Genomic DNA, 56,892 nt, shown 5'->3' with positions numbered 1-56,892 from the left:
CAGCCGGTCCGGTCAGGCGTTGCGGTCAGGCGTCCCCGACCGTGACCGCCTCGGCCTCGAGGTCGCGGTCCTCGGCGGTGGCCTTCGTCCCGTGGCCGTGCGCGCCGTCGGTGGCCCGCACCTCCTTGCGTGCGGTGAGCAGGACGAGGACGGCCAGCACCACGGCGCCGGAGCCGACCCAGAACGGCACGTGCACGGAGCGCTCGCCCAGCTTGCCCGCGAGGTACGGCGCGACGGCGCCGCCGCCGAAGCGCACGAAGCTGTAGGCGGCCGAGGCGACGCCACGCTCGACGGGCGAGACCTTCATGACGGTCTCGGTGATGAGGGTGTTGTTGATGCCGAGGAAGGCGCCGGCGAGGATGACGCCGACGACCAGGACCGGCTTGTGCTCGGTGCCGACGGCCATCACCGCGAGGATGACCGCGAAGCCGAGCAGGGCCCCGACGATGCCCGGCAGCGTGCCGAAGCGGCGCTGCAGACGGGGCGCGACCACCACCGAGGTGAAGGCGAGCAGCAGGCCCCAGCCGAAGAAGATCAGGCCGACCTGGTGGGCTCCCATCGCGAGCGGGAACGGCGTGAACGCCAGCAGGGTGAAGAAGCCGAAGTTGTAGAGCAGTGCCGTCAGGCCGACGGTCAGCAGGCCACGGTGCGACAGGGCGCGCAGCGGGGCACTGATGCTGCTGCGGCGGCCGGTGGGCGGTGTGGCCGGCAGGGTCGCGATGATCGCGACGAAGGCGACGAGCATGAGCGCCGAGACGCCCCAGAAGGGCCAGCGCCAGGAGTGGCCGCCGAGCCAGCCGCCGAGCAGCGGTCCGGCGGCGATGCCGACCCCGAGCGCGGCCTCGTACAGGATGATCGCCTGGCCGACCGAGCCGCGGGCCGCGCTGACGATGGTCGCCAAGGCGGTCGCGATGAACAGTGCGTTGCCGAGGCCCCAGACGGCGCGGAAGGCGACGATGCCGCCGACGGAGTCCTGGGCGCCGGCCAGCCCGGCACCGACGATGATCACCAGCAGGCCGAGCAGCAGGGTGCGCTTCGCGCCGGCGCGGCTGGAGACCCAGCCGGTGACGAGCATCGCCACGCCCATGACGGCCATGTAGCTCGTGAACAGCAGCGAGACCTGCGAGGCGCTGGCGCCGAGGTCGTCGGCGATGGGCTTGAGGATCGGGTCGACGAGGCCGATGCCCATGAAGGCGATGACACAGGCGAAGGCGACGGACCAGACGGTCTTGGGTTGGCGCCACATGGGGGCTCAGACGTCCTTTCGGGTGGTGGGGCGGGGACTGGGGTCAGGGATGGGGTGGGCGGCCGGGGCGACCCGCTGGAGCAGTCCCTCCATGACCGACGCGGCATCGCGCAGGCGCGCGACCTCGGCGTCGTCCAGCGCGGCGAGGGTGGGGGAGAGGACCCGGGCGCGGGCTCCACGGATCTCCTCGAGCGTTCCGCGTCCGGCGGGGGTGAGCGACAGGAGGCTGGCCCGGGCGTCGCTCGGGTCGGGCACGCGCTGCGCCCAGCCGGCGGCCTCCAGGCGCTGTAGGGCCGTCGTCATGGTCGGCTGGCTGCAGTGGTCGGCCTCGGCCAGCACGCTGACGCGGGCGGGCCCCATCTCGTCGAGGAGGGCCAGCAGCCGCGCCTGCGCGAAAGGCACGTCGAAGGACGCGAGCTGCGAGGCCCAGCGCGACAGCCGGGCGGCGGCCCTGAGCAGGTCGTTGGCCACCGTCTCCTTGGACTCCATGCGTCCATACTACATAGGTTCGCTATATAAACCAATCCGGGCCACCACTGGGTACGAACCGGCAACCATGAAGTCCCTCCAGATCGGTGACCTCGCGCCCGAGTTCGACCTGCCCGACCAGACCGGCCGGAGCAGGAGTCTCACGAGCCTGCTCGACGAGGGGAGCGTGGTGCTGTTCTTCTACCCCTCGGCCCTGAGCTCAGGGTGCACCAAGGAGGCGTGCCACTTCCGCGACCTGCGGGCGGAGCTCGCCGCACTGGGAGCCCAGCCGGTGGGGATCAGCATGGACACCGTTGACGCCCAGGCCCGGTTCGATGGCAAGGAGTCCCTCGGCATGCCGCTGCTCTCCGACGCGGACGGCGCCGTGGCCACCGCGTACGGCGTGCGACGCAGGTACCTCACGCCGGTCAAGCGCGCGACGTTCGTCATCGCCCCCGACCGCCGGATCGTCGAGGTGGTCCAGAGCGAGTGGAGCATGGACCGCCACGCCGACGCCGCGCTGACGGCGCTGTCCGCGCGCGTCGCTCGCTGACCGCCCGGACCGTGCCGTGGCCGGGAGGGGTGGTCGTCGGACGGTCCGGGTGAGGAGCCGGCAGGGCCCTCAGGTGCGCAGCGACCGGACCGTGTCGACCGTGTCGGCCTCGGACGCAGTCTTGTCGTCGCGGTAGCGGATCACCCGGGCGAAGCGCAGGGCCATGCCGCCGGGGTAGCGGGAGGACGTCTGGATGCCGTCGAACGCGATCTCGACCACCTGCTCGGGCCGCACGTGCACGACGTGGCCGGACCGGCTGGTCTCGAGCTCGAGGAACCGCTCCGTCTGCCAGGCCAGGACCTCGTCGGTCATCCCCTTGAACGTCTTGCCGAGCATCGTGAAGCCACCGGACTCCGGGTCGCGGGCGCCCAGGTGGATGTTGGACAGCCAGCCCTGGCGGCGGCCGCTGCCCCACTCGACGGCAAGCACCACGAGGTCGAGGGTGTGCCGCGGCTTGACCTTGACCCAGCCCGCGCCACGTCGCCCGGCGGCGTAGGGAGCCGTGGGGGACTTCACGACGACGCCCTCGTGGCCGTCGGCGACGAGCCGGTGGAAGAACTCCCCGGCCTCGGCGGCCGACGTCGCCGTGGTGCGCGGAACGAGCCACGGTTCGGGGACCAGGTCGGCGAGGCGCTCGAACCTCTCGGTGGCGGGCAGGTCGAGGAGGTCCTCGCCCTCGAGGTGGAGCAGGTCGAAGAAGTAGGGCGTCACCGGCACGGTGGCTCGCAGCTCGTCGACTCCGGTGCTGCTCATCGTCCGTGACGCCGTCTCCTGGAACGGGCGTGGGCGCCCGGACCCGTCGAGGGCGATGGCTTCGCCGTCGACCACGAGGCGCTGGGCCGGGAGGCTGAGCACGGCCTCGACCACCTCGGGAAGGCGGTCGGTGATGTCGTCGAGCGATCGCGTGAACAGGCGGACGTCGCTGCCGTCGCGGTGAGCCTGCAGGCGGATGCCGTCGAGCTTGCCGTCGACGACCACGCCCTGCCCCTCCACCGCTGCCTGCTCCCAGGCTGCGTCGACGTCGGGGGCCGATGCAGCGAGCATCGGCCGCAGCGGACGGCCGACCTCCAGGCCGATCGCGGCCAGGGCTCCGCTGCCGCCGGCCAGCGCGGCGGCCGCGACCGGTCCGGTGTGGCCGGCGAGCATCACCGCCCGACGCACCTCCGGCTCGGGGACCTCGGCGGCGGCGGCGACCGCCGCGAGCATGACCCCGTCGAGGGCTCCCTGCCTGACCTGGCCGGTGACGAGGTCGCGAAGGTAGTCCTGCTCGTCGCGGGTCAGCCGGGAGAACAGCTCGGTGACCGCGGCCGCCCGGACTGCTGCCGACCCGCTCCCGGTCACGGCCCCGATCGTGGTGAGCGCCCGGTCGACCTCCGCCACCGTCACGGACGGCTCGCCGGCCGCCTCGGGCAGGGTGGCCAGGCCGCGCCAGCTGACCCCGATGCGGCGCTGGGGCAGGACCCCGGACAGGTAGGCGGCCACGGTCGCGGCGTCGTCGGGTCCGGCGGATCGCAGGGCCTGCGCGACCGCAGCGGTCTTCGCCAGCCGCGACCGGGTGGCGGAGGCGGCGCGGGAGGCGGCGACGACGTCGGCGAGGAGCACGTTCCGAACCTAGCCGCCACCCCCGACAGCCGCCTCAGGAGCCGGCGAGCACGTCCTCCAGGTCGACCGACTCGAGGCCGTGGGCCTCGGCCACCGGCGCGTAGGTGACGTTGCCGTCATGGGTGTTGAGCCCGAGCGCGAGCGGACCGTTGGCCCGCAGGGCCGAGCGCCACCCCTGGTTGGCGAGCTGCACGGCATACGGGAGGGTGACGTTGGTGAGCGCGTAGGTGCTGGTGTGCGGCACCGCGCCGGGCATGTTGGCGACGCAGTAGAAGACCGATCCGTGCACCTCGTACGTCGGGTCGGCGTGCGTCGTGGGCCGGGAGTCCTCGAAGCAGCCGCCCTGGTCGATGGAGATGTCGACGAGCACCGAGCCGGGCTTCATCCGGGAGACCTGCTCGTTGGTGACCAGCTTGGGTGCCTTGGCGCCCGGCACGAGGACCGCGCCGATGACCAGGTCGGCGTCGGAGATGGCGCGCTCCACCTCGTACGCGTTGGAGGCCACCGTCTGGCAGTGGCCCTGGTAGATCGCGTCGGCGTGCCGCAGCTTGGCGATGTCGCGGTCCAGCAGCAGCACCTCGGCCTGCATGCCGAGCGCGATCGCGGCGGCGTTCATGCCGGAGACGCCGGCTCCGATGACGACGACCTTGGCTGCGTAGACGCCGCTGACGCCGCCCATGAGGATGCCGCGGCCGCCCTGGGCGCGCATGAGGGTGTGGGCGCCGACCTGGGGGGCCAGCCGCCCGGCGACCTCGGACATCGGGGCGAGCAGGGGGAGCGACCGGTCCGGCAGCTCGACGGTCTCGTAGGCGATGCCGGTGACCTTGCGCCTGACCAGCTCCTCGGTGAGGGCGCGGTCCGCGGCGAGGTGCAGGTAGGTGAAGAGCGTCTGGCCCTCACGCATCCGGTGGTACTCGGACTCGATCGGCTCCTTGACCTTGAGGATCAGGTCGCCGGTGCCCCAGACGTCGTCGGCGGTGTCGAGGATCTTCGCCCCGGCGGCGACGTAGTCGGCGTCGAGGATCGAGGAGCCCACGCCGGCGTCCTTCTCGATGTAGACGTCGTGGCCGGTGACGACGAGCTCGTGCACGCCCGAGGGAGTGATGGCGACGCGGTACTCGTTGTTCTTGACCTCGCGGGGGATCCCGACCTTCATCTGATGCTCCTTCGTAACCGTGGTCTCCGAACAATGACGGACTCACGGCCCGGTGCCAACCTCTGGATGGTGGAGGCCTGGCAGCCGGTGACCCGGAAGGGGCGGGTCAGGGGGCGATGGCGGCCGAGTGGTTCAGCGCCCCAATGAGCGCCACCCTCCACGGGGTCACGTCGCGGCTCGTGCGGCAGGACGCGCCGCCGCAGGAGCAGGCCCAGACCCAGCCGCCCTGAGGGGAACGGAGGACGCGGGGGTGGTGGGCGGAGGCGGACCGGTGGGCCGTGCGGCTGTTCACGTCTTCGACGGTAGGCCTGTCGTCGCAAGCGGATTCGGCGCCGCGCCGCAGGTCGTCCCCGTGGCCCACCGGATACCAGCCGAACGGACGAGGGCGGGACCGGGTCTTCTCCCGGGTCCCGCCCTCGTGGGCGTTGCCTCAGTCGCGCGCACAGCCGCGCGTCCAGCCGCCCGTCAGCCGACGCCGAAGACGTTGGGAACGGCGCGCTGCGCCTCGGAGAGGCTGCGGTCGAGGCGCACGACGGTGCCGGAGGACAGCCGCGCCAGCATGGTCGTCGAGCCGCCGCCGTCGAGGTTGGTGGCGTCGTACGAACCGAGCTGCTGCATGTAGTCGGCCATCTGGTGGATGGTCGCCCCGCCGTACCGGACACCGTTGATCGTGGCGCGGCCGGAGACGGTGACGAAGAGCAGGTCGCCGGTCTTCGTCCAGCCGATGGCCGTGCGCGGGCGCAGCTCCTCGTCGCGGGTGGCGCAGGTGCCACCGTTCTTGACTCCGGCGTTGAGGAACCTCGCGCCGCGGCCGACGGCCTCGTGGATGAGGAACTTCGCGTCGCTGTGGGCCGCGTAGCTCACCGACACCGGGGTGCCGACGGGGAGCCTGGTCAACCAGGTGCCCGCGGTGCCGTTGGCCGTGAGGATGGTCTGGCCGGCGGCGGGGGCCTTGCCGCGGTAGGCGCCGTAGCGGATTCCCGCGACCTTGCCCGAGACCAGGACGATGTCGACGACGCCGTACGGCCTGGTCTGCGAGCCCCAGGCGGTCGTGTAGACGTTGATGCCGCCGGTGACGTACTCCCAGTTGAGGCCCGAGATGCCTTGGTAGCCGCGCCCGCTGGCGGTCGCGGTGCCGCTCAGCCACAGGCGGCTGGGGGAGGACTCGCCCGCCCGCCCGACGGCGATGACGGGGTCGTGGACGTTGCGCGCCTTGGTCACCCGGCCGCCGGTCATCTGCGGGAGGTCGGGCAGGGCGGCGCGGCCGAGGTTGAAGACGCCACCGTTGACCATGACGGCTGCGGTCGAGGCGTACTTGAGGTAGGTCGAGGGGTAGTGCGAGCTGGTCAGCGTGGAGGACCCGCGCACGCGGGGGTTGAGGGGGGACGACGCCGGGACCTTGACGACGGCGATGCGGGTGGCTGCCTGCGGGTTGCTGGGGGTCGCCCCGGTGTCCCAGACCTTGACGGACAGGCCGCCGGTGAGGCTGGTGGTCGTGGGGGTCCTCGACAGGAGGGTCGGCGTCGCCTTGCAGGTGACGGCGGTGGCGCCCTGGGGCGCGCTGACGAGCAGCGTGCACCCGAGCGCAGCGGCGAGCACGGGAGCGAGGGTGGGGGAGAGACGGCGGGTGAGGGTCGATGCGTTCACGGCGGTCCTGGGGGAGGTGGGGGCCCGGGAGACGGACCACCGGCGCACCGGCTCCGGGATGCCGGCGAACGAACCGTGGGGGGTGGCGGTCCGTCGGCACCGTACGGTGGCGGGAGGCCCATCACGCACGCGACAGGCCGCATCGGACCCGTTCGGCCGAGGACCCTCCGACCGGACGGACCGCCGCTCGTCAAGAGGGCGTCACGCCCCGGTCAAGGGCAGGTCAAGCCGCAGTCAAGGGCCGGATCGGCCGCCGGACGGCGTCGGCTCAGGCGCTCGCGGCGGACAGCGGGGGGAAGCGGTCCGCGAGCACTGCTGCGACGGCTGGGGGAGTGAACCAGGCGGGCAGCGCCTCGCCGCGGGCCAGGCGCTGGCGCACCTCGGTGCCAGACACGGTGCGCACCCGGGTGCCCGGCGGCACCTGGTCGACCGGCTCGTAGCTGTCGGTGTCCTCGACGTAGCCGAGCTGCGGGAAGGACGCCATCCGCACCTCGAGCTCGTCCTGGTGCCGGCGCACGAGCTCCTGAGAGGCGTACGGCTCGTAGAAGGGGCGTCCCTTGCTGTCCTGTCCCGGCCCGGCGTGGTCACGGCCGATGATCATGAAGGACGCCCCGAAGTTCTGGCGGATGATGGCGTGCCACAGCGCCTCGCGAGGGCCGCCCATGCGCATGGCAAGGGGCAGTAGGGCCAGGGTGGCCCGGCCGGCGGGGTAGCTCGGCATGAGGCCGCGGTAGCAGGCCACCCGTGTGGGGACGTCGATGTCGCCCGGCTTGGTGGGCCCGACCACGGGCTGGACGAGCAGGTGCGCCCCGGTCTCGCGCGCTGCGCGGACGGTGAGCTCGTGGTGGGCCCGGTGCATGGGGTTGCGGGTGTTGAACGCCACCACCCGGCTGACCCCGAGGTCGGTGAAGTGCCGGCGCAGCGCGGCCGGGGTGAACCGGAGGTCCTGGTGGTCGCGACCCGGAGGGGTCACGGCCCGGGGCAGCACCTCGAGCGGGCCGGTGACGTACCAGGGCTCGGTGCGGTGGACCAGCGCGTCGACACTCGGGTGGGCCGTGTCGTCGGTGCCGAACACGGCGCGGGCCTCCATCAGCGGGTCGACCCGCCAGGCCTCCCGGGGCTCCAGGACCCCGAGCAGGTTCCCGTCGTCGCCCCGCAGGGCGAGGTGCCCGCAGGCCTCGGCCGCGCGCAAGGTGTCCTCGTCGATGTCGAGCATGATCGGCATCGGCCACAGCGTGCCGTCGGCGAGGCGGAGCCGCTCGCACACCGAGGCGAGGTCACTGGCACCCAGGTAGCTCGTCAGGGGCGAGAACGCCCCGGAGGCCAGCAGCTCGAGGTCGCAGCGCTGGCGCTCGGTGAGGTGCCGGGCCGGCCACGAGCCTGCCAGCCGCTCGAGCTCCTCCGCCCGCTCCGGGGCGACCACCAGGTCGACCAACCGGCCGCCGTGCGGCCTCGACAGCGTCTGGGCCTCCGCCTGCATCTGCCGCCCCTCTCACCGAGCCACGGTGTCGGTGCCACCGTGCCTCGATTGTGGTGAGCGCTCGTGGGGATCGGGTCATCCCTGCGACGTAGGCGGTGCTCCGGCAGCCGTCGGGTGCGAGCGACCGGGCGCCTGGTCGCGTCGGGGCTCCTCAGGACCGCGCGCTGAGGACGACCTTGAGGGCCTGGGTGTCGGCGGCGTTCGCGAAGACCTCGTAGGCCTGCATGAAGTCGTCGAGCCCGAAGCGGTGCGTCACGAGCTGACCGAGGTCGAGCTGCCGGCTGGCGAGCAGGCGCAGCAGCGTGGGCGTCGAGTAGGTGTCGACCAGGCCCGTGGTGATCGTGACGTCCTTGATCCACAGGTCCTCGAGGTGCAGGGTCGCGGGTTTGCCGTGCACGCCGACGTTGGCGACGGTCCCGCCGGGGCGCACGAGCGCCGCGCACTGCTCGAAGGTGCCGGGAATCCCCACGGCCTCGATCGCCACGTCGGCGCCGAGCCCGTCCGTCAGGCCGCGGACGACTTCGAGGGCGTCGTCGCGCGAGGCGTCGACGACGACGTCCGCGCCGACCCGCTTGGCCGCGTCGAGCCGGGAGCCGGCGAGGTCGATCGCCACCACGTGCGCCGGACTGAACAGCTTGGCGCCCATGATCGAGGAGAGGCCGATCGGGCCCGCGCCGACCACGGCGACGACGTCACCGGGGCGCACGTGGCCGTTGAGGACGCCCACTTCGTAGCCCGTGGGGCCGATGTCGGCGAGCATGAGGACCTCCTCGTCGGTGACGCCGGCGGGGATGGCGAAGGTGGAGGTGTCGGCGAACGGGACCCGGACGTACTCGGCCTGCGTCCCGTCGATGAGGTGCCCGAGGATCCAGCCACCCCCGCCGAGGCACTGGCCGTAGCGGGCCTCTCGGCAGTAGCGGCACGAGCCGCAGGCGGTGATGCACGAGACGAGCACGCGATCCCCGGGGGAGAGGTTCTTGACGCCCGAGCCGACCGACTCGACGGTGCCCACCGCCTCGTGCCCGAGGATGCGGCCGTCGGTCACCGCGGGGACGTCGCCCTTGAGGATGTGCAGGTCGGTGCCGCAGATGGTGACCGAGTCGACGCGCACGACGGCATCCGTGTCGTCCTGGATGGATGGCTTCGGGACCTCCTCCCACGACTTGCGGCCCGGTCCGTGGTAGACGACGGCATGCATGGGTGGCTCCTCTCGCGACCTGCACCCTGCAGGCCCAGCAACCACTCCACCGCGAGGCGTCGCCGGGCAGGAGAGTCCTAGGTCCCGCATGGCGCAGGGAACTCAGCGGTCGGCGGTCGGGGCATTCGCTCGATCAGGGGTGTCCGGAGGGGGAGCCGTCGCCGGCTCGTCCCTCACCGGCTCCTCCCAAGACCGCCTGCCGCCGTCAACGACGAAGAAGGACCCCCGGAAAAGCATGGGGGTCCTTCTTCGTCGTGGTGTCCGGAGGGGGACTTGAACCCCCACGCCCGATAAAGGGCACTAGCACCTCAAGCTAGCGCGTCTGCCATTCCGCCACCCGGACAGGGTGTGAGACAAGCCTCCCGGAGGAGCGCCTGCTGCGACCCGGAACGATACACGTCGGGGGGTGCAACTCCCAAACCGCCCCGGTGCCAAGGAAATGGAGGCCCACGCCAAGCGTCGTACGGCCCTCACCCGCGGGTCGCTGCCGCTCGTTCGGCGCACCCGCGCGCCTAGGGTGGAGGGCATGAGCGACGCCGCCAACCCCGCCCCGGACGCCAGCCCGACCACCGAGGTCACCGGACCTGCCGACGAGGTCGTGCGCATCTGCCGCGACCTCATCCGCATCGACAGCACCAACTACGGCGACGGGAGTGGACCGGGGGAGCGGGAGGCCGCGGAGTACGTCGTGGCCCAGCTCCGCGAGGTGGGGCTCGAGCCGACGGTGGTCGAGAGCGACCCGGGGCGCACCAGCGTCGTGGTCCGACTCGAGGGCGAGGACCGGGAGCGGCCCGCCCTGTGCATTCACGGCCACCTCGACGTGGTGCCCGCCAACGCCGCCGACTGGCAGGTCGACCCGTTCAGCGCCGAGCTGCGCGACGGCTGCGTGTGGGGCCGTGGCGCGGTCGACATGAAGGACATGGACGCGATGATCCTGGCCGTCGTCCGCGACCTCGCCCGCCGCGGCGCCAAGCCCCCGCGCGACCTCGTCGTCGCCTTCTTCGCCGACGAGGAGGCCGGGGGCGTCAAGGGTTCGCACCACGTGGTCAAGACCCACCCCGAGCTGTTCGAGGGCGTCACCGAGGCGGTCAGCGAGGTGGGCGGCTACAGCGTCACCGTGCCGACGACCGGCGGCGTCGAGACCCGCGCCTACCTCGTCCAGACCGCGGAGAAGGGCATCCTCTGGCTGCGGCTCGTGGCCACCGGACGCGCCGGCCACGGGTCCGTCCCGAACCCCGACAACGCGATCGTCCACCTCGCCGAGGCGATCAGCCGGATCAACGCCCACAAGTGGCCCCGCGAGTACATCGCCTCGGTGCGCGAGCTGCTCGACGGGCTCAGCGACCTCACCGGGACCAGCTGGTCCGACGAGGACCTCGACGACCTGCTCGACCACCTCGGCGGCGCCCAGGGGTTCGTGCGCGGGACCCTGCAGGACACCGCCAACTTCACGATGGCCGACGCCGGGTACAAGCACAACGTCATCCCCCAGAGTGCCAGCGCCGCCCTGGACTGCCGGTTCCTGCCCGGCCACGACGACGACCTGCTCGCGACCATCCGCGAGCTCGCCGGGGAGCACGTCGAGGTCGAGGTCGTGCACCGTGACATCGCGCTCGATGCCCCGTTCGAGGGCCCGCTCGTGGAGGCGATGACCGCGGCGCTGCTGGCGGAGGACCCGGGTGCGCAGGTGCTGCCCTACTGCCTCTCGGGCGGCACCGACAACAAGGCCCTGAGCACCCTCGGCATCACCGGCTACGGCTTCGCGCCCCTGCAGCTGCCCGCCGACCTCGACTTCGCCCCGATGTTCCACGGCATCGACGAGCGCGTGCCCGTGGCGGCCCTCGAGTTCGGCGCGCGGGTGCTGTCGCGCTTCGTCGCCACCTGCTGACAGGGGTACGGCGCGGGGCCGGCTCCGTGCGGTACCGGGCTCGGCCACCGGGCCCCCGGACAGCTCGTCCCGCGAGTGGGTTACCGGCCCGTAGCCTTCGGCGTCCCCGGTCGTTGACCGGGCAGGGACCTCACCCTGTCCGGCAAAGGAGCCACCATGACCAGGCGTCGCCAGCACACCGCCACCGCCCGGCTCGTCGCCGCCCTCGGGGTGGCCGGCGCCCTGGTCTGCGGGGGCGCGACCGCGTCGCAGGCCCTGACGCTGCCCGACCCGGTCGCCACCACGGTGGGTGACGTCACCTCGACGGTCACCGGGGCGACCGGCGGCCTCGGTCTCCCGGTCCCCGGAGCGACGACCACGGCCCCGGGCTCCGGCTCCGGTACGACGCCGGCCTCGCACCCGTCGGGGACGTCCACCACCTCGGCGACCGCAGGCGCACAGGGGGGTTCGTCGAAGTCCGGCACCTCGAGTGCGACCGAGGCGAAGGGTTCGAAGGGCTCTGCTGCGTCCACGGCCGCGGGCGGGAGCGCCGTCGTCGACAGCCCGGCCGCGACAGCGTGCATCATCCCCACCGGGGGCACGTCGCCGGCTGTCGAGGTGGACCTCCGCGCGGCAGGGGTGGACCTGTCCTCGCCGCTCGTCAAGCAGTTCCCCCAGGCTCTTGCCCCCTGCCCCGAGGGTGCCGTGCCCGCCGGCGACCACGTGGCCTCGGTGGACGCCGCCGCGCAGGGTCTGCTCGGCGCGTGCGTCCGGGTGACGCGGCAGGTCGTGCCGCTGCAGACCACGCTCGTGGTGCTCGACCACGACGTCATCAAGGAGCTCACCGCCGCCGGGGTGCCCCTCGACCGCCTCGTCGTACCGTGCCCGGGGGCGGCGGGGTCGCCGGCACCGGGCAACGCCCCGTCGGCCCCTGCTGCGCACGATCCGTCAGCCGGTGGCCGTCCCGGCGCTGCCTCGGCCCTGCCGGCCCGGCTCGCCTTCACCGGCGGCGCCGTCGTCCCCATGGCACTCGCGGGCGCCGGAATGCTCTGGCTCGGGGTGCTGATGACCCGCCGGGCCCGGGGGCTCAGTGGGGTCGCGGGACGCGGATGATCTTGCGCCGCAACCAGGTGCGCTGCACGCCACCGAGATAGATCCGCGTGCGGTGCAGCTCCCAGTGGCCGTACTCGGCATGGTCGGCCAGGGTCCGCCGGATGTCGGACCGGGAGTCGCCTCGGGCGAAGCTCAGGACGCGGTACTCGTACTCAACCATCACCGCCATTTCTACCCGGAACCCGCTACGGTCTCCACATGACCGCAGACCCGCGTGGCGCGCTGGCCGACCTCGTGGCCGCATTCGAGCGGCACCTCGAGGCCTCGGCCTCCAAGCGCGGTGAGGAAGACCCCACCGTCATCGCCGCCTACGACGACCTCGCGGATGCCTTCGCGGCCTACGACGACACCCTCCTGCAGGCCTACGGCGAGATGACGCCGCTCGACATCTACGACGGTGACGAGGATGACGACGACGAGGACGAGGACGACGAGGAGCTCGACGACCACTCCGACGAGGACGGCGACGGCGCCGTCTACTCGGGTCTCGACGACACCGACTACGACGACGGTGACGAGGACGACGACCGCGCCTGACCCGGGCTGACGGTCGACCTCGGGTGCAGGCCCCGGCGGGGGGTCGCCACCCTCAGGCGGACACCTCGTCGAGGGCGGCCACGAGCTCCGCGGGGAGATCCAGGTCCTCGCTCGCCAGCGATGTACGCAACTGTGCCGTGGTCCGGGCCCCCACGACGGGCGCCACGACGCCGGGGCGGTCACGGACCCAGGCGAGGGCGACCTCCGCGGGGGTGACCTCGAGGCCCTTGGCCGCGATGGCCAGGGCCTCGACGATGCCGGTGCTGCGGTCGTCGAGGTAGCGCGCGGTGAACCGCGGGAAGTCCCGTGAGGCGGCGCGGGAGTCGGCCGGGACCCCGTGGCGGTACTTCCCGGTGAGGACGCCGCGGCCGAGCGGCGACCAGGGCAGCAGCCCGAACCCCAGCGCCTGCGAGGCCGCGAGCAGGTCCGGCTCGGCGGCACGGTTGACCAGGGAGTACTCGACCTCGTTGGCGACCAGCGGGACCCGCGCCTGCTCCAGCAGCGACAGGGCGCGGGCGGTCTGCCAGCCGCTGAAGTTGGACACGCCGACGTAGCGTGCTCGGCCGGTGCTGACCGCCCACTCCAGGGCCGACAGCGTCTCGGTGAGGGGAGCCTCGTCGGACCACGTGTGCACGAGCCACAGGTCGACGTGGTCGGTGGCCAGGCGCTCCAACGAGGTGTCGAGCTGGCTGAGCAGGCTGTGGCGCGAGGTGTCCACGACACGGTGCCCCGAACGCCGCGAGATGCCGGACTTGGTGCAGATGACGAGCTCGTCGCGGTCGACCTCGTCCTCGATGAGGCGCCCGATGATCTCCTCGGACGCACCGTCGGAGTACCCGTGAGCCGTGTCGACGAGGGTGCCGCCGGCGTCGACGAAGGTGCGCAGCTGCTCGCGCGCCGCCTCCTCGTCGGTGGTCCGTCCCCAGGTCATCGTCCCCAGGCCGAGGCGCGACACCGTCAGGCCCGAGCTCCCCATCCGTCGCTGGCGCATGGTCCCGTACCGTAGCCGCCGCGTCGGGCCCGCACCGCGCAGCCCCGCCGATAGCCTCCGTGCCATGGAACTCGGTGTGAACCTCGGCTACTTCGGGATGGGTGTCGACCAGGACAACGTGGCGGTGGCGCAGGAGGCCGACCGGCTCGGCTACGCGGTCGCCTGGGCCGCGGAGGCGTACGGGTCGGACGTGCCCACGGTCCTCTCCTGGGTCGGGGCGCTCACCGAGCGGATCCACCTCGGCGCCGCGGTCATGCAGATCCCGGCGCGCACCCCGGCGATGACGGCCATGACCGCCGCGACGTTGGACACCCTCTCCGGCGGCCGCTTCCGACTGGGCCTCGGCGTCAGCGGTCCGCAGGTCAGCGAGGGCTGGCACGGCGTACGGTTCGCGGCGCCGCTCGCCCGCACCCGCGAGTACGTCGACATCGTGCGCATGGCGCTGCGGCGGGAGACGGTCGCCTACGAGGGCCGGCACTTCACGCTGCCGCTGCCCGACGGTCCCGGCAAGCCGCTCAAGCTCACCATCCACCCGCCCCGGCCGGACCTGCCCATCTACCTCGCCGCGGTCGGCCCGAAGAACCTCGAGCTCGCCGGTGAGGTGGCCGACGGCTGGCACGCGATCTTCTTCAGCCCCGAGCACTCGCGCGAGCAGGTCGAGAGCGTCGTGACCGGCCGCCGGCGAGCCGGTCGGGGGACGGAGGCGAACCCGTTGGAGGGCTTCGACATCGCCCCGTCGGTGCCCGTCGTCATCGGCGACGACGTCGAGGCCGCGGCCGACGCGGTCCGGCCCTACGCAGCCCTCTACATCGGCGGGATGGGCTCACGGGAGCAGAACTTCTACAACCAGCTCGCCTGCCGGATGGGCTTCGAGGACGCGGCAGCCGAGGTCCAGGACCTCTACCTCGCGCGGCGGCACCGCGACGCCGCGGCGGCCGTGCCGTTCGAGCTCATCGACGCCACCTCGCTCATCGGCACCCGGGAGCGCATCGCGGCCCGGATCGGCCGCTACGCCGACGCCGGGGTGGGCACGCTGTCGGTGGCGCCGTTCGCCGGAGGCCTCGAGGAGCGCCTGCATGTCGTGCGGACCATGGCCGAGGTCATGCGCGAGACTGTCGGCTGACGGGCCGCACCCCGACGCCAGTGCCGCTCCCCGCGTCCTCGACCTGAAAGCAGAACCGTGACCCTCAGCTACCTCGACGCCGTCATCCTCGGCATCGTCGAGGGACTCACCGAGTTCCTCCCCGTCTCCTCCACCGGCCACCTCACCATCACCGAGAAGCTGCTCGGCCTCACCGTGGACGACCCGGGCGTCACGGCGTACACCGCGGTCATCCAGCTCGGCGCCATCCTGGCGACGCTGCTGTACTTCCGGCGCGACATCGTCCGGCTGCTCGTGGCCTGGGTCGGGGGGCTGCGCGGCGCCGAGGGTCGCACCCACCACGACTACCAGCTGGCGTGGGCGGTCATCGTCGGGTCCATCCCGGTGGGCATCGTCGGCTTCCTCGGCAAGGACCTCATCAGCGGCCCGCTCCGCAGCCTCTGGGTCGTCGCGGCGGCCCTGGTGCTGTGGAGCGCCGTGATGTGGCTCGCCGAGACCAGGCACGCGGCCCTGGCCCGCCGGGGCGACGAGCGCCACGAGGGCGAGGTGACGGTGCAGGACGGCGTCGTCATCGGCCTGGTGCAGTGCTTCTCGCTGGTGCCCGGCGTGTCCCGCTCGGGGGCGACGATCTCGGCCGGCCTGTTCCGCGGCCTCGACCGGGTCACGGCGACCCGGCTCTCGTTCTTCATGGCCATCCCCGCGCTGACCGCGGCCGGCCTGTTCGAGATGGCGAGCGAGACCGACCACCTCAAGCTCCTCGGCATCGGCCAGATGGTCGTCGGCGTCGTGGTGTCCTTCGTGGTCGCCTACGCCTCGATCGCGTGGCTGCTCAAGTTCGTCAGCAGCAACAAGATCACGGCCTTCGTCTGGTACCGCGTGGCGCTGGGTGCCGTGCTGGTCGTGGTCCTCTCCGCCGGCTGGATGACCGCCACCTGAGCTACAGCCAGTCGGAGCGGCGGAACGCGCGGTACAGGCCCAGGCAGGCGACGGCCATGACGCCCAGCACGACGTAGTAGCCGTACCTGAAGCGCAGCTCCGGCATGTTGTCGAAGTTCATGCCGTAGACGCCGGCGATCATCGTGGGTACGGCGGCGATGGCGACCCAGGCGGAGATCTTGCGCATGTCGCTGTTCTGCTGCACCGAGATCTGCGCCAGGTGGGCGTTGAGGACGTCGGTGAGCAGGCGGTCGTACGACTCCACGTGGTCGATGACACGCAGCAGGTGGTCGGCGACGTCGCGGAACAGCAGCCGCATCTCCTTGACGCTGACGGGGCTGCGCGACCCGTCGTGGAGCATGCTCAGGGGCGCGGCGAGCGGTGTCGCGGCGCGGCGGAACTCGAGGACCTCGCGCTTGAGGCGGTAGATCTGGCCGGAGTCGGTGTCACGGGCACCGGAGAACACCGCCGCCTCGATCTCCTCGAGGTCGTTCTGGAGCTCGCCGTCGATGGCGACGTAGTTGTCGACGATCGCGTCCATGACGGCGTGCAGGACGCTGACCTCGCCGTGGCGCAGCTGCTGCGGCATCCCCTCGAGCCGGTGGCGCACCGACGCCAGGGGGCTGACGTCGCCGTACCGGACGGTGACCACGAAGCGGTCGCCGACGAAGAGCATGACCTCACCGGTCTCGACGTCGCTGGTCGCCTCGACGTAGCGCAGCGTCTTGAGCACCACGAAGATCGTGTTGTCGTACAGCTCGACCTTGGGTCGCTGGTTGCCCTTGATGGCGTCTTCGACGGCGAGCGGGTGCAGCTTGAGCTCGTCGTTGACGAGGTCGAACTCGGCGTCGGTCGGGTCCTTGAGCCCGATCCAGAGGAAGGCGTGCGGGTCGGCCCCGGTGCGCAGGCCCTCGAGGGCGTCGCTGAGGTCACCGCAGGGTTCGCGGATGCCGTCGCGGTAGATGGCTTGGTCGACGATCACGGGGCTACTCCACCACGTCGCCGCGGCCGGGGCGAGCGACCGGCCGTAGAGTGCGGACGTGCCCACCCTCCTGCTCGTCCGCCACGGCCACTCCAGCGCGAACGGCGAGGGGATCCTGGCCGGCCGCCTGCCCGGCGTCCACCTGACCGAGCGCGGCCGCGGCCAGGCCGCGGCCCTCGGAGAGCGCTTCGCCCGCGCCCCGGTCGCCCGGGTGGTGAGCAGCCCGCTCGAGCGGTGCCTGGAGACGGCGCACCCGCTGGCCACGGCGGTGGGGGTCCAGGTCGTGGTCGAGGACGGCCTGCAGGAGTGCGCGTACGGCGCATGGAGCGGCCGGAAGCTGAGCGAGCTCGCCAAGGAGCCGCTCTGGTCGACGGTCCAGGACGACCCCGGCAGCGCGCGCTTCCCCGACCACGACGAGTACGCCGCCGAGAGCCTGCAGGAGATGAGCGACCGCGTCGTCGAGGCGGTACGCCGCCACGACGCCGAGGTGCTCGAGTCGCACGGCAAGGACGCCGTCTGGGTCGCGGTCAGCCACGGCGACCTCGTCAAGGCCGTGCTGGCCGACGCGACGGGCGCGGGCCTGGGGCACTTCCAGCGCTACACCGCCGACCCCGCCTCGGTCTGCGCCATCCGCTACGGCGAGCGCCACACGTTCCTGCTGTCCGCCAACGAGCTGGCCCCGGACCTCGCGCGGTTCCGGCCACCGGCCGACGCCCCGCCGACGGGGGACGCGCAGGTCGGCGGCGGAGCCGGTTAGAGTTTTGACCATGTCGCTCCACGAGTTCGACCCGCCGGACCGGTTCGTCGCCGGGACCGTCGGGCCACCGGGACAGCGGACCTTCTTCCTCCAGGCGAGCGAGGGCCGGCGCCTCACCAGCGTGTCCCTCGAGAAGCAGCAGGTGGACGTCCTCGCGACGCGCATCAACGACCTGCTCGACAGCTACGCCGGGGGCGCGGGCGCCGACCACGTCGCGGCCGAGGTCGTCGACAACGCCCCGCTCGACACCCCGATCGAGGACGAGTTCCGGGTCAACACCCTCGCCCTCGCGTGGGACGAGGACCGCCAGGTCATCATCATCGAGGCGCTGGACCGCGACCCCGACGACCCCGAGGCATCGCTGGAGCCCGACGTCCTCACCACCGAGCCCCGCCAGGTCCGGGTGGTCCTCACCCCTGCCCGCGCCAGGGCCTTCGCCCGGCGTGCCCAGTCGATCGTGGCTGCCGGGAGGCCGCCGTGCCCGTTCTGCGGTGGTCCGCTCGAGGTCGAGGGCCACATCTGCCCTCGCGCGAACGGCTACAAGCGCTGAGCCCGAGCCAGCCCGGCGACGCCGACCTGCTCGAGGTCCTCACGCGGGAGGACCTCGAGGTCCTCGGGCGGATCGCGGACGCCTCCAACCTGGCGGTGCTCGTGCGCGCCGGCGCGGGCGGGCCCCTCGCGATCTACAAGCCGGTCATGGGGGAGCGGCCGCTGTGGGACTTCCCCGACGGCACGCTCGCCGGCCGGGAGGTCGCGGCCTACCTCATCAGTGCCGCCGGCGGCTTCGACGTCGTGCCGCCGACGGTGCTGCGCTCGGGCCCGCAGGGCATCGGCTCCGTGCAGCGCTGGGTGGGCGACCCGACCGACGAGCCGGAGCACCCGGTCGACGTCGTCGGCCCGCGCGAGGTGCCGACCGGCTGGCTGCCGGTGCTGCGCGGCGAGAACGAGCTGGGCGAGCCCGTGGTCGTCGTGCACGAGGACTCGGCGGCGGCGCGGACCGTCGCGGCCTTCGACGCCCTCATCAACAACTCCGACCGCAAGGGTTCGCACCTCGTGCGCGACGAGGGGAGGCTGCGCGGGTTCGACCACGGCGTGAGCCTGCACGAGGAGCCCAAGCTCCGTACGGTGCTGTGGGGGTTCGCGGGCGAGCCGATCGCCGAGGCCGACCTGGCCCGCATCGCGGCGGTCGTCGAGCTGGTGCAGGACGAGGAGGCGTCGCTGCGCGCCGAGCTGGACTCCCTGCTCACCCTGCGCGAGGTCGCGGCCCTGCTCGGGCGCGGCCGCCGGCTGCTGGACCGCAGGGCCTACCCGGTCCCGTCGGGGCAGTGGCCGGCCATCCCGTGGCCGCCCCTCTGAGCGGCCAACGTAGAGTTCCGCTGTGATCTCCTGGCCGACCCCGTTCCTCCCCGCCGTCCCCGGCACCGGCCACCCGGTCCAGGTCTTCGACACCGCCTCCGGTGTCGTGCGCCCCCTCACCCCGGGGCCGACCGCGCGGATGTACGTCTGCGGCATCACGCCGTACGACGCCACGCACATGGGGCACGCGGCCACCTACGTCACGTTCGACGTCCTCGGCCGCGCCCTTCGCGACGCCGGCCACGACGTGGTCTACGTGCAGAACATCACCGACGTCGACGACCCGCTCATCGAGCGCGCGCAGCGGGACGGCGTGCGGTGGGAGGACCTCGCCACCCGCGAGATCGCCCTGTTCCGCGAGGACATGACCGCCCTGGCCGTCATCCCGCCCGACCACTACGTCGGCGTCGTCGAGAGCATCGACTCGGTCGCCAAGGCGGTCCGGGGGCTCGTGGACCGCGGCGCGGCGTACTCCGTGCCGACGGCCGAGTCCGACGGTGACGACGTGTACCTCGACCTCACCAGCGACGAGGGCTTCGGCGGCGTCTCGGGCTGGACGCGCGAGCAGATGCTCGAGGTCTACGCCGAGCGCGGCGGCGACCCCCACCGCGAGGGCAAGCGCGACGCGCTCGACCCGCTGCTGTGGCGCGCGGCCCGTGAGGGCGAACCCTCCTGGGAGGTCGACGGGCTGCCCGCCGGCCGTCCCGGATGGCACATCGAGTGCACCGCCATCGCCCTGGACCACCTGGGCATGACGTTCGACGTGCAGGGCGGTGGCACCGACCTCGTCTTCCCGCACCACGAGATGAGCGCCACCCAGGCCGTCGTCCTCACCGGGGAGCGGCCGTTCGCCCGCACCTACGCCCACCAGGCCATGGTCGGCCTCGACGGCGAGAAGATGAGCAAGTCCAGGGGAAACCTCGTGCTCGTCTCGGCCCTACGGGCCGAAGGCGTCGACCCCATGGCCATCCGGCTCGCCCTGCTGTCGCAGCACTACCGCACGGAGTGGTCGTGGAGCGACGACCTGCTCAAGCAGGCCCAGGAGCGCCTCGACACGTGGGGCGCCGCTCTCTCTGTCGACGGGGCCCCGGACAGCGAGGACGTCGTCGAGCAGGTGCGTCGCCATGTGGCCGACGACCTCGACACCCCGGGCGCCCTCGCGGCCGTGGACCGCTGGGCCAAGGAGTGCCTCACCCGGGGTGGCAGCGACACCGCGGCGTCCGGCGTCCTGGCCCGCGCCCTCGACGCCGTCCTCGGCGTCCGCGTCTGACCCGGATCTGACCTGGTCTCGAGGCTGACCTGCCAACACGCTGAGGCGCTTCGGGTCAGCCCGGCCCGGCTCGTCCCGGCTGGCTCAGCGCGGCTGGCTCAGCCCGGCTGGCTCAGCCCGGCTGGCCGGGGCCGTCCTGGCCGCGCCGGCGCAGGTAGCGCTCGAACTCGCGGGCGATCGCGTCGCCGCTGGCCTCCGGCAGGTCGGCGGTGTCCTGGGCCTGCTCGAGGGACTGGACGTACTCCGCGACCTCCTCGTCGGTCTCGGCGAGCTCGTTGATGCCGCGCTCCCACGCCCGCGCGCCGTCGGCGAGGTCACCGTGGGGGATGGGGGCGTCGAGCAGCTCCTCCAGCCGCGAGACGAGCGCCAGCGTCGCCTTGGGGGACGGGGAGTGGCCGGCGTAGTGCGGGACGGCGGCCCAGCACGAGATCGACTGCATGCCCGACTGCGTGGCGGCGTCGGCCAGCACGCCCACGATGCCCGTCGGGCCCTCGTATCGGCTCGGCTCGAGGTCGAAGCGGTGGATGACGTCGTCGTCGTCGGAGGTGGCGGTGACCGGGATGGGACGGGTGTGTGCCACGTCGGCCATGAGGGCGCCGAGGGTGAAGACCGTCGACGCCCCCACCTGCTGGGCGAACTCCATCAGCTCGATGGTGAAGGCACGCCAGCGGAACGACGGCTCGATGCCCTGGATGAGCACCACGTCGCGCTGCAGCGTCTCGCTGCTGGCCACGAGGATCCGCGTCGTGCGCCAGTGGATGCGGCGTCGGCCGTCGTCGAGGACGACCCGCGGCCGGTTGACCTGGAAGTCGTAGTAGTCCTCCGGGTCGAGGGCGGCGACGGCCTCGGCGTCCCAGACGTCGACGAGGTGGTCGATGGCTGCGGTGGCAGCCTCGCCCGCGTCGTTCCAGCCCTCGAAGGCCGCGATGACGACCGGGTTGTTCAGCTCCGGTACGTCCTCGAGCTCGATCACCGTTCCTCCTCGCCCGTGCCCGGCGGCACTCAGTCCTCCCAGCCTACGGTCCGCGGTGCTGCCGGGTCCCGCCGCCTGCGTATAGTCGGGCGCGCCGCCTCCACCCTCGCGCGCCACCCCACCAGCACCACCACCCCCGAACCAGCCGGAGCCCCACAGCCATGTCCTCGTCCCCGTCGACCGCCTCCACCGACCGGCTGCCGGCGGCCGTCCTGTGGGACATGGACGGGACGCTGGTTGACACCGAGCCCTACTGGATCAACGCCGAGCACGCGATCGTCGAGGAGGCCGGCGGCACCTGGAGCGACGAGTACGCCCACCAGCTCGTCGGCAACGACCTGATGGTGTCCGCGCAGTTCATCCGCGACAACAGCCCCGTCGAGCTCGACCCGGTCGAGATCATCGAGGAGCTGCTGCGACGCGTCGTGGCGCAGGTGGCCGAGCACGTGCCGTGGCGTCCCGGCGCCCTCGAGCTCCTCACCGCGTTGCAGGAGGCCGGCGTACCGAGCGCGCTGGTCACCATGTCGTGGCGCTCCCTGGCCGACGCCGTCCTCGCGGCGCTGCCGGCGCAGACGTTCACCGCGGTCATCACCGGCGACGAGGTCGAGCACGGCAAGCCACACCCCGAGCCCTACCTCGCCGCGGCACGCACCCTCGGGGTCAATGTGGCCGACTGCGTCGCGATCGAGGACTCCCCGACGGGGGTTCGGTCCGCCGTCGCGGCGGGGGTGCCGACCATCGCCGTGCCGCACGTCGTGCCGGTACCGGTGACCGTGGGGGCCGTCCAGGTCCCCAGCCTTCGCGGGCTCACGCCTGCCGACCTGCGCACGGTCTTCGACGGCGCCCGCCAGCAGTAGCGCTCAGTCGTCGGCCGGGACGACCTGGCCCGACACGGCGGGGTCGAGCGCCAGCAGCGCCGCCCCCTCGGGCAGCGGCGGTGGCGTGCCGCCCCAGGCCGGGCAGAACGCCCGGAAGTCGCACCAGTCGCACAGCCGCGAGGTCTTCGGTCGCCAGTCACCGGTGGTGGCCGCGTGCTCGATGGCGGTCCAGACGGCCTTGAGGTTGCGCTCGAGGCCGAGCAGGTCGTGCTCGTCGGGGGCGTAGCGGACGACCTCGCCGTTGCCCAGGTAGACCAGCTGCAGAAGCCGCGGGATCTCACCGCGCAGCCGCCACAGCACCAGGGCGTAGAACTTCATCTGGAACAGCGCCTTGCCCTCGAAGAGCTCGCTGGGGGAGCGGCCGGTCTTGTAGTCGACGACCCGCATCGCGCCGTCGGGCGCGACGTCGAGGCGGTCGACGTAGCCACGCAGGACCAGGCCGTCGAGCTCGGTCTCGACGTAGAGCTCACGCTCGGCGGGCTCGAGCCGGGTGGGGTCCTCGAGGGTGAACCACGTCTCGATCAGGGCCTGGGCGTCGTCGAACCACCCGTCCTCGGTGAGCTTCTCGTCGTCGGCGATCATCGCGGCGAGCTCGGGCTCCTCCTCGACCAGTGCTTCCCACTGCGGGCCCAGCAGTGACTGCGCCGCGGCCGGCGTGCGCTGGTCAGCCGGGAGGTCGAACAGCCGCTCCAGCACCGCGTGGACGAGCGTGCCCCGTGCCGCGGCAGGGCTCGGCGGCGAGGGCAGCTTGTCGATGGTGCGGAACCGGTAGAGCAGCGGGCACTGCTTGAAGTCCGACGCGCGGCTCGGGGACAGGGCGGGAACCATGACCCGCACTCTAGGTGCGGCGACCGACAGGACCGGACAGCCCGCGCCATACCTGTGGGACCACCCCCCACTTGTTGCCACCAGGTGGTCAGCAGAGGCCCGATTCGCGGGTTCCGTGACCACCCTCTGGCAACAAGTGGGGAAAGAGAGGGGGGTCAGTCGTCGGGCTGGTAGCCGAGGTTGGGGCTCAGCCACCGCTCGGCCTCGCGCAGCGTCCAGCCCTTGCGCTCGGCGTAGTCCTCGACCTGGTCGCGGCCGAGACGACCGACGACGAAGTACTGCGACTGCGGGTGCGAGAAGTACCACCCGGACACCGCTGCACCCGGCCACATCGCCATCGACTCGGTGAGCTCGATACCGGTGTGCTTCTCCACGTCGAGCAGTTCCCAGAGGAGCATCTTCTCGGTGTGGTCGGGGCACATCGGGTAGCCCGGCGCGGGCCGGATACCGGTGTAGCGCTCGGCGATCAGGTCGTCGTTCTTGAGGTGCTCGTCGGGGGCGTAGCCCCAGAAGTCGTGGCGCACCCGCTCGTGCAGGCGCTCGGCGAAGGCCTCCGCGAGCCGGTCGGCGAGGGACTCGAGCAGGATGGCGCTGTAGTCGTCGTTGGCCGCCTTGAACTCGGCGACCTTGTCCTGGGCGCCGAGACCGGCGGTGACGGCGAACGCCCCGACGTGGTCGTGGAGCCCGGACTCCTTGGGCGCCACGAAGTCCGACATCGCCCGGTTGGGCACCCCGGGGCGGTGCTGGCCCTGCTGGCGCAGGCTGTGCAGGGTGGTCAGAACGTGCTCGCGCGACTCGTCGCCGTAGACCTCGATGTCGTCACCGACGGAGGCGGCAGGAAACAGGCCGAAGACGCCGCTCGCGCGCAGCCAGCGCTCCTCGACGATGCGGTCGAGCATCTGCTGGGCGTCCTCGTAGAGACGGGTCGCCGCCTCACCCGTGGCAGGGTTGTTGAGGATGTCGGGGAAGCGGCCCTTCATCTCCCAGGCGAGGAAGAACGGCCCCCAGTCGATGTAGTCCCGCAGCTCGTCGATGGGGTAGTCGGTGAACGTCCGCACGAACTGGGTGACGGTCTTGCCGCGGTGGCCGGACTGCAGGCGCAGCAGCTCCTTCTCCTGCGCGGCCACCAGGTGCGGCACGGGGGGACGGTAGGTGGTCCAGTCCACCGGCGTCGCCTTGGCCCGGGCCGCCTCGAGGGAGACCAGCGGACGTTCGGTGGACTTCGCTGCGTGCCGTGCCCGCAGGCTCTCGAAGTCGGCGCGCACCTCCTCGAGCAGCGCCTCGCGCTGGTCGTCGGCGAGCAGCCGGGAGACGACCGGCACCGAGCGCGACGCGTCCTTCACCCACACCACGGGCCCGTGGTACTGCTGGTCGACCTTGACGGCGGTGTGCGCCCGCGACGTGGTGGCGCCGCCGATGAGCAGGGGCAGGTGCAGGCCCTGGCGCTCCATCTCCGAGGCGAACCCGACCATCTCGTCGAGGCTGGGGGTGATCAGCCCGGAGAGGCCGATCACGTCTGCGTTCTCGGCCTTCGCCGTGTCGATGATCTTCTGCGCCGGCACCATCACGCCGAGGTCGACGACGTCGTAGTTGTTGCACTGCAGCACGACGCCGACGATGTTCTTGCCGATGTCGTGGACGTCGCCCTTGACGGTGGCGAGGACGATCTTGCCCTTGCTGCGGTTCTGCGCGACCTCGGCCTCGGTCTTCTCGGCCTCGATGAACGGGATGAGGTAGGCGACGGCCTTCTTCATGACGCGGGCCGACTTCACCACCTGCGGCAGGAACATCTTGCCGCTGCCGAACAGGTCGCCGACGACGTTCATGCCGTCCATCAACGGGCCCTCGATGACCTCGATGGGCCGGCCGCCGCGGGCGCTGATCTGCTGCCGCAGCTCCTCGGTGTCGGACTCGGCGTGCTCGTCGATGCCCTTGACGAGGGCGTAGGTGATGCGTTCGCCGACGGGCAGCGATCGCCACTCCTCGGCGATGGCCTCCTGCTTGGTGTCGCCGGTGTTGAACGAGTCGGCTACCTCGAGCAGCCGCTCGGTGGAGTCCGGGCGGCGGTTGAGGACGACGTCCTCGATGCGCTCGCGCAGCCCGGGGTCGACCTGGTCGTAGACGACGAGCGCACCCGCGTTGACGATGCCCATGTCCATGCCCGCCTTGATGGCGTGGAACAGGAACACCGCGTGGATCGCCTCGCGGACGGGGTTGTTGCCGCGGAACGAGAACGAGACGTTGGAGACCCCTCCGGACACCAGCGCCCCGGGGAGGTTCTCCTTGATCCAGCGGGTCGCCTCGATGAAGTCGGTGCCGTATGCGGCGTGCTCCTCGATGCCCGTGGCCACCGCGAAGATGTTGGGGTCGAAGATGATGTCCTCGGCGGGGAACCCGACCTCCTGCGTGAGGATGTCGTAGGCCCGCCGGCAGATCACCTTGCGCCGCTCGAGGGAGTCGGCCTGGCCGTCCTCATCGAAGGCCATGACGACGATCGCGGCGCCGTACTTGCGGCACAGCCGGGCGTGCTCGACGAACGGCTCGACGCCCTCCTTCATGGAGATGGAGTTGACGATCGGCTTGCCCTGCACGCACTTGAGGCCGGCCTCGATGACGTCCCACTTCGAGGAGTCGACCATGACCGGCACCCGGGAGATGTCGGGCTCGCTGGCGACGAGCTTGACGAAGCGGTCCATGGCCGCGACGCCGTCGATCATCCCCTCGTCCATGTTGATGTCGATGACCTGGGCGCCGGCCTCGACCTGCTGGCGTGCGACGTTGAGGGCCGTGCCGTAGTCCTCGGCCTGGATGAGCTTGCGGAACCGCGCCGACCCGGTGATGTTGGTGCGCTCACCGACGTTGACGAACAGCGACTCCTCGGTGACCGTCAAGGGCTCGAGGCCGGACAGGCGCAGCGCGGGGGCGACCTCGGCCGGGACGCGCGGCTTCTGATCGGCGGCCGCCTTGGCGATGGCGGCGATGTGGTCGGGGGTGGTGCCGCAGCAGCCGCCCAGCAGGTTGACCAGCCCCGCCTCGGCGAACTCGCCCACCACCGCGGCCATCTGGTCGGGCATCTCGTCGTACTCGCCGAAGGCGTTGGGCAGCCCGGCGTTGGGGTAGCAGGAGACGAAGGTGTCGGCCACGCGGGCGATCTCCGCAGCATAGGGGCGCATCTCGGCTGCGCCGAGCGCGCAGTTGAGCCCGACCGCGAGCGGGCGCGCGTGCCGCACGGAGTTCCAGAACGCCTCGGTGACCTGGCCGGAGAGCGTGCGCCCCGAGGCGTCGGTGATGGTGCCGGAGATGATGACCGGCCAGCGGCGGCCGTGCTCCTCGAACAGTGTCTCGAGGGCGAAGATCGCCGCCTTGGCGTTGAGGGTGTCGAAGATCGTCTCGACGATGAGGACGTCGGCGCCGCCGTCGACGAGTCCGCGGGCCTGCTCGCCGTAGGCGTCGACTAGCTCGTCGAAGGTGATGTTGCGCTTGCCCGGGTCGTTGACGTCGGGGGAGATGGATGCCGTGCGGTTGGTCGGGCCGAGGGCGCCGAGCACCCAGCGGGGCCGGTCCGGGGTGCGCTCGGTCATCGCGTCGCAGGCCCGCCGGGCCAGCCGCGCGGACTCGAGGTTGATCTCGTAGGCGAGGTCCTCCATGCCGTAGTCGGCGAGGGAGATCTTCTGCGCGTTGAAGGTGTTGGTCTCGACGAGGTCGGCGCCCGCCTCGAGGTATGCCGTGTGGATGCCAGCGATGATCTCCGGCTGGGTGAGGCTCAGCAGGTCGTTGTTGCCCTTGAGGTCGCTCGGCCAGTCGGCGAAGCGCTCACCGCGGTAGTCCTCCTCGCCGAGCCCCTCGCGCTGGATCATGGTGCCCATGGCGCCGTCCATCACGAGGATCCGCTCGGTGAGGGCGGCCCTCAGCTCGTCGGTCGCGTCTGGCTGCAGCGTGGAGGAATCGGACACCGTCCAAGTATGGCGCGGGGGGTCGTCCGGCGTGCGCGCGGTTCACGTAGTGTCGTGACATGACAGCGGCGGCCCCCGGGCACGAGGCCCCGGGCCACCGGGCGGGGGAGGCCGACGAACGCGGCCTCGGCGTGCGGATCGCACGTGTCGCGGGGATCCCCGTCTACCTCGCCCCCAGCTGGTTCGTCATCGCGGTCGTCATCACGGCCATCGTCGCAGCGCCGCTGCTGCCCACCAGGCCCCTGACGGGCGTGGCCGTCGGCGTCACGCAGGCCCTGGCGCTGCTGGTCTGCGTCCTGGTCCACGAGGCCGCGCACGCCGTGGTGGCCAGAGGCTTCGGGATGCCGGTGGTGCGGATCGTGGCCAACGTGTGGGGCGGCCACACCTCCATGGAGGCGGTGCGCACCACGCCGGGCCGGATGGCGCTCGTGGCGGCCGCCGGACCGGCCTCCAACGCCCTGTTCGCGCTGCTGGCCTGGGCGGCGCTGCCGGTCGTCACCGGTGACGTGGCAGGCCGGATCCTCTACGGCCTCGTGATCATCAACGGCTCCCTGGCCGTCCTCAACATCCTGCCCGGGATGCCGCTCGACGGCGGCCAGGTCCTCGAGTGCCTGGTCTGGAAGGCCACCGGCGACCGCAACCGCGGGTCGGTCGTGGCCGGCTGGAGCGGGCGCGTCCTGACGGTGCTGCTCGTGCTGTGGTTCTTCGTCCGGCCGGTCGCGCAGGGACAGACGGTGGGGTTCGGCCTTCTGTGGGTGCTGGTCATCGCCTCGGTCCTGTGGGGTGGTGCCACCGAGTCCATCCGCCGCGGCCACGCCCTCGCGACGATCGGGCGGCTGCGGCTCGGGCAGGTGATGCACCCGGCGTTCGCCGTCCGCTCCGACGCCACGGTCTCAGAGCTCCCCACGGGTCCGGGCACGGAGGTGGTGGTCGTGGACGACCACGGTCGCCCGACGGCATACGTGGACGGCGAGCACCTGGCCTCGGTGCCCCCTGACGCGCGCCCGCAGACCCCGGTGAGCGCCGTCGCGAGCCACCAGCACCCGGGGTGGGTCGTCGACGCAGACCCCGCCGGGGACGTCATGCCCGCCATCGCGGTGCTGCAGGAGTTCGGCATCGCGGTGGGCGCCGTCGTCCACGGCGGACGGGTCGTGGGCGTCGTGCACGCGACCGACATCGGGAAGGCGCTCGGGCGCAACTAGACTCGCGGCTCATGAGCAGCGCCCCCGACCAGACCACGCCCCGCGCCACCGGCGCCCACCTGCGGCGAGGGCCGTTCGTGGAGGGGGAGCGGGTGCAGCTGACCGACCCGAAGGGCCGTCTGCACACCATCACCCTGGAGGCCGGTCGCGAGTTCCACACCCACCGTGGGCGCCTGCTCCACGACGACCTCATCGGTGCGCCCGACGGCTCCGTGGCCCGCAACACCGCCGGGGTCGAGTACCTCGCGCTGCGGCCTCTGCTGGCCGACTACGTCATGTCGATGCCGCGTGGCGCCGCCGTCGTCTACCCCAAGGACGCCGGCCAGATCGTCACCATGGCCGACATCTTCCCCGGCGCCCGCGTCGTCGAGGCCGGCGTCGGGTCCGGTGCCCTGTCGATGAGCCTGCTGCGCGCGGTGGGGGAGACGGGCAGCGTGCACTCGTTCGAGCGCCGCGCCGACTTCGCCGACATCGCCAAGGGCAACGCCCGGGCGTTCTTCGGTGAGGACCACCCCGCCTGGGAGGTCACCGTCGGCGACCTCGTGGAGGAGCTGCCGAAGCACGTCGCACCCGGGTCGGTCGACCGCGTCGTCCTCGACATGCTCGCTCCTTGGGAGTGCCTGGGCGCGGTGTCCGGCGCGCTGGTGCCCGGCGGCGTCCTCATCTGCTACGTCGCCACGGCGACCCAGCTGTCGCGCGTGGCCGAAGGGGTGCGAGAGCACGGCGGCTACACCGAGCCGGAGGCGTGGGAGTCGCTCGTCCGCGGCTGGCACCTCGAGGGCCTGGCGGTCCGGCCGCAGCACCGGATGCACGGCCACACCGGCTTCCTCATCACCACCCGCAGGCTGGCGCCCGGGGTCACCCCGCCGCTGCGCAAGCGCCGTCCCGCGAAGGGAGCGGTCGACGGCGACGGGGTGCCGGTGCAGGACAGCGGTTTCGGCCGTGAGGGCGAGTTCACCCCCGAGGACATCGGCGAGCGCGTCCCATCAGACAAGAAGATCCGGCGGGTTCGCCGTTCTGTGACGCAAACCTCCGAGACCCCGGAGTAGTTCGGGGTTAGGTTGGGTCATCGGCCGTCCCCGCACGGTCGATGACCGAGGTTCGCCACCGAGGGAGTCGACATGACCGACCACACCCCGCACCACGACAGCCGCGAGGAGCGCCGCCAGGCGGAGCTCCTGTCCGAGGAGGTCGCCGCCCTGCGGCAGCGGCTCGCGGACGCCCCCGTTCGGTCCCGGGAGCTCGAGACCAAGGTGCTTCAGCTGCAGTCCAACCTCGCGACCATCTCCTCCCAGAACGAGCGGCTGGTGCGCACCCTGAAGGAGGCGCGCGAGCAGATCGTCACCCTGAAGTCCGAGGTCGACCGGCTCGCCCAGCCGCCGGCGGCGTACGGCGTGATCCTCGAGTCCTACGACGACGCCACCGTCGACATCCTCACGGGCGGTCGCAAGATGCACGTGGCCGTCAGCCCGGCGGTCGACCCCGCCGAGCTCTCCAGCGGCCGCGAGGTGCGGCTCAACGAGGCGATGAACGTCGTGGCGACCTGCGGCTACGAGCGGGTCGGCGAGGTCGTCATGATCAAGGAGCTGCTCGGCGAGGGCCGGGTGCTCATCGTGGCCCACGCCGACGAGGAGCGGGTCTGCCGCCTCGCCGACTCCCTCGAGGGCGAGCCGATCCGGGTCGGCGACGCCCTGCTGCTCGAGCCGCGGTCCGGGTTCGTCTACGAGCGCATCCCCAAGGCCGAGGTCGCCGAGCTGGTCCTCGAAGAGGTCCCGGACATCGACTACGAGGACATCGGCGGGCTGGCGGGGCAGATCGAGGCCATCCGCGACGCCGTCGAGCTGCCCTACCTGCACCCCGACCTGTTCACCGAGCACCAGCTCAAGCCCCCGAAGGGGGTCCTGCTCTACGGGCCGCCCGGCTGTGGCAAGACGCTCATCGCCAAGGCGGTCGCGTCCTCCCTGGCCAGGAAGGTCGCCGAGAAGGAGGGCAAGCCCATCGGCAAGTCGTTCTTCCTCAACATCAAGGGCCCCGAGCTGCTCAACAAGTACGTCGGCGAGACCGAGCGCCACATCCGCCTGATCTTCCAGCGGGCCCGGGAGAAGGCCTCCGGCGGCACGCCCGTGGTCGTGTTCTTCGACGAGATGGACAGCCTGTTCCGCACGCGCGGGTCGGGCGTCTCCTCCGACGTCGAGACGACGATCGTCCCGCAGCTGCTCTCGGAGATCGACGGAGTCGAGCGGCTCGAGAACGTCATCGTCATCGGCGCCTCCAACCGCGAGGACATGATCGACCCGGCCATCCTGCGACCCGGACGCCTCGACGTGAAGATCAAGATCGAGCGCCCCGACGCCGAGAGCGCCCGCGACATCTTCACCAAGTACCTCACCGCCGACCTGCCGCTGCACGAGCACGACCTGTCCGAGCACGACGGCTCGGCCCAGGCCACGGTCGACGCGATGATCACGGCCACCGTGGAGCGGATGTACTCCGAGATCGAGGAGAACCGCTTCCTCGAGGTCACCTACGCCAACGGCGACAAGGAGGTCCTCTACTTCAAGGACTTCAACTCCGGCGCCATGATCCAGAACATCGTCGACCGCGCCAAGAAGATGGCGATCAAGGACTTCCTCACCGTCGGCGCCAAGGGCATCCGGGTCGACCACCTGCTCGCCAGCTGCGTCGACGAGTTCAAGGAGAACGAGGACCTGCCCAACACGACCAACCCCGACGACTGGGCCCGCATCTCCGGCAAGAAGGGCGAGCGGATCGTCTACATCCGCACGCTGATCACCGGCAAGAGCGGTACCGAGCCGGGTCGGTCGATCGACAACGTCGCCAACACCGGCCAGTACCTCTGAGCCGTCGGCCCGCTCAGGTGGTCCGGCGCGTCAGCCGGGTCACCCGGGCGGCGAGCCGCCCTGCCGTCGACTCCACGCGGAGCCACAGCTGCCAGTAGGCGATGCCGACGACGACCGACGCGGCCATGGCCAGGACCGAGCTCGTCGCCATGATGTGCGGGTAGACGACGAAGTGCGTGAGGTAGACGAAGAGGCTGGCACCGGCCACCAGTGACGCGGCGCGTCCGAGCCAGGCGGGCAGCGCCACGGTCGGCACCCAGATGAGGACGAGCAGCCCGAGGACCACCGTCGCCGCGCGGGTGGGCATCGTCGGCCAGAACCCGGGAACGGTCAGGACAGGGATCGCGGAGACGAGCAGGCGCTGCGGCCAGGTCCTCGCCCTAGCAGCGGCCCAGCCGGTGGCGAACAGCCAGATGAGCACGTAGGCGTTCGCGCCCCGGTACGGCCCCGCGTCCGGGACCAGGACGGAGTACCGCGTGAACATGCCGACCGCGACCAGGGCCAGGGGGAGCGCGAGCTGGTGGCGCCGTTCGAAGCGGTCCACGGCCGGGACCGACACGAGCAGTGCCGTCCCGAGCAGCAGGGCCACCAGCGCCTCGATGAACCAGTAGTGCCAGTGCGGTGACCAGCGCGCCCAGTCGCCGAGGACCTGGTTGAGCAGCAGCACGTTGCGCCAGTCGTAGGTGCCCGCGACGAGCGCCACGACGCCGATCCACGCCGCACTCGGCGCCCAGATCCGCAGGGCGCTGCGCGCGATGCCGCGCGCCCGGGCCGCGCGGGGCCGGTCGGTGAGCTGGAACCGGGCCAGGTTGTAGCCGGCCAGCGCGAGCAGGGTGTGCGCCCCGCCGGGCACGAACGACAGGTGGGTGTGGTTGGCGAGGATGAGGAGGACGGCGACCGCGCGCACCACGACGCTGGTCTCCACGCGGTGCAGCCGCGAGCCCGCTCGGGGTGCCGCCTGCGCGGCCGCCTCCACCAGCTCCGTCGGCGCCAGCAGGTGCCACCCGGACGGCAGGTCGCCCAGGACGCGCTCGAGCCGCAGGGAGACCTCGACGTAGGACAGGGAGTCGCCGCCGAGGTCGACGAAGCTCGAGTCAGCCCCGGCCTGCGGGGAGTCGAGCAGCTCGCGGTAGAGCTCGACCACCGCGACGAGCCGGTCGCCGGCCGCCGGTGCCGCGGGCTCTTCCTGCTCCTCCCGGTGCGCGCCCAGGAGGGCGGTCATGCCGGGGTAGTCGGGCTTGCCCGTCGACAACCGTGGGGGCGTGAGCCCGTCGAGCGCGACGACGGCACCGGCCGGTATGCCGTGGCGGCGCCGTAGCACCTCGGTGGCCGCAGCGCCCGTCCCCGCCTGCGCCAGGAGCACGCCGACCGCGTCGCCGAGGTCGACGCAGTGGGCCTCGAGGCCCTCCTGCGCCAGGTCGCGCTCGACGTGGTCGAGGTCGATGCGCAGACCGACGACCTTGGCGAACCGGCTCCGTCGGCCGACGACCTCCACGAGCCCGTCGGGGGTCATCCGGGCGAGGTCACCGGTACGCAGCTCGTGCACGTCCCGGCCCCGCGCCAGGTCGGTCGGGTCGGTGGCGTAGCCGAGCATGACGTTGGGGCCGCTGTAGACGAGCTCGCCCAGCCCGCACTCGAGCTCGCCGAGCGGGTCGACCCTGAACGAGCCGCCGGGGACGGCGTAGCCGACGGCCTCGGGCCGTGTCGCCAGGAGCTCAGGCGGCAGGACCGCCATCCGTGCGGTGGCCTCGGTCTGCCCGTACATGACGAACAGGTCGAACCCACGACGGCCGCCGAGCTCGGCGTAGCGCGAGGCCGTCTCCGGGGCCAGGCGACCACCGGCGGCGGTGACCGTGCTCAGGGACGGGTGCTCGCGCTCGGCGAACCCGCTGCGGTCGAGGAGCTCGAAGGTGTGTGGGACCCCCGCCAGGGTGGTCACCTCCGTCGCGTCGGCCAGCTCCCAGAAGCACGGGTCGACGACGGACAGGTCGGTGAGGACGACCGCGGCGCCGACCGCCAGGTGGCTGTGCACGACCGAGAGGCCGTAGCAGTAGTGCAGCGGGAGGCTGGTGACGGCGCGGTCGTCGGCACGGATGCCCAGGGCCTCGGCGATGGCGCCGGCGTTGCTGTCGAGGTTGGCGTGCGACAGCCGGACCAGCTTGGGGGAACCCGTGGAGCCGGACGTGGGCAGCAGCAGGGCCAGGTCGGGGTGCAGGTCGTGCCGGCCGTCCGCGCTTTCGGGGCGGCGCACGACCTGCCAGTCCCCGTCACCCCGACCTGCGACGACGTCGGGGTCGTAGGCCTCGACGAGGGCCTCGAGGGTGTGCGGGCGGTCGCCCGGGGCGAGGAGGGGGACGTGCCCGGCCGCCAGCGCGCCGAGGTAGGTCACGAGGGTCTCGAGGGTGTTGTCACAGGCGAGCAGCACGAGCTGCCGACCGCCACCCAGCGCCGCGGCCGCCTCGTCCACGCGGTCGGCCAGCGCGGCATACGTGAGCGCCTGCGTCGCGGTGTGCACGGCCGGGGCCTCGCCGCGCGAGCGCAGCGAGGTCACGAAGGCCGGGGCGAGCCGGCTTGGGGCGACGAGGGGAGGAACGACCACGCCGACACCGTATTAGGTAAGCCTTACCAAACCCAAAACGGCTGGTCATCCCTTCAGCCGAGGGCCGACCCGTTGCGGCCCTGGCCGGAGAAGGGATCGGCACACTGGCGCGCATGGGCTGGCTGGTGAGGCTCCTGGCCAGGGGCCGGGCGCGTGGGTGGCGGCTGAACGCCGTCGAGTTCCTGGTGCTCGCGTTCCTCGGCACGCGGGTCGTCTTCCTCGTGGACCGGCTCGGCCGCGAGGGTGCGAGCGTCAGTGCTTCGGTGACCCTGGCGGTGTGCGCGTTCCTGCTGGGGGCGCTGCTGCGCGACGTGCTGCGGGCGCGTCCCCAGCCGGCCCGCCGACGCTGAGGCGCCGCGGCTCCTCGCCCGACCACCGCGCCAACCCCTCGACGGCGAACCGTCCGACCTCCCGGGCGCAGCGCCACCCGACGAGGAAGAGCCCGAGGACGACCAGGGTCACGACGCCGAAGCTCCACGCGAAGCCGCCGCCGGTGGCGACGCGGAGCACCAGGCCGAGGCAGGCGGTGACCAGCCAGACCGGGGCGGCCGCCCCGACCGCGAGCGGCCAGGTCCCGCGGGCCCGCACCACCGCCCACCCCACGGCGAGGGCGGCGAGGAACGGCCAGGCCACACCCAGCACGCCGCCGACCGTCAGGCCCTCCGCGTGGCTGGCCCGGCCGATGCCGGCGAACAGCAGCACCGAGGCGACGTCGAGCGCGAGTGCCGGGGCGGCTCGCCTCACGCGTGGACCTTGTCGAACAGGGTCGCCTGGGGCGGGGAGAGGGTCGGGTCGACGCCGTCGAACAGGCTGCTCACCGACTCGCCGGCGTGGATCCGCTTGATGGCCTCGGCGAACAGCTGCGCCACCGAGCGCACCCGCAGCTCCGGCCAGTGGGCCGGGGCGGGGACGGTGTCGGTGGTCACGACCTCGCCGAGCATGCGGTGCTCCCGCAGCCGCTCGACGGCCTTGCCGACGAACAGGCCGTGGGTGCAGGCGACGTCGGCGCCGGTGCAGCCCAGGCTGTCGAGGCGCTCGAGCAGCTCGACGATGGAGCCACCGGTGGCGATCTCGTCGTCGAGGACGATGGCCCGCCGGCCCGCGACGTCTCCCACGATCGAGTCGATGATGACGCGGTCGTCGGCCAGGCGCTGCTTGGACCCCGCCGCCACCGGCAGCCCGAGGAGCCGGGCGAACTGGGTCGCGGTCTTGGCGTTGCCGAGGTCGGGGGAGACCACGACCGAGTGGCTGAGGTCGGTGCCGCGGAAGTGGTCGGCCAGCACCCCGATGGCGGTGAGGTGGTCGACGGGCACGGAGAAGAAGCCGTGGACCTGCGGGGCGTGCAGAGTCATGGTCAGGACGCGGTCGACGCCTGCGGCCACGAGCATGTCGGCCACCAGGCGCCCGCCGAGGGAGATGCGGGAGGCGTCCTTCTTGTCGGACCGCGCGTAGGCGTAGTGCGGGATGACCGCGGTGATCTGCGCAGCGCTCGCGCCGCGGGCCGCGTCGACCATGAGGAGCAGCTCCATGAGGTGCTCCTGGGTCGGTGGCACCAGCGGCTGCACGATGTAGACGTCGCGCTGGCGGCAGTTGGCGAGCAGCTGCGCCTGGAGGCAGTCGTTGCTGAACCGGGTCAGCTCGACCGGCGACAGCTCCACGCCGAGGCCGTCGCAGATCCGGCGGGCCAGGACCCGGTGGGCGCTACCGGAGAAAACCACGATGTCCCGCATGACGCTCCTCGGCCGACCGATGATCCGAGACGAGACTAACCGGCGGGAGCCGCCGGCGGGACCTCCCCGTCAGCCGGTTGAGACGGATCGCCGAACCGGTCGCCGTAGAGGTGGGACACCAGCTCCTCGACGAGCTCGGCCCGGTGCTGCGCGCCGGTCGGCACAGCGCCCGGTATGGAGGCGAAGCCGTGCGGCACGCGCACGTAGTTGGTGAGCCGGACCGGCACGCCCGCAGCCTCCAGCGCGGCGGCATACCTCACGCCGTCGTCGCGCAGCGGGTCGAGGTCGGCGGTCTGGACGAGGGCCGGCGGCAGCCCGTCGAGCCGCCCGAAGAGCGGGGAGACCAAGGGGTCCGTGTGGTCGTGGCCCGGCGGCAGGTAGTGCTCGCGGAACGCGACGACGCTCGCCCTGGTGAGCATGGGGGCGTCGGCGTTCTCGTCCATCGACGGCGATGCCAGGGTCATGTCGGTGGCCGGGTAGATCAGGGCCTGGTGCCGGAAGGGGGAGTCGCCCCGGTCGCGCAGCAGCTGGGCGGTCACGGCGGCGAGGTTGCCGCCGGCGCTGTCGCCGCACAGGGCCATCCGGCTCGTGTCCGCGTGGAGCACGTCGCCGTGCTGCTGGAGCCAGGTCGTGGCGTCGACGCAGTCGTGGGCCGCGGTGGGCGCCCGGTGTTCGGGGGCGAGCCGGTAGTCGACGCTGACGACGACCGCACGAACCCGGCTCGCCAGGTGGCTGCAGAGCGGGTCGTACATGACGACGTTGCCCTCGACGAACCCGCCACCGTGGAAGAAGACCACCACCGGCGCGTCGGTGTCTCGGTCCCGCAGGGCGCGCGGCCGGTAGATGCGCAGGGGGATCTCGTAGCCGTCGCGCGCCGGCGCCGTTCCGAAGGTGATGCCCACGGAGCGGTCCACCGCCCCGGTGACCCAGGAGAAGGGCGGCCGGTCGGGTGTGACCTTGCCGCGATCGGCGACGATCTCCTCGACGGAGCGCTGCTGCACCGGCCGTCGCAGGACGCGGTCCAGGAAAGCGGTGAGGAGGGCGGTCTGCGGGTACATGGCCCTGGGGGAGTGGCGCATGCGCCGAAACTAACTCACCTAGGGTGAGGACATGAGCCGGGACACCGCAGCATCCCCCGTCGTGGGGTCGGCGCCATGACCGTGCGCCGCGTGATGGGCATCGAGACCGAGTACGGCATCTCCGTGCCCGGGGACCCCGCCGCCAACCCCATGCTCCTGTCGGGCCAGGTGGTCAACGCGTACGCGTCGGCGCAGGGCATCCGGGCGGCCCACGCCTCGTGGGACTACGCGGACGAGGCGCCGCTGCGCGACGCCCGCGGGTTCGAGGTGGGCCGCGCCTTCGCCGACGCGAGCCAGCTCACCGACGAGGAGGACCCGACCCTCGCCAACGTGGTGCTCACCAACGGAGCCCGCCTCTACGTCGACCACGCCCACCCCGAGTACTCCTCGCCGGAGGTGACGTCGCCGCGCGCCGCCGTGGCGTGGGACCGCGCGGGCGAGCTGATCATGGCCGAGTCGGTGCGGCGGCTGTCGCAGGTGCCGCCCGGCGTCAACCTCTACAAGAACAACACCGACGGCAAGGGCCAGTCCTACGGCACGCACGAGAACTACCTCATGCGCCGCGAGACACCGTTCACCGACATCGTGCGCCACCTCGTCCCGTTCTTCGTCGCGCGCCAGGTCATGACGGGGTCCGGCCGCGTCGGCATCGGTGTCGACTCGCGCAACCACGGCTTCCAGCTGAGCCAGCGCAGCGACTTCTTCGAGGTCGAGGTGGGCCTGGAGACGACCCTGAAGCGACCGATCATCAACACCCGCGACGAGCCGCACGCCGTCGCCGACCTCTACCGCCGGCTCCACGTCATCATCGGCGACGCCAACCACTGTGACGTCGCCAACCTGCTCAAGCTCGGCACCACCTCGCTGGTGCTGGCCATGGTCGAGGACCGGGCCATCGACGTCGACCTCACCGTCGTGCGACCCGTGTCCACGCTGCAGGCCGTCAGCCACGACCCCACCTGCCGGCAGCTGGTGGAGCTGCGCGACGGCACGAAGCTCACCGCGGTGCAGCTCCTCTGGCGCTACCACGAGCTCGCCGAGCGTTACCTGCAGGACCGGTACGGCGCCGAGCGCGACGACGACACCGTGGAGGTCATGCGGTGGTGGGCGACCGTGCTCGACAAGCTCGAGCGCGACCCCGCCGAGGCGGCCCGCGAGGTCGACTGGGTGGGCAAGCAGCAGGTGCTGCAGGGCTACATCGACCGTGACGGGCTCGACTGGTCCGACCCCCGGCTGCGGGCCGTCGACATCCAGTGGTCCGACGTGCGCCCCGACAAGGGCATCTTCCACCGCCTGCGCAGGGCCGGCCGGTTCGAGGAGCTGGTCAGCGACGCGCAGGTCCTCGAGGCCGTGCACCAGCCGCCGGAGGACACCCGCGCCTACTTCCGGGGCAAGTGCCTGGAGAAGTACCCGGACCAGATCGCGGCCGCCTCGTGGGACTCGGTGATCTTCGACGTCCCCGGCCAGGCCTCGCTGCAGCGGGTGCCGATGCTCGAGCCGCTCCGGGGCACCCGCGCCAGTGTCGGCGGCCTCCTGGACCGCAGCCCGGACGCCGCCACCCTGCTGCGCGAGTTGGCCTCGGCATCACGACAGGTTCCGACTAGGGTCGAGTGAGACGGGTCGCCCGCGACCCGCCCCCACGCATCTCAGCAGCACGCATCGCAGCAGCACCGAGCGAGAGGTCACGGACATGCCGAGCCAGGAGCAGAGCCGCCCCCAGCGCCGGGACGACGCCCCGGACGAGGGTCCCGAGCCCACACCCGCCGCGCCGGAGGCCAGTGCCCGCAAGGAGAACCTCGACTCCGACATCGACAGCGTGCTCGACGAGATCGACGGGGTGCTCGAGTCCAACGCGGAGGAGTTCGTCCGCGGGTTCGTCCAGAAGGGCGGCCAGTGACCACCGGAGCCGACGCGGGCAGGCTCTCCGCGGCATACCTCGCCACGGGCTCGTCCTCCTTCACCGACTTCGTGGGCGCCCACGCCCCGCACCTGCTTCCGTCGCGGCGCGCCCTGCCTGCGGGGAGCACGCTGGAGGCTCCGCACGGCACCACGATCGTCACGGTGACCTATGACGGTGGCGTGGTCATGGCGGGGGACCGCCGGGCGACCATGGGCAACATCATCGCCAACCGCGACATGGAGAAGGTGTTCGCGGCCGACGAGTACTCCGCCGTGGGCATCGCCGGCACGGCCGGCATCGCCATCGAGCTGGTCAAGCTGTTCCAGGTCGAGCTCGAGCACTACGAGAAGATCGAGGGAACGCTGCTCTCGTTGGAGGGCAAGGCGAACCGCCTCGCGTCGATGATCCGCGCCAACCTCGCGATGGCCATGCAGGGCCTCGCGGTCGTGCCGCTGTTCGCCGGCTACGACCTCGACCGGCAGGTCGGGCGGATCTTCTCCTACGACGTCACGGGCGGCTGCTACGAGGAGCACGACCACCACAGCGTGGGCTCGGGCTCGCTCTTCGCGCGCGGCGCGATGAAGAAGCTCTGGCGGCCGGGCCTGACCGCCGACGAGGCCGTGAGCCTTGCCGTGGAGGCGCTCTACGACGCCGCTGACGACGACTCCGCCACCGGCGGCCCCGACATCGGCCGCCGCATCTGGCCCACCGTCGCGGTGGTCGGCGTGCAGGGCGTCGCGTTCCGCAGCGACGAGCAGCTGCGCGGGACGGTCGAGGCCGTCGTCGCCGCGCGCCAGGGCAACCCGGGGGGTGCGCGATGAGCAGCATGCCGTTCTACGTCTCGCCCGAGCAGCTCATGAAGGACCGGGCCGACTACGCCCGCAAGGGAATTGCGCGCGGCCGCTCGGTCGTCGTGCTCGGCTACGACAAGGGCATCGCCTTCGTCGCGGAGAACCCCTCACGGGCCCTGCACAAGGTCTCCGAGATCTACGACCGCATCGCGTTCGCCGCCGTCGGCAAGTACAACGAGTTCGAGAACCTGCGGGTCGCCGGTGTGCGCTACGCCGACCTCCGCGGCTACTCCTACGACCGCACGGACGTGACGGCCCGTGGCCTGGCCAACGCCTACGCGCAGACGCTCGGGACCGTCTTCACCCAGGAGTCCAAGCCCTACGAGGTCGAGATCGTCGTGGCCGAGGTCGGGGACTCGGCCGACGACGACCAGATCTACCGGCTCACCTACGACGGCTCGGTCGCCGACGAGCGGGGGTTCGTCGCCATGGGCGGCGCCGCCGAGCCGATCGAGACGGGGCTCAAGGAGCGCTGGGAGCCGGGACTCACCCTCGGCGATGCCCTGCGCCTGGCCGTCGACCTGCTCGCCAAGGACCCCGCCGGCGGAGCCAGCCGGACCCTGGGCGCCGGCCAGCTCGAGGTCGCGGTGCTCGACCGCGAGCGTCCGCGCCGTACCTTCCGGCGCATCGGCGGTGGGCTGCTCGAGGCGCTGCTCAGCCCCGAGGACCCGACCCACGACATCCCGGCCGAGGACGAGGCGACGCCCGGGCACCACGACACCCTCACCGGGGAGTCGCCGCGGGACGAGTCGACCAACGCGCAGACGCAGCGCCCCCAGGAGCAGGACGGGCCCTAGGCCTCAGACCGGCAGGTGCTCCAGGAGCCACGCCTCGGTGGCGACCCACGCCTGCGCCGAGGCGTCGGCGTGGTGGAACACCGGTGAGGGGTTGTCGAACGCGTGCCCTGCACCGGCGTACCGCAGGAACGTGACGTCGTCGTTGCGAGCCGTCACGGCCGCCTCGATGTCCCGCACGGTCTCCTGCGGGATGTAGGCGTCGTCGAGCCCGAAGTGGTGCAGGCTCGGGCAGGTCACCCGGTCGGCGAGGTCGAGCAGGTTCGGCAGCGCCGAGCCGTAGTAGCTGACCAGGGCGTCCGGTGCGGAGCCCGCCTCGGTCGCCGCCGCGGCGGCGTTGAAGGCCAGCCCGCCCCCGAAGCAGAACCCGAGCAGCCCCACCGGGCCGTCGACCTCCTCGCGGGACCTCAGGGCCTGCAGGGCCGCGACACCGTCGGCGACCCCGGCGGCCCAGTCGAAGCGGCCCGCGAGGGCGACGGCCTCCGGCAGGCCGTCCGCGCCCTCGGCGACGACCGGGTCGCCGAGGCGCCAGTAGAAGTGCGGGACGAGGACGACGTAGCCCAGTGCGGCCAGGGCCTCGGCACGGCTGCGGACGTAGCCCGTCACGCCGAAGATCTCCTGGTGCACGACGATGCCGGGCCCGAGTCCCGACGGCGGCAGCAGGAGGTCGGCGGGAAGCTGTCCACCCTCGACGTCGACGGACAGGGTGGTGCGGCCGGCGGTGGGCTCGGTGGGTGCCATGGCCCCAACCTAGGCGGTGGGGGCCTCCGCGTACCGGAGATAGGGCGTGACGACCTCCACGCCGTCGAAGCGCGCCCGGGCGTCCTCGGTGGTCACGGCGGGAGCGACGATGACCCGCTCGCCGGCCTTCCAGTCGGCGGGGGTCGAGAACGGGCCGGCGTCGTTGACCTGCAGGGCGTCGAGCGCGCGCAGGATCTCGTCGAAGTTGCGGCCGGCGCTCTTGGGGTAGGTCAGCGACAGGCGCACTTTGCCGGCCGGGTCGATGAGGAACACCGAGCGCACGGGGGAGGTGTCGCCGGCCCCGGGGTGGATCATGTCGTAGAGCTCGGCCACCTGGCGGTCCTGGTCGGCCACGATCGGGTAAGTGACCGGCGTGCCGGCGACCTCCTCGATGTCGGACTTCCAGGCGTGGTGGTCGTCGAGGCCGTCGACGGACACGGCCAGGACCTTGGTGTCGCGGCGGGCCCACTCGTCCTTGAGCTGGGCGACGCGGCCGAGCTCGGTGGTGCAGACCGGGGTGAAGTCGGCCGGGTGGCTGAACAGCACCGCCCACCCGTCGCCCTTCCACTCGTGGAAGGAGATCTGCCCCTCCGTCGTCTCGGCGGTGAAGTCGGGGGCGTCGTCGCCCAGTCGCAGCGTGGCCATGGGGGCTCCTCGGTCGGGTAACGCGATGTTTGGTGTCACATAACATGCCGTGACGTGACCGGAGTGTGGATGACCCGTCCGGATGGTGGAACCGCCACGCCCAGCACGGCCGCGACCACGGCCGCCACGCTGCCGTCGTCGAGCAGGAGCCCGTAGTGGTCGGAGGCCAGCTCGGTGGCGACGACGTCGGCGGGCAGGTGCGCCGCCGCGACGCGGGCGGTGGTGTACAGCCCCTCGGCCTGCGCCAGGGGACCGCGACGGGCGTGGAGCAGCCGGGCCGGGCACTGCAGCGTGTGCACGGCACTGAGCGTGGCCGGGTCGCTCATGAGGTCGGCCCAGTCGGCTCGCACGCACTCCAGCGACGACGTCGAGCGCATGTCCCCAATGGGGCCGGCCAGGTCGTGCAGCAGGTACGCCGCCAGTGCGGCTCCCTGCGGCCCGGCCAGGTGGGGTCCCAGGGCGGGGTGGGCGCGCCAGTGGTCGAGGTAGGCGTCCTCGTCCTCGAAGGCCATCGACAGCCGGTCCATGGCGGGCCCGATGATGCTGTGCAGCACCTCGTCGACGTCGAAGGAGCCCGGCGAGGGGAACGCCAGTCCGCCGTCCACCAGGACCACCGCGCCGACGTCCTGCGGGTGCGTCGCCGCTGCCAGGGCGGCCACGAAGGCGCCCATGTCGTGGCCGACGAGCACCGGTCGCTCGAGCCCGTAGTGGGCCACCACCGCGTGCACGTCGGCGACGTGGTCGGCGAGCCCGGTCGAACGCAGCGAGGCGCTCTCCGCCCGGCCGCGCATGTCCGGGGCCAGCACCCGGGCCCGGCCGTCGAGGGCCTCGGCGACGGGCACCCAGGCCAGGGCGTTGGAGGAGATGCTGTGCAGGGCCACGACGGTCGGCGCCTCGGCGGGTGCGTGCGTGAGGTGGTGCACGGCCAGGTCGCCGCCGGCCACGGCCACCCGCTCGGTCACCGGTCGCACCGGACACCCCTCTCGTCGCCGTACCCCGACCCGCGCCGCACCAGCGACGGGCGCCTGCGGCCGTGCGGCTCGGCGCCTCGGGGCCCTGACGCTACGCAGCCGGCGCGGCGCACCCTATGGAGTGGCCCGCCACTTCCCGCGTGCGGCGGTGTGGGGAGACCACCCGTGCACCGGACTCGGCTGTCGGGCGCGGTGCCGGCGCCCGCCTCGCGAGGTCCCGGCGTGGCGCCGGCGCGGTCCTGGCCGCAGCGAGCTAGGTGGCGTGACCGGCGAGGGTCAGGAGCTCGGTCTCCTCGGCGGGGGAGAGCCCGGCCTTGCGCCGGCGACCCGGCCCGTGCTGGAGCTCCCACGCGAGGGTGTCGGCCAGCGTCTCGGCGAGCGGGCGGGGCGTCAGCCCGAGCGCCTGCGCGGCGGAGGTGTCCCGGGCCATGAAACCGGCGTAGTCGGGCAGCGGCAGCCAGATCGGCAGGGAGCGCGGTCCGGACCAGGGCTGCACGTCGTGCTCGAGCAGCCACTCCTGGGAGACCGTCACCACCTTCCCGGTGTGGCCGGCGACGCGGCGCGCGGTCTCGAGGTGGGTGGCCAGCGGCACGACCGGTCCGCTCGCGTTGACGACGCCGGTCGCCCCGGCGCCCCCCGCGGCGACGAGCCAGGACGCGAGGTCGCGCACGTCGACGACCTGGGTGGCGAGCCCGACGTCCGGCACGAGCACGGCGCCGTCCGACCCTACGGGGTGGGCGAAGCGCAGGGGCCAGTACCCCGTGCGGTCGGTGTGGTCGCCAGGGCCGGCGATGAGCCCCGCCCGCGCGACGAGCGCACGGTCGCCGACGGCACCCAGCACCGCCGACTCGCACGCGACCTTGCGCGCGCCGTAGGTCTCCCAGCCCTCGTCGTCAGCGTCGTGGGGAGGGTGCAGGGCCGCCGACTCGTCGTCACCGGGGGAGTCGTCGCGAGCGTAGACCGAGCTCGATGACACGAAGACCCACGACCGGGAGCGGTTGCCCAACGCGCGCCCAGGGCGCCGCGCACGTGGCCGGGCTGCCGAGCCACGTCCACCACCACGTCCCAGTCACGACCGGCCACCTCGTCGTAGGCGTCGGCCGCTGAACGGTCGGCGCGGACGAACCGTACGGAGCCGGGTACGGAGCCGGACTCGCCGCGCGCCAGCGCCGTCACCTCGTGGCCCTGCGCCAGTGCGGCGAGGGCCACCTCCCGCCCGAGCCAGGCGGTGCCACCGAGGACGAGGACGTCCACGGTTCAGGCGCGGGTCGGCTGCCTGGACCAGCCAGGAGCGGCGGCCTCCTGCGCGGCAGCGTGGTCGTCGGACATGGCGGCATCCTTGCACGGCGCGCGTTGTCATCGGCCGCAGAGCGGTTCGAGCCTAGAGTGGGTTCATGGAGCGCCGAATCTTCGGGATCGAGAACGAGTACGGCATCACGTGCACGTTCGAGGGACAGCGCCGGCTGACCCCCGACGAGGTGGCGCGCTACCTGTTCCGCAAGGTCGTCTCGTGGGGCCGGTCGTCCAACGTGTTCCTCTCCAACGGCTCGCGCCTCTACCTCGACGTCGGGTCGCACCCCGAGTACGCCACCCCCGAGTGCGACCACGTGCGGCAGCTCGTCATCCACGACAAGGCCGGCGAGCGCATCATCGAGGGCCTCGTCGCCGACGCCCAGGACCGCCTGACCGAGGAAGGCATCGAGGGCGAGATCTACGTCTTCAAGAACAACACCGACTCGGCCGGCAACTCCTACGGCTGCCACGAGAACTTCCTGGTCGGCCGGGCGGGGGAGTTCCAGCAGCTGTCGGACGTGCTCATCCCGTTCCTCGTCAGCCGGCAGATCACCTCCGGTGCGGGCAAGGTCGTCACCACGTCCAAGGGTGCGACGTTCTGCGTCAGCCAGCGGGCCGACCACATCTGGGAGGGCGTCTCCTCGGCGACCACGCGATCGCGGCCCATCATCAACACCCGCGACGAGCCGCACGCCGACGCCGAGAAGTACCGGCGGCTGCACGTCATCGTCGGTGACTCCAACATGAGCGAGACCACCACGATGCTCAAGGTCGGGTCCGCCGACCTGGTGCTGCGGATGATCGAGTCGGGGATGGTCGTGCGTGACCTGACCTTGGAGAACCCCATCCGGGCCATCCGGGAGATGAGCCACGACATGACCGGGCGCAAGACGGTCCGCCTGTCCAACGGCCGCGAGCTCTCCGCGCTGCAGATCCAGTCGGAGTACCTCGAGCGGGCCCAGGCCTACGCCGACCGCGAGGGACTCGAGGACCCGATCCACAAGCAGGTCCTCGACCTCTGGGAGCGCACCCTCACCGCGATCGACACGGGCAACCTGTCGCTGGTCGACACCGAGATCGACTGGGTCATCAAGCACAAGCTCATCACCGGCTACATGGCCAAGCACGACCTGCCGATGGACAGCCCCCGCATCGCCCAGCTCGACCTCGCCTACCACGACGTCAACCGGCGGCGCGGCCTGTTCTACCTGCTGCAGAAGCACGGCCGGGCCGCGCGAGTGTGCACCGACCCCGAGGTGTTCGAGGCCAAGACGGTGCCGCCGCAGACGACGCGGGCCAAGCTGCGCGGCGACTTCATCAAGGCGGCGCAGGAGCACCGGCGTGACTTCACCGTCGACTGGGTGCACCTCAAGCTCAACGACCAGGCCCAGCGGACCGTCCTGTGCAAGGACCCGTTCGCCGCCGTGGACGCCCGGGTCGAGCGCCTCATCGAGGGCATGCGCGGCTGACCCGACCGGCTACGAGCACGCTCGGGGGAACCGGGCGTTTCGGGCATTGCCAGAGAGCCCGGTTATGGTGGCTGCTGGTCCACCGCCCCCAGCGAAAGTCCCCACCGTGTCCTTGCTCCGTACCCATGCCCGGCCCGGCCGCGCGCTCTCCGCGGCTGCTGCAGCCCTCACCGCCGTCCTGGCCCTGTCCGCGTGCGGCGGCGGTTCGTCCGACGCCAAGAAGTCGGTCCTCGACGGCGTGAGCGTTACGGGAGGCAGCGCCACCACGGCACCGACCGTCACCGTCAAGCCCAAGCCGCTGAGCGTCACCGAGACGACGACCAAGGTCCTCAAGCAGGGTGACGGCCCCGTCGTGGAGAACGACGAGATCGTCAGCGTCAAGTACGTCCTGCTCAACGCCAAGGACGCCTCGGTGCTCGACACCAACTTCGGCAAGCAGAACCTCGGCCTCAGCCTCGGCACCTCCGACCTGCTGCCCGGCCTCAAGAAGGGCCTGGCCAACCAGAAGGTCGGCTCCCGCGTGCTCGTCGCCGTGCCGCCGAAGGACGCGTTCGGCCCCTCGGGCAACACCGACATCAAGGTCGGCGGCACCGACACCGTGCTGTTCCTCATGGACGTCCTGTCGGTGACCAAGCCCCTGCCGAGCGCGCAGGGCAAGGCCGTCGCCCCGGCCAAGGGCCTGCCGACCGTCAAGGTCACCCCCGGCAAGGCCGCCGCGATCACGATCCCCAAGGGCACCAAGCCGCCGACCAAGACGGTCGGGCAGAACCTCATCGAGGGCACCGGCGCCAAGGTGCAGGCCGGCCAGACGATCCGCGTCACCTACACCGGCGCGCTCTACAAGGACGGCAAGGTCTTCGACTCCTCGGCCAGCTCGCCGCAGGGCTACTTCGAGACGGTCATCGGCAAGCAGCAGGTCATCAAGGCCTGGGACAACCAGCTCGTCGGCAAGACCGTCGGCAGCCGCGTGCTCATGGTCGTGCCCCCGGCCGACGGCTACGGAGCAGCCGGCAGCCCGCCGAAGATCAGCGGCACCGACACCCTCGTGTTCGTCGTCGACATCCTCGCCGCGTACTGACGCCCCGCGCACCGGCACGACCCAGCCTGAACCATCCACCCCACTGACAGGAGCACCACCATGGGTTTCGACCCCAGCACCACCAAGCCCGAGATCGACTTCCCCGGTGACGCCGCCCCCACCGAGCTCGTCATCGAGGACCTCAAGGAGGGCGACGGCCAGGAGGCCGGCGCCGGCGACACCATCTCCGCGCACTACGTCGGCGTCGCCCACTCGACCGGTGAGGAGTTCGACGCCTCGTGGAACCGTGGCGCGCCCCTGGACTTCCGCCTCGGCGTGGGCCAGGTCATCCGCGGCTGGGACGAGGGCATCGTCGGCATGAAGGTCGGCGGCCGCCGCAAGCTCGTCATCCCCGCCCACCTCGCCTACGGCGACCGTGGCGCCGGTGGCGCGATCAAGCCGGGCGAGACCCTGATCTTCGTCGTCGACCTCGTGGACGTGCGCTGACCGCGAACCCCACGACGGTCCGCCTCGCGGACCACGGCTGAGCTGGGCTCAGCCGGCACCACCTTCCAGCAGCCGGGCGGCCCACCGCCCGGCTGCTGCGCTGTGCAGGAACGCCGCGTGGTCCTCGTCGAGCCCGCGGCCCATGGTCGAGAGCCTGACGGGGGAGGCGCGCAGCGACTCGTCGAGCCCGTCGACCTCCACCTCACGCAGCGCCAGGTCGCCGCTGGCGTCCTCGACCAGGGCGCTGGCCTGCTCGTGCACGAGCCGCCCGAACTCGTCGTCCACCAGCCCCACCGGCACGTCCGCCGCGGTCAGGCACACGCGCCCGTACGCCGTGCGGCTGTGGTGGGAGATGCCGCGATGGCGGCCGCGCAGGTCGGCGTCGGAGACGCGCAGCGCGGCGACCCCGCGCCCGCGCAGGACCCCGACGGCGTTGAGCGCCTCGCCGGCAGCGACACCGGTGTAGCCCCACGTGGTGCCGGTGCCGACGTTGCCGGGCCCCTGCACGACGACCGCGACGTCGGCGCCCAGCACGTGGCGGGCCGCCAGCAGCCCGGAGTGCAGGGTGACGGCCTCGTGCTCGCCCCCGTAGGCCTGGCCGACGGTGACGGTGCCGTGCAGCCAGCCCGCGTCGCGGAGCCCGGCGACGGTCCGGGAGAAGGCGATCGGCAGGGCCCCGCCGTCGGTCATGAGGTAGACGACCCGGGCTCCGGGTCGCTCCGAGCGGAGCCCGGCGACGACCGCGGGCAGTGCGGAGTGGAGGTCGGCCACGACGACGGGCATCCCGAGGAGGTCGCCGGCGTCGGCCGGGCCGGAGGTCAGCGCGGCGTGGTGCGGGCTGTCCTGCTCGTCGACGGCCATGAACATCTGCTGCTGGGGGGTGTACCGCGCCTTGACGATGTGCCCGGCGTCCGCCGGGGGGTCGGCCGGGAGGCGGTCGGGGGCGACGACGACGAACGCCAGGCCGCCGGTGCCGAGGCCGCGCAGGAGGGCTGAGGCGTTGAGCAGGACCCGGTCGCCGACCTGGGGTTCACCCGCGAGCGCGGTGTAGGCGAGCGCCCGCACGACGCGACCCTCGTCGCCGGCCAGCTCCACGGCGTACTCCACGGCGCCCGGCCACCGGTCACGCACCTCCTGCACCGTGCCCTCGCGCCACTGCATCACGACACGCAGACTAGCCACGGGGTGCCTGCACCACTCGGGTAGCGTCGGGCGGGTGAGTTCACCCACCGGTCCCGCGGCCAAGACCGAGCGACTGCTCAACCTCGTGCTGTGCCTGCTCTACACCCGGCGTGCCCTGCCGAAGTCCAAGATCCGCGACATCGTGCCGCAGTACGGCGACGCCGCCAGCGACGAGGCCTTCGACCGCATGTTCGAGCGCGACAAGGACGAGCTGCGCGAGCTCGGCATCCCGCTGGTGACCGAGGACATCGGTGGCGTCTGGGACGACGAGGTGGGCTACCGGATCGACCAGCGTGAGTACGCCCTGCCGGACATCGAGTTCGAGCCCGACGAGCTGGCGGTCCTGGGCCTGGCCAGCCGCACCTGGGCACACGCCTCGCTCGCGGGTCCCGCCGCGCAGGCCCTGCGCAAGCTCAAGGCGGCCGGCATCGAGCGCGACGGCGACTCCCTCGTCGGGATCGAGCCTCGCCTGGGCACCAGCGAGCCCGCCTTCGAACCGGTGAAGAACGCCGTCGTCGGCCAGCAGACCATCTCGTTCGGCTACCGCACCGGCGGCCAGGGCGAGGTCAACACCCGCCGCGTCCAGCCGTGGGGACTCGCCTCGTGGCACGGCCGCTGGTACCTCACCGGCTTCGACCTCGACCGCGGCGCCCCGCGCGTGTTCCGCCTGTCCCGCATCGACGGCACCGTGTCCGTGGTCCGGCGGGCGGCGCCGTACGTCGTGCCCTCCGACCACCGCGCACGCGAGATGATCCGGACGACGGTGGGGGAGCGCGAGGCGTCCGGCACCGCGACCGTCCGGGTCCGCGAGGGGCGCGGGCAGTCGCTGCGCCGCCGTGGCAGCGCGCGCGGCGTGGAGGGGGAGTGGACGGTGCTGGAGGTGCCGTTCACCGACGACGGCGCCCTCGCCGACGAGGTGAGCGGGTACGGCGCGGACGTCGTCGTCGTCGAGCCCGTCGAGGTGCGCGACCTCGTCGTGGCGCGCCTGCGCGGTGCCCTCGCTGCCCACCGCGCCCTGACCGGGGGTGCCGCGTGAGCACGCAGGAGACCGCCACGGCGCGGCTCGCCCGCCTGCTGACCATGGTCCCCTGGCTGGTGAACCGGCAGGGCATCGACACCGAGCAGGCGGCGGCCGACCTCGACATCAGCGTCGAGCAGCTCGAGACCGACCTGCGGCTGCTCTACCTGTGCGGCTACGGCCAGATGCCCGACGAGCTCATCGACGCCGAGTGGGAGGGGGGACGTGTTTTCGTCAGCAACGCCGACACCATCGCCCGCCCCCTGCGCCTCGGCCGTGACGAGGCCCTGACCCTCATGGTCGGCCTGCGCGCCCTCGCCGCGGTGCCGGGGCTGGGGGAGCGCGACACCATCGAGCGGGCCATGGCCAAGCTCGAGGCGGCGACCGGTGCCAGCGCCGAGGCCGCCTCGCGGGTCGAGGTGTCCATCGACGAGGGCGTCGAGGCCGGGTTGCTCGCCGACGCGCGACGCGCGGTCGAGCGGCGCCGCCGGGTGCACCTGCGCTACCTCGTGCCGAGCCGTGACGAGTCCACAGAGCGCGACGTCGACCCGATGCGCGTGGTCAACCTCGACGCCCACTGGTACCTCGAGGGCTGGTGCCACCGCGCCCAGGACACCCGGCTTTTCCGCATGGACCGGATCGAGTCGCTGGAGGTGCTCGACGTCGACGGCACGCCGCCCGCCGACGCCCGGCTGCGCGACCTCGACGCCGGCACCTTCACCCCGCGCGAGGACGACACCAAGGTGACGCTGCACCTGTCGCGCGGCGCCGCCTGGGTGGCCGACTACTACCCGGTCGACTCCGTGGACGTCGCCCCCGACGGGTCGAGCACGGTGACCCTGCGCACGGCCGACACGCTCTGGCTGCGCAGGCTGCTCTGGCGCCTCGGCGGGCACGCGATCGTCGTGGCCCCGCCCGAGCTCGCGCGGGCCGTCACCGACGGCGCCCTGGAGGCCCTCGCGGCGTACGGCGTCGCCGACACGACGCCCGCGGCGGGCGGGTAGGGTCGACGGCATGTGGTGGTGGGTCCTGATCTGGGTGCTGCTCGTGGTCATCGCGGCGGCCTACCTCGCGTCCCGTGCGTGGGGCCTGTGGGGCCAGGTCAAGGAGCTGGGCGCCGAGGTGTCCCGCGCGTCGGAGACCGTCGCGGCGCTGCAGGAGCGGACCGAGCGGCTCGGTGAGCCCACGCCCGCTCCCGAGCCGGCGATCTTCGGCGACCCCCGTGCGCTGCGCCGGGAACGCGACGCCACCCGCGCCTCGTTGAAGCAGCAGCGGCGCGCCCGACAGGCGGCACGCCGCCCTGCGTGGGCACGGCATCTAGACTAGGAACCACCCGGCACCACGCCACCAGGCACCACGACAAGCGCAAGGTCACCCCGACGGGGACCGAGAGGACTGAATTCCATGGGTCGCGGACTCTTCGAAGGCTGGCACATCATCGTCCTGCTGGTCCTGCTCGTCGTGCTGTTCGGGTTCAAGCGTCTGCCCGACGCCGCCCGCAGCGTGGGCCGCTCGATGCGCATCTTCAAGTCCGAGGTGCACGAGATGAAGAACGACGGCAAGAGCGCCGCGAGCAGCGACACCGTCAAGGGCGAGACCGTCCGCGACCAGACCGCGACGCCCACCAGCGGCACGACGACGGGCACCACGGCAACGCCCGGGGCCACTGCCTCCTCGCCGATCACCGAGGACAACAGCCCCCGCACGGACAACACCAGCGGCCTCTGACCGCCCTGCTCGCCGACCTGAGCCCCGAACCCGCCGAGAGCTGACCGACCATGGCGCTCCGTCGTGCCCGCAACCCCGAGGGACGCATGACGCTCGGCGACCACCTGCGCGAGCTGCGGCGGCGGTTCCTCATCTCGGCGGTCGCGACCCTGGTGGGCGCCGTCTTCGGGTGGGTCTACTACCCCCAGGTCTACGGCCGGCTGGCGGCACCGTTCAACGACTACAAGGCCGCCCACCCCGAGAGCGTCATCAGCCTCAACTTCGGCAACGCCACCGCGGCGTTCTCCCAGCAGCTGAGCATCGCGATCTTCGTCGGCATCATCGCCTCGAGCCCGGTGTGGCTCTACCAGGTGTGGGCGTTCATCGTCCCGGGCCTGACGAAGAAGGAACGCAACATCTCCCTGGCGTTCATCGGCGCCATCTTCCCGCTGTTCCTCGCGGGCTGCGGGCTCGCCTACTACGTCCTGCCGGCGGTCCTCGCGGTGCTCTACGGGTTCACGCCCGCGGGCGCCTCCAACATCCAGCAGGTCTCCGACTACTTCAGCTTCGTCACGCGGTTCATCCTGGTGTTCGGCGCGGCCTTCCTGCTGCCCGTGTTCCTCGTGGCCCTCAACGCGATCGGCATCCTGCCTGCCAGGACGATGCTCAAGGCGTGGCGCCCGGCGGTCTTCGGGATCTTCGTGCTGTCGGCGGTGGCCACCCCGACGCCAGACGCGTTCACGATGTTCCTGATGGCGCTGCCGCTGACGGTGCTCTACTTCCTGGCGATCCTGGTCAGCAAGCTGATCGAGCGGCGCAGGCGCAAGTCCCGCCCCGACTGGGTCGACGTGTCCGACGACGAGGCGTCCGCGCTCTGAGCCGACCCACCGGTAGCCTCCGCCCGTGAGCACGCGCATCGGCCTGGTCGTCAACCCGACCTCGGGCAAGAGCAGGGGCCGGTCGCTCGGCCTGGAGGTCGCCGCGCGGATGCGCGCCGCAGGGCACGAGGTGCTCGACCTAACGGACGAGTCGTACGCCGCCGCGCGGGACCGCGCCCTCGGTGCGATCGCCCAGGGCATCGACGTGCTCGCGGTCGTCGGCGGCGACGGGATGGCCCACCTCGGCATCAACCTCGCCGCCGAGACCAAGGTGCCGCTGGCCCTCATCGCGGCGGGGACGGGCAACGACATAGCCCGAGGCCTCGGCCTGCCCGTGCACGACCCGGTGCGCGCCGCCGACCTCGTCACGACCGGGGTCCCGCACACCATCGACGCCATCCGCCACGTCGACGAGCACGGCAACCGGCGGTGGTTCGGCGGCGTCCTGGGCGCCGGGTTCGACGCGGTCGTCAACGAGCGGGCCAACACCTGGCCGTGGCCCAAGGGCCAGCTGCGCTACACCCTGGCCCTGCTGCGGGAGCTGCCGCTGTTCAAGGCGATCCCCTACGTCGTCACCGTCGACGGGGTCCGCCACGAGACCCACGCCATGCTCGTCGCCGTCGGCAACGGCCCGAGCTACGGGGGAGGGATGCAGGTGCTCCCCGACGCGCAGATGGATGACGGGCTGCTCGACGTGCTGGTGCTGCGCGAGATCAGCACCCTGGAGTTCCTCCGGGTGTTCCCCAAGGTCTTCAAGGGCACCCACGTCGCCCACCCGGCCGTCGAGGTGCTGCGCGGGCGGCAGGTGACCCTCGAGGCCGAGGGCATCGTCGCCTACGCGGACGGCGAGCGGTTCGCGCCGCTGCCGCTGACCCTCGAGGTCGTCCCCGCCGCCGTCACCGTCCTGGTGCCGGCCGGGTCGCGGCCACCCTCCGCTCCTGGCGCCGGCCGCTGACGTAGCCTCGGCTCATGGCCACCCCCGCCGAGCGTTTCGCCGCCTCTGCCGAACGGTCGGCCCGCCGGAGCCCCCGGCTCGCCGAGTTCAGCGCGGGCCTGGACTTCCCGCTCGACGAGTTCCAGGAGCAGGCGTGCCGCGCCGTCGAGGCCGGCAAGGGCGTCCTCGTTGCCGCGCCGACCGGTGCGGGCAAGACCATCGTCGGCGAGTTCGCCGTGCACCTCGCGCTGGGCACGGGTCGCAAGGCCTTCTACACGACCCCGATCAAGGCCCTGTCCAACCAGAAGTACCTCGACCTGGTCCGGCGCCACGGCTCCTCCAACGTCGGGCTCCTGACCGGGGACTCCTCCGTCAACGGTGAGGCACCGGTGGTCGTCATGACGACCGAGGTGCTGCGCAACATGATGTACGCGGGCTCGCCCACCCTGCGCGGGCTCGGCTTCGTGGTGATGGACGAGGTGCACTACCTCGCCGACCGCTTCCGCGGCGCCGTCTGGGAAGAGGTGATCATCCACCTCCCCGAGGACGTTCAGGTGGTCTCGCTCTCGGCGACGGTCAGCAACGCCGAGGAGTTCGGCGCGTGGCTGGCCGAGGTCCGAGGCAACCACGAGGTCATCGTCTCCGAGCACCGGCCGGTGCCCCTGTGGCAGCACATGGTGGTGGGCCAGGGCCTGTACGACCTCTTCGTCGACGAGACCGCCGCACCCACCACCGGTGCCGACGCCACCAAGGTCAACCCCGAGCTCCTGCAGGCCATCCGGGGCACCGAGCAGCGCGGACGGTGGGACGACGGGGGCCGGGGCAACCGTGACGCCGGCCGCCTGCCGCACCGTGGGCGCGGCGCACCCCGCGGCCCCGGTGGTGGCCCGGGCGGACGCGGTATGGCGCGTGGCGGCGCAGGAGGCGGCGGCGGGAGGCCCGGTGGCGGTCCGAGCCGGTCCGAGGTCGTCACCCGGCTGGACCGCGACGGCCTGCTGCCGGCGATCACCTTCATCTTCAGCCGGGCCGGGTGCGAGGGAGCCGTCAGCCAGCTGCTGCGCGACGGGGTGCACCTCATCACCGACGCGGAGGGGGAGCGGATCCGGCGCACCGTCGAGGAGCGCATCCAGGGCCTGGCCGAGGAGGACCTCGGCGTGCTCGGCTACTGGGACTTCGTCGAGGGCCTCACCCGCGGCTTCGCCGCCCACCACGCCGGGATGCTGCCGACGTTCCGCGAGATCGTCGAGGAGCTGTTCACCGCCGGGCGCATCCGCGCGGTGTTCGCCACCGAGACCCTCGCCCTGGGCATCAACATGCCGGCCCGGACCGTGGTGCTCGAGAAGCTCGTGAAGTTCAACGGTGAGACGCACGCCGACGTCACGCCCGCGGAGTACACCCAGCTCACCGGGCGCGCCGGACGGCGCGGCATCGACGTCGAGGGCCACGCCCTCGTGCTGTGGAACCGCGGCCTCGACCCGCTTGCCGTCGCGGGCCTGGCGTCCACCCGTACCTACCCGCTGCGCTCGAGCTTCCGGCCGACCTACAACATGGCGGTCAACCTCGTGGCCCAGGTGGGACGGGAGGTGGCGCGCGAGATCCTGGAGACCTCGTTCGCCCAGTTCCAGGCCGACCGGGCCGTCGTCGGCATCGCCCGCGCGGTGCGGCGCAACGAGGAGGGGCTCGAGGGCTACGCCGAGGGCATGGAGTGCCACCTCGGCGACTTCTCCGAGTACGCCGGGATCCGCCAGGAGATCGCCCGGCTCGAGAAGGACGGCGCCCGGGCCAGGTCGGCAAGCAAGCGGGCAGAGGCAGCCGTGTCGCTCGAGGCGCTGCGCATCGGCGACGTCATCAGGATCCCGGCCGGCCGGCGCGCGGGGTACGCCGTGGTGGTCCAGCCGTCCAAGTCGTTCCGCGGCGAGGCACCGGCGCCCACCGTCGTCACCGAGGACCGTCAGCTGCGCAAGCTCACCCTCGTCGACGTGCCCGTACCCGTCGAGGCGGTCGCCCAGGTCAAGGTGCCACCGCACTTCAACGCCAAGAGCCCCAAGGCGCGCCGCGACCTCGCCACGTCGCTGCGCATCGCGGTGCCGCACGACCCGCCGCCGAAGCGCTCGCGCACCGCCTCCACGCCGGGTGAGGACGAGCGCATCGCCGAGCTGCGGCGCCGGCTCAAGGCCCACCCGTGCCACCAGTGCCCCGACCGCGAGGACCACGCCCGCTGGGCCGAGCGGTGGTGGCGCCTCAAGCGCGAGACCGTCGGGCTCCAGCGCAAGGTCGAGGGGCGCACCAACTCGGTGGCCCGCACCTTCGACCGGATCTGCGAGCTGCTCGCGGAGATGGGCTACCTGTCCGCGGACGGCACCCAGGTGACCCCCCAGGGGGAGAACCTGCGCCGCCTCTACACCGAGAAGGACCTGCTCGCCGCGGAGTGCCTTCGGCTCGGGCTGTGGAAGCGGCTCGACCCCGCCGGGCTCGCCAGCGTCGTGTCGGCGCTGGTCCACGAGCCGCGGCGCGACGAGGCCGACCCCTCGCCACGCATGCCCGGTGACGACGTCGCCGAGGCCGTCACCGAGATGCAGCGGCTCTGGTCCGCGATCGAGGACCGGGAGCGCGACCTCGGCCTGCCGCTCATGGGGGACCCCGACGGGGGTATGGCGTGGATGATGCACCGCTGGGCGTCGGGCCAGAAGCTCGACCTCGTGCTGCGCGGGCAGGACATGGCGGCCGGTGACTTCGTCCGGCGGTGCAAGCAGGTCGTCGACCTGCTCGGCCAGATCGCCGACGCGGCTCCCGAGCCCCAGCTGGCGGCCACCGCCCGTCGCGCGATCGACGCCGTGATGCGCGGGGTGGTCGCTGCCGACCGGCTCGACTGACGGGACCCGCCTGGCGAGACACGGCAGGGCATCTCGGGTCGGTCCGGTCGAGGATGGATGGGTGACCCACCCCGTCTCCGCCCAGCCCCGCACCGAGCCCGACGACGGCCCCGACCCCCGCCGCTGGAAGGCCCTCACCGTCTGCCTCGTCGCCGGGTTCATGACCCTGCTCGACGTCAGCATCGTCAACGTCGCCCTGCCCAGCATCGAGAAGGGCCTCGGCGCCAGCCCCAGCGACCTCCAGTGGGTCGTGTCGGGGTACGCCCTGACGTTCGGCCTGGTGCTCGTGCCCTCGGGCCGCCTCGGCGACGCGACCGGCCGGCGGCGCATGTTCGTCGCGGGCGTGGTGGTCTTCGGCGTGGCGAGCCTGCTGTGCGGGCTGGCGACCACGAGCAGCCTGCTGGTGGCGGCGCGGCTCCTGCAGGGTATCGGCGGCGGGCTGCTCAACCCCCAGGTCTCCGGGCTCATCCAGGCGCTGTTCCACGGTCGTGAGCGGGCGAAGGCGTTCGGCCTGCTCGGGGCGACCATCGGGATCTCCACCGCGGTCGGCCCGATCGCCGGCGGGGTCATCCTCAGCCTGCTCGGCGCCGACGCGGGCTGGCGCTGGATCTTCGTGGTCAACCTGCCGGTGGCGGTCGCCGCCGTGGTCCTGGCCCTGCGCTGGATCCCTGCCCACGTGCACGCGGAGGACGAGTCGTCCGAGCCTGCCCGCGGCGGTGACCGGGCTCCGACGCCGGCGCGACGCCGTACCGACCTCGACCCGGTGGGCGTCGCGCTGCTCGGGGCCGGCGTCCTGGCCCTGCTGCTGCCCCTGGTGGAGAGCGGGCGCGGCGGCGGCTCGGCCACTGTCCCCGGCTGGGTCGCCGCGGTGGGCGCCGGGCTCCTCGGCGTCTTCGTGCTGTGGGAGCACCGGTACGCCGCGCGCGGCCGCACCCCGCTGGTCGACCTGGGGCTGTTCAGCCTGCCCGGCTACGCCTCGGGAGCCGTCGTCGCCACGGTCTACTTCTCCGGATTCACCGGGATCTTCTTCGTGCTCACCGTCTACCTCCAGCAGGCGCTCGGGTACTCGCCACTGCTGGCCGGGCTGGCCGTGACCCCTTTCGCCGGTGGGTCGGCGGTCATGTCGGCAGTGGGCGGCAGGCTCGTCACGCGGTTCGGGCGGTCTCTGGTGACGGCGGGGCTGGTGGTCGTGGTCGTCGGCCTGGTCGCGACCGACCTCGTGCTGTCGTCGGTCGAGGGGCCGGCCACCGGGTGGTACGCCGCGGTCCCGCTGCTCGTCGCCGGGCTCGGCAGCGGGATGGTGATCTCGCCGAACATCACGTTGACGCTGTCCGAGGTGCCCGTGCGCCGGGCCGGCACCGCGGGAGGGGTCCTGCAGACGGGACAGCGCATCGGGACGGCTGCGGGCATCGCGCTCGTCGGCACGGTGTTCTTCGCCCACCTGCGCGACCAGCCCGGTGACGCCGCCGCCGTCTCGCTCCGGGTCGCCACCGGCCTGGTCGTGCTGGCCCTGCTCGCCAGCCTCGCCGACGTCTGGCTGCGCCGACGCCACCGAGCCGAGGCAGCGGCCTAGCCAGGTCCGGCAGGCGCCTTACCCGCCATACGCGTATGCGCCGAAGTCCGGGACTTCGGGCGTCCCGCCCCGGTCTTGCGCCGAAGTCCCGGACTTCGGGCCTCCCGCCCCGGTCTTGCGCCGAAGTCCCGGACTTCGGGCCTCCCGCCCCGGTCTTGCGCCGAAGTCCGGGAC

At 72.4% G+C, this 56,892-nt stretch carries 51 protein-coding genes, 1 tRNA gene and 1 pseudogene; 29 read left to right on the top strand and 24 right to left on the bottom strand.

Features of this window, described 5'->3' with window-relative positions; translation table 11 throughout:
* Positions 1-25: 25 nt before the first annotated feature.
* Both AB4Z02_RS11705 and AB4Z02_RS11700 read right to left on the bottom strand, forming a co-directional pair.
* On the bottom strand, positions 26-1,246 hold the full coding sequence (locus AB4Z02_RS11705; protein WP_441971144.1) for an MFS transporter: 1,221 nt from the start codon (positions 1,244-1,246) through the stop codon (positions 26-28).
* 6 nt (positions 1,247-1,252) lie between these two features.
* Positions 1,253-1,735: a MarR family winged helix-turn-helix transcriptional regulator gene (locus AB4Z02_RS11700; protein ID WP_056885174.1), complete on the bottom strand. Its 483-nt coding sequence runs from the start codon at positions 1,733-1,735 to the stop codon at positions 1,253-1,255.
* Positions 1,736-1,802: 67 nt separating this feature from the next.
* Between AB4Z02_RS11700 and AB4Z02_RS11695 the strand changes: the two genes are divergently transcribed.
* The gene (locus tag AB4Z02_RS11695; protein WP_441971141.1) at positions 1,803-2,267 is read left to right on the top strand and encodes a peroxiredoxin; all 465 of its coding nucleotides are present in this window, start codon (positions 1,803-1,805) and stop codon (positions 2,265-2,267) included.
* A gap of 69 nt (positions 2,268-2,336) precedes the next feature.
* Here the strand turns inward: AB4Z02_RS11695 and AB4Z02_RS11690 are convergent, their stop codons facing one another.
* The 6 genes from AB4Z02_RS11690 to AB4Z02_RS11665 all read right to left on the bottom strand — a co-directional run bounded on the left by AB4Z02_RS11690 (position 2,337) and on the right by AB4Z02_RS11665 (position 9,693).
* Positions 2,337-3,869: an ATP-dependent DNA ligase gene (locus AB4Z02_RS11690; RefSeq protein WP_441971139.1), complete on the bottom strand. Its 1,533-nt coding sequence runs from the start codon at positions 3,867-3,869 to the stop codon at positions 2,337-2,339.
* Between the two features lie 34 nt (positions 3,870-3,903).
* Positions 3,904-5,025 (bottom strand): alanine dehydrogenase, encoded by a 1,122-nt coding sequence (gene ald / locus AB4Z02_RS11685; RefSeq protein WP_441971138.1) that lies wholly within the window; start codon positions 5,023-5,025, stop codon positions 3,904-3,906.
* 465 nt (positions 5,026-5,490) lie between these two features.
* On the bottom strand, positions 5,491-6,672 hold the full coding sequence (locus AB4Z02_RS11680) for a phosphodiester glycosidase family protein (protein WP_441971136.1): 1,182 nt from the start codon (positions 6,670-6,672) through the stop codon (positions 5,491-5,493).
* A gap of 268 nt (positions 6,673-6,940) precedes the next feature.
* A complete protein-coding gene (sat, locus tag AB4Z02_RS11675) occupies positions 6,941-8,152 on the bottom strand; it encodes a sulfate adenylyltransferase (RefSeq protein ID WP_441971134.1) in 1,212 nt (403 codons plus the stop codon).
* Between the two features lie 151 nt (positions 8,153-8,303).
* Complete coding sequence (locus AB4Z02_RS11670) at positions 8,304-9,350, bottom strand: zinc-dependent alcohol dehydrogenase family protein (RefSeq protein ID WP_056885168.1); 1,047 nt, start codon at positions 9,348-9,350, stop codon at positions 8,304-8,306.
* Between the two features lie 255 nt (positions 9,351-9,605).
* A tRNA-Leu gene (locus AB4Z02_RS11665) sits at positions 9,606-9,693 on the bottom strand.
* 183 nt (positions 9,694-9,876) lie between these two features.
* On the opposite strand from AB4Z02_RS11665, the gene AB4Z02_RS11660 reads away from it, so the two are divergent.
* Positions 9,877-11,238, top strand: coding sequence for a M20/M25/M40 family metallo-hydrolase (locus tag AB4Z02_RS11660; protein ID WP_441971133.1), 1,362 nt, complete (start codon positions 9,877-9,879; stop codon positions 11,236-11,238).
* A 156-nt stretch (positions 11,239-11,394) separates the two neighbouring features.
* Complete coding sequence (locus AB4Z02_RS11655) at positions 11,395-12,330, top strand: hypothetical protein (protein ID WP_441971131.1); 936 nt, start codon at positions 11,395-11,397, stop codon at positions 12,328-12,330.
* Here the strand turns inward: AB4Z02_RS11655 and AB4Z02_RS11650 are convergent.
* On the bottom strand, positions 12,305-12,490 hold the full coding sequence (locus AB4Z02_RS11650; RefSeq protein ID WP_056885354.1) for a DUF5703 family protein: 186 nt from the start codon (positions 12,488-12,490) through the stop codon (positions 12,305-12,307). The two genes, AB4Z02_RS11655 and AB4Z02_RS11650, sit on opposite strands and share 26 nt — an antisense overlap.
* Before the next feature lie 38 nt (positions 12,491-12,528).
* Between AB4Z02_RS11650 and AB4Z02_RS11645 the strand changes: the two genes are divergently transcribed.
* Positions 12,529-12,867 carry a hypothetical protein gene (locus AB4Z02_RS11645; RefSeq protein ID WP_056885165.1) on the top strand — a complete coding sequence of 113 codons (339 nt, stop codon included), beginning with the start codon at positions 12,529-12,531 and terminating at the stop codon, positions 12,865-12,867.
* 52 nt (positions 12,868-12,919) lie between these two features.
* On the opposite strand, the gene AB4Z02_RS11640 is transcribed toward AB4Z02_RS11645, so the two are convergent.
* The gene (locus tag AB4Z02_RS11640; protein WP_441971129.1) at positions 12,920-13,858 is read right to left on the bottom strand and encodes an aldo/keto reductase; all 939 of its coding nucleotides are present in this window, start codon (positions 13,856-13,858) and stop codon (positions 12,920-12,922) included.
* A 64-nt stretch (positions 13,859-13,922) separates the two neighbouring features.
* On the opposite strand from AB4Z02_RS11640, the gene AB4Z02_RS11635 reads away from it, so the two are divergent.
* Both AB4Z02_RS11635 and AB4Z02_RS11630 read left to right on the top strand, forming a co-directional pair.
* Positions 13,923-14,981, top strand: coding sequence for an LLM class F420-dependent oxidoreductase (locus tag AB4Z02_RS11635; RefSeq protein WP_441971127.1), 1,059 nt, complete (start codon positions 13,923-13,925; stop codon positions 14,979-14,981).
* Positions 14,982-15,038: 57 nt separating this feature from the next.
* Entirely contained in the window at positions 15,039-15,896 is an 858-nt protein-coding gene (locus AB4Z02_RS11630) for an undecaprenyl-diphosphate phosphatase (protein WP_441971125.1), read from the top strand.
* Position 15,897: 1 nt separating this feature from the next.
* Here AB4Z02_RS11630 and corA read toward each other — a convergent pair whose 3' ends face one another.
* Positions 15,898-16,878, bottom strand: coding sequence for a magnesium/cobalt transporter CorA (gene corA / locus AB4Z02_RS11625; protein ID WP_056885161.1), 981 nt, complete (start codon positions 16,876-16,878; stop codon positions 15,898-15,900).
* A gap of 58 nt (positions 16,879-16,936) precedes the next feature.
* On the opposite strand from corA, the gene AB4Z02_RS11620 reads away from it, so the two are divergent.
* From AB4Z02_RS11620 to mshC, 4 genes are read left to right on the top strand one after another with little or no spacing between them, the layout of a single operon-like run.
* Positions 16,937-17,635 carry an MSMEG_4193 family putative phosphomutase gene (locus AB4Z02_RS11620; protein ID WP_441971124.1) on the top strand — a complete coding sequence of 233 codons (699 nt, stop codon included), beginning with the start codon at positions 16,937-16,939 and terminating at the stop codon, positions 17,633-17,635.
* 10 nt (positions 17,636-17,645) lie between these two features.
* Entirely contained in the window at positions 17,646-18,185 is a 540-nt protein-coding gene (locus AB4Z02_RS11615) for a DUF3090 domain-containing protein (protein WP_056885159.1), read from the top strand.
* Positions 18,113-18,991 (top strand): SCO1664 family protein, encoded by an 879-nt coding sequence (locus tag AB4Z02_RS11610; protein ID WP_235531569.1) that lies wholly within the window; start codon positions 18,113-18,115, stop codon positions 18,989-18,991. Before AB4Z02_RS11615 ends, AB4Z02_RS11610 begins: the two co-directional genes overlap by 73 nt.
* 22 nt (positions 18,992-19,013) lie before the next feature.
* Positions 19,014-20,261 (top strand): cysteine--1-D-myo-inosityl 2-amino-2-deoxy-alpha-D-glucopyranoside ligase, encoded by a 1,248-nt coding sequence (gene mshC, locus AB4Z02_RS11605; RefSeq protein ID WP_441971122.1) that lies wholly within the window; start codon positions 19,014-19,016, stop codon positions 20,259-20,261.
* Positions 20,262-20,373: 112 nt separating this feature from the next.
* On the opposite strand, the gene AB4Z02_RS11600 is transcribed toward mshC, so the two are convergent.
* Positions 20,374-21,234, bottom strand: coding sequence for a PAC2 family protein (locus AB4Z02_RS11600; protein ID WP_441971120.1), 861 nt, complete (start codon positions 21,232-21,234; stop codon positions 20,374-20,376).
* Positions 21,235-21,395: 161 nt separating this feature from the next.
* Here AB4Z02_RS11600 and AB4Z02_RS11595 point away from each other — a divergent pair, with 161 nt between their 5' ends.
* Positions 21,396-22,091, top strand: a complete 696-nt coding sequence (locus tag AB4Z02_RS11595) for an HAD family hydrolase (protein ID WP_441971119.1) — start codon at positions 21,396-21,398, stop codon at positions 22,089-22,091.
* A 3-nt stretch (positions 22,092-22,094) separates the two neighbouring features.
* On the opposite strand, the gene AB4Z02_RS11590 is transcribed toward AB4Z02_RS11595, so the two are convergent.
* Positions 22,095-22,940, bottom strand: a complete 846-nt coding sequence (locus AB4Z02_RS11590) for a RecB family exonuclease (protein ID WP_441971117.1) — start codon at positions 22,938-22,940, stop codon at positions 22,095-22,097.
* Positions 22,941-23,095: 155 nt separating this feature from the next.
* On the bottom strand, positions 23,096-26,893 hold the full coding sequence (metH, locus tag AB4Z02_RS11585; RefSeq protein WP_441971115.1) for a methionine synthase: 3,798 nt from the start codon (positions 26,891-26,893) through the stop codon (positions 23,096-23,098).
* A 59-nt stretch (positions 26,894-26,952) separates the two neighbouring features.
* On the opposite strand from metH, the gene AB4Z02_RS11580 reads away from it, so the two are divergent.
* From AB4Z02_RS11580 to arc, 3 genes are all read left to right on the top strand, one after another.
* Positions 26,953-28,095 carry a site-2 protease family protein gene (locus tag AB4Z02_RS11580; protein WP_056885153.1) on the top strand — a complete coding sequence of 381 codons (1,143 nt, stop codon included), beginning with the start codon at positions 26,953-26,955 and terminating at the stop codon, positions 28,093-28,095.
* Between the two features lie 11 nt (positions 28,096-28,106).
* On the top strand, positions 28,107-29,144 hold the full coding sequence (locus tag AB4Z02_RS11575) for a tRNA (adenine-N1)-methyltransferase (RefSeq protein ID WP_441971114.1): 1,038 nt from the start codon (positions 28,107-28,109) through the stop codon (positions 29,142-29,144).
* Positions 29,145-29,216: 72 nt separating this feature from the next.
* Positions 29,217-30,956: a proteasome ATPase gene (gene arc / locus AB4Z02_RS11570; RefSeq protein ID WP_441971112.1), complete on the top strand. Its 1,740-nt coding sequence runs from the start codon at positions 29,217-29,219 to the stop codon at positions 30,954-30,956.
* Between the two features lie 13 nt (positions 30,957-30,969).
* Here arc and AB4Z02_RS11565 read toward each other — a convergent pair whose 3' ends face one another.
* The 4 genes from AB4Z02_RS11565 to AB4Z02_RS11550 all read right to left on the bottom strand — a co-directional run bounded on the left by AB4Z02_RS11565 (position 30,970) and on the right by AB4Z02_RS11550 (position 36,364).
* Complete coding sequence (locus AB4Z02_RS11565) at positions 30,970-33,555, bottom strand: AMP-binding protein (RefSeq protein WP_441971110.1); 2,586 nt, start codon at positions 33,553-33,555, stop codon at positions 30,970-30,972.
* A 252-nt stretch (positions 33,556-33,807) separates the two neighbouring features.
* On the bottom strand, positions 33,808-34,299 hold the full coding sequence (locus AB4Z02_RS11560; protein WP_441971109.1) for a DUF3054 domain-containing protein: 492 nt from the start codon (positions 34,297-34,299) through the stop codon (positions 33,808-33,810).
* Complete coding sequence (locus tag AB4Z02_RS11555) at positions 34,296-35,285, bottom strand: ribose-phosphate diphosphokinase (RefSeq protein ID WP_056885149.1); 990 nt, start codon at positions 35,283-35,285, stop codon at positions 34,296-34,298. Before AB4Z02_RS11555 ends, AB4Z02_RS11560 begins: the two co-directional genes overlap by 4 nt.
* Before the next feature lie 35 nt (positions 35,286-35,320).
* A complete protein-coding gene (locus tag AB4Z02_RS11550; RefSeq protein ID WP_441971107.1) occupies positions 35,321-36,364 on the bottom strand; it encodes an alpha/beta hydrolase in 1,044 nt (347 codons plus the stop codon).
* Positions 36,365-36,439: 75 nt separating this feature from the next.
* Here AB4Z02_RS11550 and dop point away from each other — a divergent pair, with 75 nt between their 5' ends.
* The 4 genes from dop to prcA all read left to right on the top strand — a co-directional run bounded on the left by dop (position 36,440) and on the right by prcA (position 39,912).
* A complete protein-coding gene (gene dop, locus AB4Z02_RS11545; RefSeq protein WP_056885147.1) occupies positions 36,440-37,978 on the top strand; it encodes a depupylase/deamidase Dop in 1,539 nt (512 codons plus the stop codon).
* Positions 37,979-38,054: 76 nt separating this feature from the next.
* On the top strand, positions 38,055-38,261 hold the full coding sequence (locus AB4Z02_RS11540; protein ID WP_056885146.1) for a ubiquitin-like protein Pup: 207 nt from the start codon (positions 38,055-38,057) through the stop codon (positions 38,259-38,261).
* Positions 38,258-39,085: a proteasome subunit beta gene (gene prcB, locus AB4Z02_RS11535; protein WP_056885145.1), complete on the top strand. Its 828-nt coding sequence runs from the start codon at positions 38,258-38,260 to the stop codon at positions 39,083-39,085. Before AB4Z02_RS11540 ends, prcB begins: the two co-directional genes overlap by 4 nt.
* Positions 39,082-39,912: a proteasome subunit alpha gene (prcA, locus tag AB4Z02_RS11530; protein WP_441971105.1), complete on the top strand. Its 831-nt coding sequence runs from the start codon at positions 39,082-39,084 to the stop codon at positions 39,910-39,912. Before prcB ends, prcA begins: the two co-directional genes overlap by 4 nt.
* Before the next feature lie 3 nt (positions 39,913-39,915).
* On the opposite strand, the gene AB4Z02_RS11525 is transcribed toward prcA, so the two are convergent.
* From AB4Z02_RS11525 to AB4Z02_RS11505, 5 genes and pseudogenes are all read right to left on the bottom strand, one after another.
* Entirely contained in the window at positions 39,916-40,650 is a 735-nt protein-coding gene (locus AB4Z02_RS11525; protein ID WP_441971103.1) for a dienelactone hydrolase family protein, read from the bottom strand.
* Positions 40,651-40,659: 9 nt separating this feature from the next.
* Positions 40,660-41,295 (bottom strand): peroxiredoxin, encoded by a 636-nt coding sequence (locus AB4Z02_RS11520; protein WP_056885142.1) that lies wholly within the window; start codon positions 41,293-41,295, stop codon positions 40,660-40,662.
* Between the two features lie 35 nt (positions 41,296-41,330).
* The gene (locus AB4Z02_RS11515; RefSeq protein WP_441971102.1) at positions 41,331-42,266 is read right to left on the bottom strand and encodes an alpha/beta fold hydrolase; all 936 of its coding nucleotides are present in this window, start codon (positions 42,264-42,266) and stop codon (positions 41,331-41,333) included.
* Positions 42,267-42,519: 253 nt separating this feature from the next.
* Positions 42,520-43,242, bottom strand: coding sequence for a hypothetical protein (locus AB4Z02_RS11510; protein ID WP_441971154.1), 723 nt, complete (start codon positions 43,240-43,242; stop codon positions 42,520-42,522).
* A 107-nt stretch (positions 43,243-43,349) separates the two neighbouring features.
* Positions 43,350-43,475 (bottom strand): annotated as a pseudogene (locus tag AB4Z02_RS11505) (NAD-dependent epimerase/dehydratase family protein); the annotation flags it as partial.
* A gap of 185 nt (positions 43,476-43,660) precedes the next feature.
* Between AB4Z02_RS11505 and pafA the strand changes: the two are divergent.
* The 3 genes from pafA to AB4Z02_RS11490 all read left to right on the top strand — a co-directional run bounded on the left by pafA (position 43,661) and on the right by AB4Z02_RS11490 (position 46,553).
* Positions 43,661-45,028 carry a Pup--protein ligase gene (gene pafA, locus AB4Z02_RS11500; protein ID WP_441971100.1) on the top strand — a complete coding sequence of 456 codons (1,368 nt, stop codon included), beginning with the start codon at positions 43,661-43,663 and terminating at the stop codon, positions 45,026-45,028.
* A 106-nt stretch (positions 45,029-45,134) separates the two neighbouring features.
* A complete protein-coding gene (locus AB4Z02_RS11495; RefSeq protein WP_056885138.1) occupies positions 45,135-46,106 on the top strand; it encodes an FKBP-type peptidyl-prolyl cis-trans isomerase in 972 nt (323 codons plus the stop codon).
* A 60-nt stretch (positions 46,107-46,166) separates the two neighbouring features.
* Positions 46,167-46,553, top strand: a complete 387-nt coding sequence (locus tag AB4Z02_RS11490) for an FKBP-type peptidyl-prolyl cis-trans isomerase (RefSeq protein ID WP_056885137.1) — start codon at positions 46,167-46,169, stop codon at positions 46,551-46,553.
* A gap of 48 nt (positions 46,554-46,601) precedes the next feature.
* On the opposite strand, the gene AB4Z02_RS11485 is transcribed toward AB4Z02_RS11490, so the two are convergent.
* Positions 46,602-47,717: a DUF3866 family protein gene (locus AB4Z02_RS11485; protein WP_441971098.1), complete on the bottom strand. Its 1,116-nt coding sequence runs from the start codon at positions 47,715-47,717 to the stop codon at positions 46,602-46,604.
* Between the two features lie 52 nt (positions 47,718-47,769).
* Here AB4Z02_RS11485 and AB4Z02_RS11480 point away from each other — a divergent pair, with 52 nt between their 5' ends.
* The 8 genes from AB4Z02_RS11480 (at position 47,770) to AB4Z02_RS11445 (ending at position 56,718) form a co-directional block, all read left to right on the top strand.
* The gene (locus AB4Z02_RS11480) at positions 47,770-48,771 is read left to right on the top strand and encodes a helix-turn-helix transcriptional regulator (RefSeq protein ID WP_441971096.1); all 1,002 of its coding nucleotides are present in this window, start codon (positions 47,770-47,772) and stop codon (positions 48,769-48,771) included.
* Positions 48,768-49,757 carry a helix-turn-helix transcriptional regulator gene (locus AB4Z02_RS11475; RefSeq protein ID WP_441971094.1) on the top strand — a complete coding sequence of 330 codons (990 nt, stop codon included), beginning with the start codon at positions 48,768-48,770 and terminating at the stop codon, positions 49,755-49,757. Before AB4Z02_RS11480 ends, AB4Z02_RS11475 begins: the two co-directional genes overlap by 4 nt.
* A gap of 10 nt (positions 49,758-49,767) precedes the next feature.
* A complete protein-coding gene (locus AB4Z02_RS11470) occupies positions 49,768-50,079 on the top strand; it encodes a hypothetical protein (RefSeq protein ID WP_441971093.1) in 312 nt (103 codons plus the stop codon).
* A gap of 78 nt (positions 50,080-50,157) precedes the next feature.
* Positions 50,158-50,481, top strand: a complete 324-nt coding sequence (gene tatA, locus AB4Z02_RS11465; RefSeq protein ID WP_441971091.1) for a Sec-independent protein translocase subunit TatA — start codon at positions 50,158-50,160, stop codon at positions 50,479-50,481.
* Positions 50,482-50,531: 50 nt separating this feature from the next.
* Positions 50,532-51,338, top strand: a complete 807-nt coding sequence (gene tatC, locus AB4Z02_RS11460; RefSeq protein WP_441971090.1) for a twin-arginine translocase subunit TatC — start codon at positions 50,532-50,534, stop codon at positions 51,336-51,338.
* 25 nt (positions 51,339-51,363) lie between these two features.
* The gene (locus tag AB4Z02_RS11455) at positions 51,364-52,293 is read left to right on the top strand and encodes a diacylglycerol/lipid kinase family protein (protein ID WP_441971088.1); all 930 of its coding nucleotides are present in this window, start codon (positions 51,364-51,366) and stop codon (positions 52,291-52,293) included.
* A 14-nt stretch (positions 52,294-52,307) separates the two neighbouring features.
* Positions 52,308-55,145, top strand: a complete 2,838-nt coding sequence (locus AB4Z02_RS11450) for a DEAD/DEAH box helicase (protein ID WP_441971087.1) — start codon at positions 52,308-52,310, stop codon at positions 55,143-55,145.
* A 61-nt stretch (positions 55,146-55,206) separates the two neighbouring features.
* On the top strand, positions 55,207-56,718 hold the full coding sequence (locus AB4Z02_RS11445) for an MFS transporter (protein WP_441971085.1): 1,512 nt from the start codon (positions 55,207-55,209) through the stop codon (positions 56,716-56,718).
* The last annotated feature ends 174 nt before the right edge of the window (positions 56,719-56,892 follow it).

Source organism: Pedococcus sp. 2YAF34 (genome assembly GCF_052114585.1).
In the GTDB taxonomy this organism is placed as follows: domain Bacteria; phylum Actinomycetota; class Actinomycetes; order Actinomycetales; family Dermatophilaceae; genus Pedococcus.
Note: the sequence above shows the minus strand (reverse complement) of the source record. Positions and strands in the feature narration are given on the sequence as shown.

Coding starts and splice junctions, on each gene's coding strand:
- AB4Z02_RS11550 (WP_441971107.1), bottom strand. CDS start 36,364: ATGCGCCACTCCCCCAGGGCCATGTACCCGCAGACCGCCCTCCTCACC.
- AB4Z02_RS11640 (WP_441971129.1), bottom strand. CDS start 13,858: ATGCGCCAGCGACGGATGGGGAGCTCGGGCCTGACGGTGTCGCGCCTC.
- AB4Z02_RS11650 (WP_056885354.1), bottom strand. CDS start 12,490: ATGGTTGAGTACGAGTACCGCGTCCTGAGCTTCGCCCGAGGCGACTCC.
- AB4Z02_RS11470 (WP_441971093.1), top strand. CDS start 49,768: ATGTGGTGGTGGGTCCTGATCTGGGTGCTGCTCGTGGTCATCGCGGCG.
- AB4Z02_RS11575 (WP_441971114.1), top strand. CDS start 28,107: ATGAGCAGCGCCCCCGACCAGACCACGCCCCGCGCCACCGGCGCCCAC.
- AB4Z02_RS11615 (WP_056885159.1), top strand. CDS start 17,646: ATGTCGCTCCACGAGTTCGACCCGCCGGACCGGTTCGTCGCCGGGACC.
- dop (WP_056885147.1), top strand. CDS start 36,440: ATGACCGTGCGCCGCGTGATGGGCATCGAGACCGAGTACGGCATCTCC.
- tatA (WP_441971091.1), top strand. CDS start 50,158: ATGGGTCGCGGACTCTTCGAAGGCTGGCACATCATCGTCCTGCTGGTC.
- AB4Z02_RS11635 (WP_441971127.1), top strand. CDS start 13,923: ATGGAACTCGGTGTGAACCTCGGCTACTTCGGGATGGGTGTCGACCAG.
- AB4Z02_RS11450 (WP_441971087.1), top strand. CDS start 52,308: ATGGCCACCCCCGCCGAGCGTTTCGCCGCCTCTGCCGAACGGTCGGCC.
- pafA (WP_441971100.1), top strand. CDS start 43,661: ATGGAGCGCCGAATCTTCGGGATCGAGAACGAGTACGGCATCACGTGC.
- AB4Z02_RS11705 (WP_441971144.1), bottom strand. CDS start 1,246: ATGTGGCGCCAACCCAAGACCGTCTGGTCCGTCGCCTTCGCCTGTGTC.
- prcA (WP_441971105.1), top strand. CDS start 39,082: ATGAGCAGCATGCCGTTCTACGTCTCGCCCGAGCAGCTCATGAAGGAC.
- AB4Z02_RS11655 (WP_441971131.1), top strand. CDS start 11,395: ATGACCAGGCGTCGCCAGCACACCGCCACCGCCCGGCTCGTCGCCGCC.
- AB4Z02_RS11645 (WP_056885165.1), top strand. CDS start 12,529: ATGACCGCAGACCCGCGTGGCGCGCTGGCCGACCTCGTGGCCGCATTC.
- AB4Z02_RS11525 (WP_441971103.1), bottom strand. CDS start 40,650: ATGGCACCCACCGAGCCCACCGCCGGCCGCACCACCCTGTCCGTCGAC.
- tatC (WP_441971090.1), top strand. CDS start 50,532: ATGGCGCTCCGTCGTGCCCGCAACCCCGAGGGACGCATGACGCTCGGC.
- AB4Z02_RS11580 (WP_056885153.1), top strand. CDS start 26,953: ATGACAGCGGCGGCCCCCGGGCACGAGGCCCCGGGCCACCGGGCGGGG.
- AB4Z02_RS11670 (WP_056885168.1), bottom strand. CDS start 9,350: ATGCATGCCGTCGTCTACCACGGACCGGGCCGCAAGTCGTGGGAGGAG.
- AB4Z02_RS11490 (WP_056885137.1), top strand. CDS start 46,167: ATGGGTTTCGACCCCAGCACCACCAAGCCCGAGATCGACTTCCCCGGT.
- AB4Z02_RS11520 (WP_056885142.1), bottom strand. CDS start 41,295: ATGGCCACGCTGCGACTGGGCGACGACGCCCCCGACTTCACCGCCGAG.
- AB4Z02_RS11555 (WP_056885149.1), bottom strand. CDS start 35,285: ATGCGGGACATCGTGGTTTTCTCCGGTAGCGCCCACCGGGTCCTGGCC.
- AB4Z02_RS11660 (WP_441971133.1), top strand. CDS start 9,877: ATGAGCGACGCCGCCAACCCCGCCCCGGACGCCAGCCCGACCACCGAG.
- AB4Z02_RS11700 (WP_056885174.1), bottom strand. CDS start 1,735: ATGGAGTCCAAGGAGACGGTGGCCAACGACCTGCTCAGGGCCGCCGCC.
- AB4Z02_RS11590 (WP_441971117.1), bottom strand. CDS start 22,940: ATGGTTCCCGCCCTGTCCCCGAGCCGCGCGTCGGACTTCAAGCAGTGC.
- arc (WP_441971112.1), top strand. CDS start 29,217: ATGACCGACCACACCCCGCACCACGACAGCCGCGAGGAGCGCCGCCAG.
- sat (WP_441971134.1), bottom strand. CDS start 8,152: ATGCAGGCGGAGGCCCAGACGCTGTCGAGGCCGCACGGCGGCCGGTTG.
- AB4Z02_RS11540 (WP_056885146.1), top strand. CDS start 38,055: ATGCCGAGCCAGGAGCAGAGCCGCCCCCAGCGCCGGGACGACGCCCCG.
- AB4Z02_RS11695 (WP_441971141.1), top strand. CDS start 1,803: ATGAAGTCCCTCCAGATCGGTGACCTCGCGCCCGAGTTCGACCTGCCC.
- AB4Z02_RS11595 (WP_441971119.1), top strand. CDS start 21,396: ATGTCCTCGTCCCCGTCGACCGCCTCCACCGACCGGCTGCCGGCGGCC.
- ald (WP_441971138.1), bottom strand. CDS start 5,025: ATGAAGGTCGGGATCCCCCGCGAGGTCAAGAACAACGAGTACCGCGTC.